Source organism: Bradyrhizobium sp. SZCCHNR1017 (assembly GCF_032381375.1).
In the GTDB taxonomy this organism is placed as follows: domain Bacteria; phylum Pseudomonadota; class Alphaproteobacteria; order Rhizobiales; family Xanthobacteraceae; genus Bradyrhizobium.
This window is the reverse complement of sequence record NZ_JAUHIR010000011.1, coordinates 173015-228051: the sequence shown is the minus strand read 5'-3', so window position 1 is coordinate 228051 and position 55037 is coordinate 173015. Positions and strand designations below refer to the sequence as shown.

General features: G+C 64.7%; 58 protein-coding genes and 2 pseudogenes (2 of these 60 running past the window's edge). 32 read left to right on the top strand and 28 right to left on the bottom strand.

Annotation, left to right across the window (positions count from 1 at the left end):
- Together QW863_RS25575 and QW863_RS25570 are read left to right on the top strand one after the other, a co-directional pair.
- Positions 1-1045, top strand: partial view of an acyltransferase gene (locus QW863_RS25575; RefSeq protein WP_315717678.1) — the 3' portion only. The gene continues 143 nt to the left of window position 1, outside the view; the window shows 1045 of its 1188 coding nt (coding positions 144-1188); its start codon lies off the left edge, out of view; its stop codon occupies positions 1043-1045.
- A gap of 130 nt (positions 1046-1175) precedes the next feature.
- Positions 1176-1388 carry a hypothetical protein gene (locus QW863_RS25570; protein WP_315717677.1) on the top strand — a complete coding sequence of 71 codons (213 nt, stop codon included), beginning with the start codon at positions 1176-1178 and terminating at the stop codon, positions 1386-1388.
- A 75-nt stretch (positions 1389-1463) separates the two neighbouring features.
- Here the strand turns inward: QW863_RS25570 and QW863_RS36025 are convergent, their stop codons facing one another.
- A complete protein-coding gene (locus QW863_RS36025) occupies positions 1464-1703 on the bottom strand; it encodes a hypothetical protein (RefSeq protein WP_409977966.1) in 240 nt (79 codons plus the stop codon).
- A gap of 473 nt (positions 1704-2176) precedes the next feature.
- On the opposite strand from QW863_RS36025, the gene QW863_RS25565 reads away from it, so the two are divergent.
- Positions 2177-2362, top strand: a complete 186-nt coding sequence (locus QW863_RS25565) for a hypothetical protein (RefSeq protein WP_315717675.1) — start codon at positions 2177-2179, stop codon at positions 2360-2362.
- 158 nt (positions 2363-2520) lie between these two features.
- The gene (locus tag QW863_RS25560) at positions 2521-2715 is read left to right on the top strand and encodes a hypothetical protein (protein ID WP_315717674.1); all 195 of its coding nucleotides are present in this window, start codon (positions 2521-2523) and stop codon (positions 2713-2715) included.
- Positions 2716-2781: 66 nt separating this feature from the next.
- Here QW863_RS25560 and QW863_RS25555 read toward each other — a convergent pair whose 3' ends face one another.
- From QW863_RS25555 to QW863_RS25540, 4 genes are all read right to left on the bottom strand, one after another.
- Complete coding sequence (locus tag QW863_RS25555; protein ID WP_315717673.1) at positions 2782-3228, bottom strand: host attachment protein; 447 nt, start codon at positions 3226-3228, stop codon at positions 2782-2784.
- Positions 3229-3297: 69 nt separating this feature from the next.
- Entirely contained in the window at positions 3298-3711 is a 414-nt protein-coding gene (locus QW863_RS25550; RefSeq protein WP_315717672.1) for a DUF3775 domain-containing protein, read from the bottom strand.
- Between the two features lie 202 nt (positions 3712-3913).
- The gene (locus QW863_RS25545) at positions 3914-4378 is read right to left on the bottom strand and encodes a hypothetical protein (RefSeq protein WP_315717671.1); all 465 of its coding nucleotides are present in this window, start codon (positions 4376-4378) and stop codon (positions 3914-3916) included.
- Positions 4379-4492: 114 nt separating this feature from the next.
- A complete protein-coding gene (locus tag QW863_RS25540) occupies positions 4493-5203 on the bottom strand; it encodes a hypothetical protein (protein ID WP_315717670.1) in 711 nt (236 codons plus the stop codon).
- Between the two features lie 222 nt (positions 5204-5425).
- Between QW863_RS25540 and QW863_RS25535 the strand changes: the two genes are divergently transcribed.
- Positions 5426-5809, top strand: coding sequence for a VOC family protein (locus tag QW863_RS25535; RefSeq protein ID WP_315717669.1), 384 nt, complete (start codon positions 5426-5428; stop codon positions 5807-5809).
- Between the two features lie 16 nt (positions 5810-5825).
- Here QW863_RS25535 and QW863_RS25530 read toward each other — a convergent pair whose 3' ends face one another.
- The 8 genes from QW863_RS25530 to QW863_RS25495 form a co-directional block, all read right to left on the bottom strand.
- Positions 5826-6281 (bottom strand): hypothetical protein, encoded by a 456-nt coding sequence (locus tag QW863_RS25530; RefSeq protein ID WP_409977965.1) that lies wholly within the window; start codon positions 6279-6281, stop codon positions 5826-5828.
- Between the two features lie 117 nt (positions 6282-6398).
- On the bottom strand, positions 6399-9080 hold the full coding sequence (locus QW863_RS25525) for a PAS domain S-box protein (RefSeq protein ID WP_315717744.1): 2682 nt from the start codon (positions 9078-9080) through the stop codon (positions 6399-6401).
- A 113-nt stretch (positions 9081-9193) separates the two neighbouring features.
- Complete coding sequence (locus QW863_RS25520) at positions 9194-9997, bottom strand: NUDIX hydrolase (RefSeq protein WP_315717667.1); 804 nt, start codon at positions 9995-9997, stop codon at positions 9194-9196.
- A gap of 2 nt (positions 9998-9999) precedes the next feature.
- A complete protein-coding gene (locus QW863_RS25515) occupies positions 10000-10953 on the bottom strand; it encodes a dihydrodipicolinate synthase family protein (RefSeq protein WP_315717666.1) in 954 nt (317 codons plus the stop codon).
- Positions 10954-11025: 72 nt separating this feature from the next.
- Positions 11026-11904 carry an SDR family oxidoreductase gene (locus QW863_RS25510; RefSeq protein WP_315717665.1) on the bottom strand — a complete coding sequence of 293 codons (879 nt, stop codon included), beginning with the start codon at positions 11902-11904 and terminating at the stop codon, positions 11026-11028.
- Positions 11905-12044: 140 nt separating this feature from the next.
- Positions 12045-12905 (bottom strand): MaoC family dehydratase, encoded by an 861-nt coding sequence (locus QW863_RS25505; RefSeq protein WP_315717664.1) that lies wholly within the window; start codon positions 12903-12905, stop codon positions 12045-12047.
- Between the two features lie 249 nt (positions 12906-13154).
- Complete coding sequence (locus QW863_RS25500; RefSeq protein ID WP_315717663.1) at positions 13155-13544, bottom strand: Zn-ribbon domain-containing OB-fold protein; 390 nt, start codon at positions 13542-13544, stop codon at positions 13155-13157.
- Positions 13544-14692, bottom strand: a complete 1149-nt coding sequence (locus QW863_RS25495) for a thiolase domain-containing protein (RefSeq protein WP_315717662.1) — start codon at positions 14690-14692, stop codon at positions 13544-13546. Before QW863_RS25495 ends, QW863_RS25500 begins: the two co-directional genes overlap by 1 nt.
- A gap of 1065 nt (positions 14693-15757) precedes the next feature.
- Between QW863_RS25495 and QW863_RS25490 the strand changes: the two genes are divergently transcribed.
- Positions 15758-16492, top strand: a complete 735-nt coding sequence (locus QW863_RS25490; RefSeq protein ID WP_315717661.1) for a metallophosphoesterase family protein — start codon at positions 15758-15760, stop codon at positions 16490-16492.
- A 62-nt stretch (positions 16493-16554) separates the two neighbouring features.
- On the opposite strand, the gene QW863_RS25485 is transcribed toward QW863_RS25490, so the two are convergent.
- Together QW863_RS25485 and QW863_RS25480 are read right to left on the bottom strand one after the other, a co-directional pair.
- A complete protein-coding gene (locus tag QW863_RS25485; RefSeq protein WP_315717660.1) occupies positions 16555-17283 on the bottom strand; it encodes a sulfite exporter TauE/SafE family protein in 729 nt (242 codons plus the stop codon).
- Between the two features lie 38 nt (positions 17284-17321).
- The gene (locus tag QW863_RS25480) at positions 17322-17504 is read right to left on the bottom strand and encodes a hypothetical protein (RefSeq protein WP_315717659.1); all 183 of its coding nucleotides are present in this window, start codon (positions 17502-17504) and stop codon (positions 17322-17324) included.
- Positions 17505-17624: 120 nt separating this feature from the next.
- On the opposite strand from QW863_RS25480, the pseudogene QW863_RS25475 reads away from it, so the two are divergent.
- The 5 genes and pseudogenes from QW863_RS25475 to QW863_RS25455 all read left to right on the top strand — a co-directional run.
- A pseudogene (locus QW863_RS25475) lies at positions 17625-17792 on the top strand (LysR family transcriptional regulator); the annotation flags it as partial.
- A gap of 80 nt (positions 17793-17872) precedes the next feature.
- Entirely contained in the window at positions 17873-18196 is a 324-nt protein-coding gene (locus QW863_RS25470; RefSeq protein ID WP_315717658.1) for a metalloregulator ArsR/SmtB family transcription factor, read from the top strand.
- Positions 18193-18603, top strand: coding sequence for an SRPBCC domain-containing protein (locus QW863_RS25465; RefSeq protein ID WP_315717657.1), 411 nt, complete (start codon positions 18193-18195; stop codon positions 18601-18603). The genes QW863_RS25470 and QW863_RS25465 overlap by 4 nt, the downstream gene beginning before the upstream one ends.
- A gap of 36 nt (positions 18604-18639) precedes the next feature.
- A complete protein-coding gene (locus QW863_RS25460) occupies positions 18640-18861 on the top strand; it encodes a hypothetical protein (protein WP_315717656.1) in 222 nt (73 codons plus the stop codon).
- A 173-nt stretch (positions 18862-19034) separates the two neighbouring features.
- Positions 19035-19670 (top strand): LysE family translocator, encoded by a 636-nt coding sequence (locus tag QW863_RS25455; RefSeq protein ID WP_315717655.1) that lies wholly within the window; start codon positions 19035-19037, stop codon positions 19668-19670.
- Positions 19671-19869: 199 nt separating this feature from the next.
- On the opposite strand, the gene QW863_RS25450 is transcribed toward QW863_RS25455, so the two are convergent.
- The 4 genes from QW863_RS25450 to rpiA form a co-directional block, all read right to left on the bottom strand.
- The gene (locus QW863_RS25450) at positions 19870-20628 is read right to left on the bottom strand and encodes a DUF4336 domain-containing protein (RefSeq protein WP_315717654.1); all 759 of its coding nucleotides are present in this window, start codon (positions 20626-20628) and stop codon (positions 19870-19872) included.
- 143 nt (positions 20629-20771) lie between these two features.
- The gene (gene gor, locus QW863_RS25445) at positions 20772-22157 is read right to left on the bottom strand and encodes a glutathione-disulfide reductase (protein WP_315717653.1); all 1386 of its coding nucleotides are present in this window, start codon (positions 22155-22157) and stop codon (positions 20772-20774) included.
- A gap of 33 nt (positions 22158-22190) precedes the next feature.
- Positions 22191-22712, bottom strand: a complete 522-nt coding sequence (locus QW863_RS25440) for a DUF2059 domain-containing protein (RefSeq protein WP_315717652.1) — start codon at positions 22710-22712, stop codon at positions 22191-22193.
- Positions 22713-22760: 48 nt separating this feature from the next.
- Positions 22761-23453, bottom strand: coding sequence for a ribose-5-phosphate isomerase RpiA (gene rpiA, locus QW863_RS25435; RefSeq protein WP_315717743.1), 693 nt, complete (start codon positions 23451-23453; stop codon positions 22761-22763).
- 173 nt (positions 23454-23626) lie between these two features.
- On the opposite strand from rpiA, the gene QW863_RS25430 reads away from it, so the two are divergent.
- The 11 genes from QW863_RS25430 (at position 23627) to QW863_RS25380 (ending at position 33515) form a co-directional block, all read left to right on the top strand.
- Positions 23627-24313 carry an HAD family hydrolase gene (locus tag QW863_RS25430; protein ID WP_315717650.1) on the top strand — a complete coding sequence of 229 codons (687 nt, stop codon included), beginning with the start codon at positions 23627-23629 and terminating at the stop codon, positions 24311-24313.
- A 266-nt stretch (positions 24314-24579) separates the two neighbouring features.
- The gene (locus QW863_RS25425; RefSeq protein ID WP_315717649.1) at positions 24580-24972 is read left to right on the top strand and encodes a hypothetical protein; all 393 of its coding nucleotides are present in this window, start codon (positions 24580-24582) and stop codon (positions 24970-24972) included.
- Positions 24973-25157: 185 nt separating this feature from the next.
- Positions 25158-26189, top strand: coding sequence for a GTP 3',8-cyclase MoaA (gene moaA, locus QW863_RS25420; RefSeq protein ID WP_315717648.1), 1032 nt, complete (start codon positions 25158-25160; stop codon positions 26187-26189).
- Between the two features lie 232 nt (positions 26190-26421).
- Positions 26422-27054 carry a DUF1326 domain-containing protein gene (locus QW863_RS25415; protein ID WP_315717647.1) on the top strand — a complete coding sequence of 211 codons (633 nt, stop codon included), beginning with the start codon at positions 26422-26424 and terminating at the stop codon, positions 27052-27054.
- 36 nt (positions 27055-27090) lie between these two features.
- Positions 27091-27912: a DUF2182 domain-containing protein gene (locus tag QW863_RS25410; RefSeq protein WP_315717645.1), complete on the top strand. Its 822-nt coding sequence runs from the start codon at positions 27091-27093 to the stop codon at positions 27910-27912.
- 137 nt (positions 27913-28049) lie between these two features.
- The gene (locus tag QW863_RS25405) at positions 28050-28727 is read left to right on the top strand and encodes a spermidine synthase (RefSeq protein WP_315717644.1); all 678 of its coding nucleotides are present in this window, start codon (positions 28050-28052) and stop codon (positions 28725-28727) included.
- 227 nt (positions 28728-28954) lie between these two features.
- The gene (locus QW863_RS25400) at positions 28955-29341 is read left to right on the top strand and encodes a nuclear transport factor 2 family protein (protein WP_315717643.1); all 387 of its coding nucleotides are present in this window, start codon (positions 28955-28957) and stop codon (positions 29339-29341) included.
- Positions 29342-29560: 219 nt separating this feature from the next.
- The gene (locus QW863_RS25395; RefSeq protein ID WP_315717642.1) at positions 29561-31822 is read left to right on the top strand and encodes a DUF2235 domain-containing protein; all 2262 of its coding nucleotides are present in this window, start codon (positions 29561-29563) and stop codon (positions 31820-31822) included.
- Between the two features lie 31 nt (positions 31823-31853).
- Entirely contained in the window at positions 31854-31997 is a 144-nt protein-coding gene (locus QW863_RS25390) for a hypothetical protein (RefSeq protein WP_315717641.1), read from the top strand.
- Positions 31998-32114: 117 nt separating this feature from the next.
- Positions 32115-32387 (top strand): hypothetical protein, encoded by a 273-nt coding sequence (locus QW863_RS25385; RefSeq protein WP_315717640.1) that lies wholly within the window; start codon positions 32115-32117, stop codon positions 32385-32387.
- A gap of 237 nt (positions 32388-32624) precedes the next feature.
- A complete protein-coding gene (locus tag QW863_RS25380; protein WP_315717639.1) occupies positions 32625-33515 on the top strand; it encodes a cation diffusion facilitator family transporter in 891 nt (296 codons plus the stop codon).
- 137 nt (positions 33516-33652) lie between these two features.
- Here QW863_RS25380 and QW863_RS25375 read toward each other — a convergent pair whose 3' ends face one another.
- A complete protein-coding gene (locus QW863_RS25375; RefSeq protein WP_315717638.1) occupies positions 33653-33892 on the bottom strand; it encodes a hypothetical protein in 240 nt (79 codons plus the stop codon).
- Between the two features lie 546 nt (positions 33893-34438).
- On the opposite strand from QW863_RS25375, the gene QW863_RS25370 reads away from it, so the two are divergent.
- The gene (locus QW863_RS25370) at positions 34439-34978 is read left to right on the top strand and encodes a TRAP transporter small permease subunit (protein ID WP_315717637.1); all 540 of its coding nucleotides are present in this window, start codon (positions 34439-34441) and stop codon (positions 34976-34978) included.
- Positions 34975-36576: a TRAP transporter large permease subunit gene (locus QW863_RS25365; RefSeq protein WP_315717636.1), complete on the top strand. Its 1602-nt coding sequence runs from the start codon at positions 34975-34977 to the stop codon at positions 36574-36576. Before QW863_RS25370 ends, QW863_RS25365 begins: the two co-directional genes overlap by 4 nt.
- A 189-nt stretch (positions 36577-36765) precedes the next feature.
- On the opposite strand, the gene QW863_RS25360 is transcribed toward QW863_RS25365, so the two are convergent.
- The 4 genes from QW863_RS25360 to QW863_RS25345 all read right to left on the bottom strand — a co-directional run bounded on the left by QW863_RS25360 (position 36766) and on the right by QW863_RS25345 (position 41013).
- Positions 36766-37854 (bottom strand): ABC transporter substrate-binding protein, encoded by a 1089-nt coding sequence (locus QW863_RS25360; protein ID WP_315717635.1) that lies wholly within the window; start codon positions 37852-37854, stop codon positions 36766-36768.
- Positions 37855-38032: 178 nt separating this feature from the next.
- Positions 38033-39124: a TRAP transporter substrate-binding protein gene (locus QW863_RS25355; protein WP_315717633.1), complete on the bottom strand. Its 1092-nt coding sequence runs from the start codon at positions 39122-39124 to the stop codon at positions 38033-38035.
- A 179-nt stretch (positions 39125-39303) separates the two neighbouring features.
- Positions 39304-40434 (bottom strand): Mrp/NBP35 family ATP-binding protein, encoded by a 1131-nt coding sequence (locus QW863_RS25350; protein WP_315717632.1) that lies wholly within the window; start codon positions 40432-40434, stop codon positions 39304-39306.
- 132 nt (positions 40435-40566) lie between these two features.
- A complete protein-coding gene (locus QW863_RS25345; protein WP_315717631.1) occupies positions 40567-41013 on the bottom strand; it encodes a VOC family protein in 447 nt (148 codons plus the stop codon).
- A gap of 261 nt (positions 41014-41274) precedes the next feature.
- Here QW863_RS25345 and QW863_RS25340 point away from each other — a divergent pair, with 261 nt between their 5' ends.
- The 6 genes from QW863_RS25340 to QW863_RS25315 all read left to right on the top strand — a co-directional run bounded on the left by QW863_RS25340 (position 41275) and on the right by QW863_RS25315 (position 48887).
- Entirely contained in the window at positions 41275-42144 is an 870-nt protein-coding gene (locus QW863_RS25340) for an NAD(P)-dependent oxidoreductase (protein ID WP_315717630.1), read from the top strand.
- 362 nt (positions 42145-42506) lie between these two features.
- The gene (locus QW863_RS25335; RefSeq protein WP_315717629.1) at positions 42507-44906 is read left to right on the top strand and encodes a TonB-dependent receptor domain-containing protein; all 2400 of its coding nucleotides are present in this window, start codon (positions 42507-42509) and stop codon (positions 44904-44906) included.
- 7 nt (positions 44907-44913) lie between these two features.
- Positions 44914-46344 carry a PepSY domain-containing protein gene (locus QW863_RS25330; protein WP_315768992.1) on the top strand — a complete coding sequence of 477 codons (1431 nt, stop codon included), beginning with the start codon at positions 44914-44916 and terminating at the stop codon, positions 46342-46344.
- 137 nt (positions 46345-46481) lie between these two features.
- A complete protein-coding gene (locus QW863_RS25325; protein ID WP_315768990.1) occupies positions 46482-48077 on the top strand; it encodes a HAMP domain-containing sensor histidine kinase in 1596 nt (531 codons plus the stop codon).
- A 47-nt stretch (positions 48078-48124) separates the two neighbouring features.
- Complete coding sequence (locus QW863_RS25320) at positions 48125-48322, top strand: DUF1289 domain-containing protein (protein WP_315717626.1); 198 nt, start codon at positions 48125-48127, stop codon at positions 48320-48322.
- Between the two features lie 28 nt (positions 48323-48350).
- On the top strand, positions 48351-48887 hold the full coding sequence (locus QW863_RS25315; RefSeq protein ID WP_315717625.1) for a TIGR02281 family clan AA aspartic protease: 537 nt from the start codon (positions 48351-48353) through the stop codon (positions 48885-48887).
- A gap of 78 nt (positions 48888-48965) precedes the next feature.
- On the opposite strand, the gene dusA is transcribed toward QW863_RS25315, so the two are convergent.
- A complete protein-coding gene (dusA, locus tag QW863_RS25310; RefSeq protein WP_315768988.1) occupies positions 48966-49964 on the bottom strand; it encodes a tRNA dihydrouridine(20/20a) synthase DusA in 999 nt (332 codons plus the stop codon).
- A gap of 111 nt (positions 49965-50075) precedes the next feature.
- On the opposite strand from dusA, the gene QW863_RS25305 reads away from it, so the two are divergent.
- Positions 50076-51137 carry a site-specific integrase gene (locus tag QW863_RS25305; RefSeq protein ID WP_315717623.1) on the top strand — a complete coding sequence of 354 codons (1062 nt, stop codon included), beginning with the start codon at positions 50076-50078 and terminating at the stop codon, positions 51135-51137.
- Between the two features lie 463 nt (positions 51138-51600).
- On the opposite strand, the gene QW863_RS25300 is transcribed toward QW863_RS25305, so the two are convergent.
- A complete protein-coding gene (locus QW863_RS25300; RefSeq protein ID WP_315718625.1) occupies positions 51601-51819 on the bottom strand; it encodes a helix-turn-helix transcriptional regulator in 219 nt (72 codons plus the stop codon).
- Between the two features lie 118 nt (positions 51820-51937).
- Here QW863_RS25300 and QW863_RS25295 point away from each other — a divergent pair, with 118 nt between their 5' ends.
- Positions 51938-52321 carry a hypothetical protein gene (locus QW863_RS25295; protein WP_315768985.1) on the top strand — a complete coding sequence of 128 codons (384 nt, stop codon included), beginning with the start codon at positions 51938-51940 and terminating at the stop codon, positions 52319-52321.
- Positions 52322-53378: 1057 nt separating this feature from the next.
- On the opposite strand, the pseudogene QW863_RS25290 reads toward QW863_RS25295, so the two are convergent.
- Positions 53379-54566, bottom strand: a pseudogene (locus QW863_RS25290) (IS3 family transposase).
- A gap of 211 nt (positions 54567-54777) precedes the next feature.
- Positions 54778-55037, bottom strand: partial view of a calcium-binding protein gene (locus tag QW863_RS25285; protein ID WP_315718627.1) — the end only. Its footprint extends 1246 nt past the window's final position; the window shows 260 of its 1506 coding nt (coding positions 1247-1506); its start codon lies beyond the right edge, outside the window — the gene reads right to left on this strand; it ends in the stop codon at positions 54778-54780.

Below are 55037 nucleotides of genomic sequence, written 5' to 3'. Positions count from 1 at the left end.
AATGTTCTTCGTGCTGAGCGGATTCGTCCTGTGGCTCAACTATGCCGCGCGCTTCCAGTCGCAACCGCTCGGAAGCGCTCTTCGCGAATTTGCCATCGCGCGCTTCGCCCGGCTCTACCCCATGTACGCCGTGATTACGCTCGCAGTCGTCGCTTACGTCGTGATCGCGCGAGGTCTCTCGGCCCCGTCGCTCGGCTTCATCCTCACGATGACGCAAGCCTGGTTTCCCGTGCAGAACGGCACCATGCTGGTCGCAGTCGTGCCGTCGCTGCAGCACCTCTGGTCCATCAGCGTGGAGCTGTTCTTCTACCTGCTGTTTCCATTCGTCTGCCTGCTGTTTGCGGCCGTCGTCCGGCTGTCCACGATCATCTGGATCGCGCTGGCGAACATCGTGACGTTCGCGCTGACGATCGCGGCCGCCTTCACCTTCGGCGATGCGTTGCTACGGGCCGCCGCGCCGAGCCTTACGCAAAACGGGATGCAGTGGCTGACCTACTACTCTCCCTATCTTCACATCGCTCAGTTCCTGGCCGGCTGCCTTGCCGCCATGATCTACAGGAACCGCGCGGATGCCAGCGTCGGTGACCGGGAGCGACGCTGCGTGAGGCTCCTGTTCTGGCTTTCGCTGGCGAGCCTCGTCTGTGCGCCTGTGCTGCTGTTTCTGCAGCCTCGTCTGCCCGGCTGGTCGTTCGCGATCGAACTTGCCGTACGTCTCATCGAGATCTCGGGATTTTCGATCGTCTTCGTCGCAGCCAGTCGGTACGGTCATGCCGCTTGGCTGTCGTCCAGAGCCCTGATCATTGGTGGCGAATGCAGCTATTCGATCTATCTGCTGCATCCCTTTCTCATTCGGCTTGCGATGATCGGAAAGTCAGATGCTCCTGGCGCTCTTGAGCTCGCGCTGCGGCTCGGTCTGTTCGTTGCGATTGCGACGGCGATGGCCTGGGTCACCTACATGATCATCGAGGCGCCCTCGCGAACATGGTTACGGAGAGCCTTCGGCACCAGCGCACCGCGCGACGTGATCCATGCGCGCCCGGTCTGAGCGCGCCGGGTCATCGGCCGGCCCGTTGCTTCGCGGTGCCTTTCTACCAGCGGTTTATTCGGACCATTTTGCACGAATTTAACATGATTGCCGCCAATCTCAGGCCTCCGGAACGGCAAGGGATGCAACGATGATTGTTGAGATCAAGGCGATGTGCGAAGCCAACGGGACCGTCCTTGCGACAACGAGCTACGACGATACCAACGAACGGGCGCGGGCGGTCGCGGTCATCGCCCTGCTCGAACAGGTGCTGGCGCATTCGGAGACCGCTGGAGATCAGCGCCTGTTCACTTTGGACGTCTCGCCCGTGTCGCCAACGGCAGCAGCTTCGTCTGCCTCCTGATACAAGGCACGGCAAGGCTCGCGGCAGCCGGCAGTCCGATCCACGCCCCCGCGCCGATGATCAGCCATCGTATGGTCACCTGCTGACACAGGCCTTCGCCTGTTTGCTCCATTTGAACGCGGTTCCGCACGGCGGCCTTGGCCGAGCGCCCGCAGGGCATTCGTTCCACACCGGCGCTCCTACCTCCCAGCCATTCACGACGCAGCCGCCATTCGGCGCGACGTGGCACCCAGGGCCGCAGGACTCATTGGCGACCAACCGGCCGCCCCCTGCCACAAGGCCAGTCAGCAGTACGACCCAAAACATCAGCCTCATCGCTTCGCTCCATTGGCTCTGAGGCGACGAGCCCCTGCGACCGCGCCCCAGCGGAAACCATGAACGTGCCAAACCGTTCCTCCGTCTGTCCCCGCCTGCTCGGGCTGAGATTTCGTCGGAGATCGTCGCGCCGCCAGCCTGTGACGAAACACCGCGCCGCCACCACACTCCAGCCCCACTACGCGCACGACTGCGCCATATCCGTGCACGGGAATGGGAAACCATCGGAGCGAGAAGGTTTTCACCATGTTGGGCGATGATTGCGCAGCCTGGGCGAGCCGGAAGCGAAAAAGTCACCTCTCCACGCCAGTTGATCGTGGTGAGCCAGCAAGGCGTTGGGGCGCGCGCGCTTAGAAGCGTGACGAGCCAAACAACATCAGGAGCCGGCGGCACGAACTGCCGGCCAGCCTTGGATCGTCCGGATGCGTGCCGGACGAGCCCGTGGCGAATGCAGGGAGCGATAGATCGACATCATGACACGAAAGCTTTCAGTCCGCGAAGTCATCGCCAGATCCTATCCCAGTTGGGACTATGCCATGGCGGACCGGTTGATCGCATGGCTCGATCATTGCGGTTACGAGATCCTGGAGAAGAAGCCGGAGCGCACCGCGGCTCTCGTGACCGATGACGCGCGGCCACACCTGATCGGCGCTCGATGAATGGAGCCCCTTTCGCCGGGGCGCTGTGAACGATCAGCGCTCCTCAAGCGGCAGCACTCGGGCGCCGCAGGAACTGCGCATCCCGTTCTGGGGTTCAAGATGACAAGACCAACGCTCGACGTTTCATCGAGCACCATGAGATCAGGGAAGGATCACCAATGTTTCGCAAGCTCACACCACGCCAGGTCATCGCACGCTCCTACCCGACCTGGGACTACGCCATGGCCGATCGTCTGATCGCCTGGCTGGATGATTGCGGCTACGAGATCGTCGAAAAAGGAGCCGCGCATCTGGACGCAAGTCTGGTGCCTGCTGCGCCGGAATCGACACCGTCGCATGAAAGCACACATTGATCCCGTCGCGGTCACGGAGACCGCGATCAGGGTCTCCGGACGCTCATTGGCATGAGAAAGCCCGGCTCAGGCGAGCAGTTGTTTTTCGATTTCGTAGACCGGAAGCTTGACCAGATCCTTGTGGACCTCGCCATGCAGCACCTTTCGTACCGCGTCGGAATAGTCGGCGCGGATGATCCCGAGCGCGCGCGGCGACGCCACCATCGTGACGGCTTTGGTCTCGCCTGAAATGACAGCATGATGCAGGCGATCAGCAAGCTGCTTGAGAAAGGCGCGCTCAGCCTGATCATGCCAATCCGTCTGGTCCACTGAACTCCGAGCATTGCCGAATGACTGCTGCACCGAGCCGGGAGCGTCAGTGCCCTGAGCGCTCGTGCGGTCGTTCTCCTGCTCACGGACCTCTTTGGTGTGCAGGTTCGGAAACATGCTGTCACCGACGTTCTCGAGGATCAGCGCCTTGCGCCCGTCGCACACGACGATCCAATCACCGGTTCCGACCTTCATCTTGTCCATGAGATTACTCCATCATCCGAATTGCAGCGAAGAATGTGCTGGCGGGCCCATCGGGAGAAACTGCCCCAGCTATATGCCTTCTTCGAAATCTTCCAAGGAAAGGCCGAACTCCGAGAGAGCCTCCTCCAGATAGTCGCCGAGCATCGGAGTTTCGATCAGGTACGTCGCGGTGCGATTGTTGTGCGCCTGAGCGGCCTGCGCACGAAGCTCATCCCAATTGTCCAGCGAGCCGTCGCCCCGGCCCAGCCACATCAGCGTGACCAGATCGATCTGTTCGTCGACATTGAGGCCCCTGATGAAGCTGACGAGCTCCGACCTGTCCGTGTTCAGGCCCCGCCCAGCGGTACCGGGCGCCGCGTCGTCATCTGCCAAATCTGCCAGCAATTCGGGTTCGGTCGCTTCCATTTCGTGCTTGTGGATCTTGGTCACGACGAAGGCGACCTTCTCCGGCGCGATTGAGAGGGTGGGCGTGGTAGTCGTCATTCAGCGTCTCCTGGGTCCCCGGGCAAACGCTCCCAGGTCCCATGCAAAGACGCTAGGCGTTCCGGAAGGAGCGCACTTTGCGCAAGATCAAGGCAGCGTGGCGGCGTGAAAAACGGCGCAACAGCCCGCGCGAGTTCAACCGCCCCGTGGCGCGATTGCAGCGGGACTGCTTGGATCGACCAGGGACTGCGGGCGATCGATACTACCAGGTCCAATCGAAAGAGCCGACACGCGGCTGCTGCGCGACCAGGATCATCGGTCTGCCCGGATGAGCTCTTGCGGCCCTTCGCTTCTTCACCTCTGCAGCCGGCCTGCCTGTGTCGGCAATCCGGGTCGCGCGAGGCTTCTCGGCGGCCTTCACTGCCGCAACCTGCGGGTTGGCCTCGACGGCGCTCATCTGCGCGAAGGCGTCGCGGGGACTGCTCTTGGCGACTTCTGCCGCAGGCTGCTCCGCCTTCGCGAGCTTCACCGGAGCTGGCGTGGCGATCGAGGTGTCCATCACGATCCGCTCCGGCCACTTTCTCGTGGACTGAATGCGCACCGGGGGAAGATCCGACGCAGACGACAGGCTTGCAGGCAATGGCACGCTGGGAAGCACGGCATCCGCCAGGACGAGCAGCGCCAGCAGAGTTCCACCGACGAACATAAAGTAACGCAGAATGGGCATAATTTACCGCTCCGTCGGCACCTGCGCCGACATCCACCTAACGGAGGATCATGACAGTATGTTCCCGCGTCGAACGCTCGGGTTCAAAGACCGCGGGAGACTAGCGCGACATAATTAGATTTTCGTCGCTGCAACCAGCGTGCATTTGGCCGCGCTGACGTTAACGTTGACGAATCCGACATGGACCGCCGCGAAGGTCTTCCGGCTGCGCGACCCGACTTGGCCGGGCACGATCCGTCGGCGGTCGGTGACGTGACCACCGTCCCGCCGGCTGAAGGCGCAGGTAATTTCGACGTCCTTGATTGCGAAACTGTTGGCATTCCGTAGCGTAAAGGTCACCAGCGCCTTCGATCCAAGACCGCCGCGCCGCCAGGACTGGGAACTGATCCGCAGGCCGGACAGAGCGGCCGGGTCGAGCGCAGGGGATGACGCAGGCGGCATCGTCGGCGACAGGCTGGCATTGGCGTCCATGACGTTCCGGCCGGAGCCGACCACGGGGGACGAATCGGGGTGCGGATTGGATGCATCCGCCAGACTGGGCATCACGGGCGAGAGGCCACGCGACGTCTCGGTCCCGTCTTCGTCTCCTTCATAGCCGCTGCTCGGGGGGGCCGATCCGACCCGCGTGAGGCTGGGGTCGGCCACCTCCTCCTCTTCGACCGACATGATCAGCCACCCGACTACGCTGAACATGATCAGCGCGAAGATCGCCAACCCCGACACGGCGGCCCCCAAAGGGATGGACGCTCCGTCGCTTCGGCGCATGGCCAGCGACGCCGCGGCATCGGGCTTGCGCCCCAGCAAACGAGAGAGACCCGCGCTCATGTCTGCACCATCGGCTGCCCGGCGGGGGCATCTGGAAGCTTCAATCGGCAAGCATCGATAGGGTTGCATGCAAAGCCGACAATTGGAGGGCAGGCCCGGATACCGGCCGGTCAGCCGGGCTGGCGCGGCCGCTGACAGACCGGTAGACATTCGCACAGTTGCCGACACCTCAAGAAACGCCGCCCCGCCGCGGGCGGTTCACTCTTTCGAAAGATCTCGACGATGTTGAATGTCACGTGGGACCACATCCATCTCCGCAGTCCGGACCCGGAAGCCACCGCCAGCTGGCTTCACGACATTCTCGGCGGCGAGATCATCCGCAATCCCGGCCGCATCGACGTCCGGCTCGGCGGCGCCAGCGTGTTCATCGCCAAGGTCGAGCCGGGCGACGGCGTCAACGCGCCGCCTATGACGCCGCACCAGGGCCTCGATCATTTCGGCCTCACCGTGAAGGACATCGACGCCGCGGCCGCCGAGCTGAAGGCCAAAGGCGTCACCTTCACGACCGAGCCGACCACGATCCGCCCCGGTGTTCGCATCTGCTTCATCCGCGGGCCGCAGGGCATTTCCATCGAGCTCCTGGAGCGCGACAAGAAATACGTCTGACCGCCGCCCCGCACGGCTACGTCATGCTGCCCGGCATGAAGCAGCGGATCTGGAGGCCCTGATAGCCGCGCATCGGCCATACCATGGTGCGGCCGACACGGTTGGGCTCGGTGATGACTGCGTCGTCGGGAACATCGAGCCATTCCCCCTCGATACGGACGCGGTAGTGACCGCCCCTGCTCTCCCAGTCGACATCGCTGACGGCGCTGCCGTCGGCGTCAGAGCAGCATGGGCCCTTGCCGCTGCGCAGACCGTCGAACCATGCCTTGATCTCCGGCGACGAGTTCGCATACTGGCCGCGATCACGCGCCAGTGACGGTGGCGCGGCGAGTGCGATCAACAGCGCCGCACTGCTGACTTGGACAGGCGGCTTCCATCGCGCGACCGCCTGCCGCCTCGAACCCGTGTTGCTGATGTCGGCACGATCAGCGCGATGCGGCCCATGGCCGCGGGACACGATCCATCTGCTCATTTCCATCTGGCTCCTGCACCACCCCAGGGTGCGCGGGATGGAAATGCATCAACCGGGCCAGATTTCGATTCGATCTCGGCTTCGTGAGAGTCAATCCGGGGGGTTACGCAGATCTCCCTACTCGGCCGCCTGCTCGAGAGGTGCGACCCGCGGCAGAATGATCTGGATGCGCGTGCCCGCGCCAGGCTCGGAGTCCAGATCGAGCCGCCCGCCAAGCCGGCTGGTCACGATGCTGTAGACGATGTGAAGGCCCAGGCCGGTGCCGCCCTGGTCGCGGCGCGTCGTGAAGAAAGGATCGAAGGCGCGGCGGCGGACGTCGAGCGACATGCCGCAGCCATTGTCGGAAAAGACGATCTCGACATTGTCGCGGCCGGACTCCCGCGCCCTGATTTCGATCACACCGCTCCTGCCGTCCGGAAACGCGTGCGCGACCGCATTGAGGAACAGATTGGTCAGGACCTGCCCGTAAGGCCCGGGGTAGCTGTTCATCACCAGATCGGGCTGGCAATCCACGTTCACCGTCAGGTTCTGTCTGCGCACACCCGGGCGCAGGCTCATCACCACCTGCTCGGTGAGATCGGCGAGATCGAAGGTACGCTGGTCGGAGTAGTTGCGGTCCGCTGCGACCTGCTTGAACGACTGGATCAGTTCGGCCGCGCGATTGAGATTGGCGACGAGCTGCCCCGCGGCGCTGCGGCTCATCTCGATGAACTCGTTGAGGCTCGACCGCCGCAGCTCACCCCGCGTGACCGCCTCGCTGAAGCGCTCGGTCTTGCGCTCGAGCGCGGAGGCGACCGTCAGGCTGATGCCGACGGGGTTGTTGACCTCGTGGGCAACGCCGGCGACCATGCGCCCGAGCGCCGCGAGCTTCTCGGCTTCGATCAGCGAGGCCTGGGTGTCGCGCAGGTTCCGGAGCGCCGTCTCGGCGGCCTCCTTGGCCTTGCGCATCTCCAGTTCGCTCTTCTTGCGCTCGCCGATGTCGAGCGCCACCGTGACGATCTTGTCGACCTCGCCGTCGGCGTCGAGAAGCGGCAGCTTGTTGACCAGCCATTGCCGCATGACGTTGCATGAATCGAGGTATTCCTCCTCGTAGAACCCGAGGCCGGCCTTCGTCGCCAGCACGCGCTTGTCGTTCGAGTCCGTCTTGTTCGCGCCGTAGCGCGACATCAGCTCGCCCGTGGTGCGGCCGAGCGCATCCTCGGGCTCGACGTTGAAGATGCCGGCCATGTAGCGGTTCATCAGGACATAGCGCAGCTCGCGATCCTTGACGTTGATCACCGCCGGCACCGTGTCGATGACCTGCTGCAGCAATCGCCGGCCTTCAGCGATCGCGTCCTCGGCGCGCTTCTGATCCGTGATGTCGCGGACCACGCCTTCGTAGCGAACCACCTCGCCGTTCTCATCCCGCACCACCGTGCCGCTGTCGGAAAGCCAGCGGATCTCGCCGGTGCGCCGCCGCACCTGGTATTCGAACTCGCGCACCATGCCGTCGCGCCGCATCAGCCGCTGATAGCGTTCGCGCGCCAGGGGATGGACATAGATCGTATCCGCGATGTCGTTCACGCTCTGGATCAGCTCGCTCGCGGATTCGTAGCCCATGATGCGCGCGAGCGCCGGATTGGCATTGAGCACGAGACCACTCGGTGTGGTCACATAGATGCCGTCGATCGAAGCTTCGAACAGCTTGCGATAGCTCTCTTCGGCCAGCCGCTGCTCGGCCAGCGCGCGGACCGCCGCCTCACGCGCCGCGTCGGCATCCTGCAAAGTCTGCCGGAAGACTTCCGCCGCCCGCGCGATGTCGCCGATCTCGTTCTGAACGTCGGTCTGCGGGATCGACGCCGCCTTTTCGCCCGCCGCCAGCGCCCTGATCGAGCGCGCGATCGACGCCAGCGGCCGCACGGTGCGCCGGACCACGAAGGACGCAGCGAATATGCCGATCAGAACGCCCGCCGTGCCGAAGATGATGCTTTGCCATTTCGTCTCCGCCAAGGTGCGGGCGAAGTCGCGCGACAGCACCTTGCCCTGGCTTGCGCTCAGGGCGCGCAGCAACTCGGTGACCCGGCCGATCAGCCGCCCCTCGATGCCCAGCACCTCCTTGTCGAGGCGCGCGATCTCGTCCTCGGTGCCGGCAATGGCGATGATCGCCTCGGCATAGCGGTCGGCGGCCGCACGAAGCGCGCTGTCCTCGATCGGCATTGCGCGCATGCTGCGGGCGGCCTGCTCGGCGCCGGCCGGGTCGCGCGCCAGCAGCGCCGCGCCGACCTGATTCTGCACCTGGAACAAGGCCCGCGCCGTGGCGCGATCAGTCAGGCCGGCGATGGCGTCCTCGAAGCTCTCGCGCGCCGCCGGCAAACCCGATAGCAGCTCGGCACGCCGCGCGATCAGCGCGCTGATGCGGTCGATGCCTTCGCGGTAATTGGCGAGCCGCTGGGCAACGCCGTCGATGGTCGCCTGCTGCTCCGGTGCGAGCTGCAGGCGCGTCTTCTTCAGGAGCGCGCTGAGCTCGGTCGCCGCCTCCATGGCACGGTCGGAGCGCGAGCCGGGATCGGTGACGAAATCGCGCGCCGCGAGCCGCAGCTCGTTCATGCGCTGGTCGATCTCCTCGGCGAGATCGCCGACGCCCTGCAACCGCTGCAACTCGGCAAAGGTCGAATCGATATGCCGAATGGCGATCACGCTCGCCATGCTGGTCGCGGTGATGACGGCAAGCAGCAGCAAAAAGCTGCCAAAGATCATCCGCCCGATCGTCATCGATCGGAGGCTGCTGCAGGCCGTGTCGAGGTCCGGTAATCTACTCATGGGATCCGATGGTCGGAACCGCACTATATACGAGCCGCCGGGCGGCCAAATGAACATATAGAGAACAATTTTCGTCCGCGCATCATCCGCCGGACGAAAAATAGCCTGTGCGGTTAACCGGCCGCACCGAACTCGAACACCTCCCCATCATAGCCCGCCTCGCGCGGAATGCGCAGCTGGCGACCGCCCTCGGCGGTCTTGGTCATGACCGGCATCACGGTGACGATGTCCATGTCCCGCGCCGCCGCCAGGGCGTCGGCCACCGCGGGCTGCTTGCCGAGCCGGATCAGGTTGCGCGTGGTCGGGAACGGCAGCTTGAACCGGCCGTCCTCGCCGCCGGCCAGCGCCTCGCGCGGCGAGACCCAGACGGAGTCGGTCGATTCCCGGCCGTCATGGGCGCCGAGTTGGTCCGGCGGCGCCGCCGCCAGAAAGAACCAGGTGTCGAAGCGTTTCGGCATGCCCTCGGGCGTGATCCAATGGGCGTAGGGAACGAGCGCATCGAGCGCCAGCACCAGACCGTGAGCTTCCAGAACCTGGAGAAAGCTGATCTTGCCCTCGCACAGTGCCAGACGATGCGCCGCCTCGATGTCGCGAGCGGCAGCGGCATCGATCAGCGCGTCCGATCGGCGCAGCCGCGCCAGCAGGATGCCGCTCTCCTCGAAGGTCTCGCGCACCCCGGCGATGCGGAAGCCGAGCGCCTCGGCTTCAAGACCCTCGTCGCCGGCATAGAGCTCCGGCCTGCCGGCGATCTCCTGATCGCCTCTGTCGACGCTACCGCCGGGAAACACCAGGGCGCCCGAGTTGAACTCGATCTGATGGTGACGCACCATCATGAACACCTCGATCTCGCGCGCGACTGCGCTGTCGCGCAGCAGCAGCACGGTCGAGGCGGGACGGACGGCGGCAGCGTCAGCCATGGTCACTCCGCGGCGGTGGCACGAGGTTGCAGATTGGCACGCGCGTCGTAACGCGCCACGCGCGACAAGAGATAGTCGACCTCGGCCCTGGCCGCGGCCGTGATCGCGGAGGCCGGCTTGCGCTGCGCGCTGGAGGCGATCGCGCCGCGCTTCTGCAGCACGTATTTGCGCACGGCCAGCCCTGCCCCCGGCTGCTGCTCGTAGCGCACCAGCGGCAGATGCGCGTCGAACAGGTCATGCGCGGCGTCGCGCTTGCCCGCCTGCGACAGCTTGACCACGTCGACCAGCATTTCAGGGAAGGCGTAGCCGGTCATGGCACCGTCGGCGCCGCGCTCCATCTCGAAGTCGAGGAACAGGCCGCCATTGCCGCACAGGATCGACAGCGGCCGCAGCGAGCCGTCCTTCTGGAACGCGCGCAGCGTCGAGATCTTCTCCAGGCCCGGCCAGTCCTCATGCTTGAGCATCACGCAGGAGGGGCTGTCCATGACGATCTTGCGGATGACGGCCGGCGTGAACTGGACGCTCAGCGTCAGCGGGTAGTCCTGCAGCACCCACGGAATGTCCTCGCCGATGGCCTCCTGGGCCTGCTTGAAATAGCCCGTGATCTGATCATCGGTGCGCAGGCTCGGCGGCGGCGCGATCATCACGCCGGCAGCGCCCGCATCCATCGAGGCGCGCGCCAGCGCGCGCATGGTGGCAAAACCCGGCGCGGAGACACCGACGATGATCTGCAGGTTCTTGGCCCGCTTGGCAAAGCGCACTGCAACCTGCTCGGATTCAGCGGCGTCCAGCTTCGGCGCCTCGCCCATGATGCCCAGCACGGTGATGCCGTCGCAGCCGGCCTCGGCATAGAAATCGACCAGCCGGTCGATCGAGGCCTCGTCGATGCGACCGTCATCATGGAACGGCGTCGGCGCGATCGCGAAGGTGCCTTTGGCGGCGGCGGTGAGCTTCATCTGGTCTGGTCTCCAACCTCTCTGTCATTCCGGACGCGCCAGGCGCAGGCCCGAAATGACGACCTGAATACATCAAAACCGCCGTGCGGACTTGGCTATATCGGCCTCCGAAAAGAATATCTCCTCTGCATGGGCGGCGATGTCCTCCGCTTTCCACGCCGACGACGGCGGTTTCCAGCCGTCCATTTCCATCATACGCAACTCGCGCACGCCGCGTGGACCGGACACGCCGAGCACCTTGCCGGTCTGATCCCCCGAGAGTCTGCTGACCATGTAGAGCACGGCCGGCGCGATGCCCTCGGGCGTCAGCGCCGCGCCCGGGTTTTCCTTGTAGCGCGGCAGGTCCGCGGTCATGCGGGTCAGTGCGCCCGGCGCCAAGGTCCACACCCGGATGTTGTACTTGCGTCCCTCGATCGCCAGCACGTTCGACAGGCCCCAGATACCGCCCTTCGCGGCGCCGTAATTGGACTGGCCGAAATTGCCGATCAGGCCCGAGGTCGAGGAGGTGTTGACGATGACGCCGCCGCCATTGTCGCGCATCCAGCGGAACACGGGAAGCGTGCAGCAGAAGGTGCCCTTGAGGTGCACCTGGACCACCTTGTCCCAGTCGGCCTCGCTCGACTTGGCGAAGGTCTGGTCGCGCAGGATGCCGGCATTGTTGACCAGGATGTCGGCGCGACCGAAATGGCGGATGGCATCGTCGAACACCGACTGGCCGCCGGCCATGGTCGAGATGTCGGCGCCGTTGGCGACGGCGCGGCCGCCTTCAGCGGTGATGGCCGCCACCACCTGCTCGGCCATCGACAGGTCCGAGCCGGAGCCGTCGCGCGGGCCACCGAGGTCGTTGACCACCACAGCCGCGCCCTCGCGTGCAAACAGTTTTGCGTAGGCCTCTCCGAGCCCGCCACCTGCGCCGGTGATCAGCGCCACCTTGCCGTCGAGCAGTCCCATGGGTGTCTCCTCCTGCGCCGTGTCTTTTGTTGCCCGTCATGGCCGGGCTTGACCCGGCCATCCATCTTCGGAAGAGGATGGATGCCCGGGTCAAGCCCGGCCATGACGGCAACTAACAGACGTGCCTCACATGGCAATAATCAACCCAGCACCGTCTTGCCGTTCTTGATCACGGTGACGTTCCGCTCCTTCACCCGCGCCTCGAACGAGATCACGTCGCCGTCCTTCCACAGATCGACCGTCACGGTCTCGCCGGGAAACACCGGCGAGGAGAATCGCGCGGCGTGCTGGCGGAAGGCTGACGCATCGTAGTCGGCGTAGGTCTGCAGCACGGCGCGGCAGGTCAGGCCGTAGGTGCACATGCCGTGCAGAATCGGCCGCGGGAAGCCCGCGCGGCGCGCGAATTCGGGATCCGAGTGTAGCGGGTTGCGGTCGCCGCACAGGCGGTAGATCAGCGCCTGGTCGGGCCGCGTCGAAATCTCGACGCTGCGGTCGGGTGCACGCGACGGCACCGGATGCGGTTCGGGGATGCCGCCCGAGGGACCGCCGAAGCCGCCATCGCCGCGGGCGAAGCGCGAGGCCACCAGGGTCGCCAGCGGAGCGCCGCCCTCGTCGCGCAAGATCGTCTGATGGCGGATGACCGCGCCCTTGTCCTTGCCCTTGTCGGACACCGCGAGCACGGAGGAGTCGGCCGTGATCTTCGCCGCGGTCGCCAGCGGCTTGTGAAAGGTGATGTCGCGCTCGCCGTCGACGACCAGCACGCGGTTCAGCTTCATGTCGCCGGGGCCCGCGCCCCAGGCGGCGACGGAGGCAAAGGTTGGCACCACCTTCAGTGGACGCGGCTCGGCCGTGGCCTCGTTGACGAAGGCAAGCTCCTTCTCGTCCATCGGATCGGCCCCCATGCCGATGCCGTAGGCGTAGAGCATCACCTCGCGATCGGTGTAGGCGTAGTTCTGCCCGATCGCCTTCATCGCCATCAGCTCATCGTAGTTGATCGGCATGTTGCCTCCCCAAACCTCGTTCTTTGTAGGGTGGGAAAAGCGAAGCGTGCCCACCGCCTTTCTTGGTAGAACGGTGGGCACGGCGCTCTGCACCTTTGCCCACCCTACGCACTCGTCGTGGAGCACACCGCTCGTTCCGCATCCGTCATTGCGAGCGGAGCGAAGCAATCCAGGGCTGCGCAAGGACTCTGGATTGCTTCGTCGCTTCGCTCCTCGCAATGACGCGTGGATGCATCTTTGCTCCCTCTCCTAAACCGGCGTGAAGAACGGCAGCGGGGCGCCGTCGGTCGGCTTGAACACAACCTTCACCTTCTGGCCGATCTTCAACGCGTCGAAATCGCAATCGACGAAATTGGTCTGCAGCGACGGGCCCTCATTCAAGGTGACGTAGCCGATCGCGTAAGGGCCGGTCGGCGACTTCCGCATGATCGAGAACGTGTAGATTTCCCCCTCGCCCGCGCTCTGCTCCCACACCGTCTGGTCCGAGAAGCAGAACGGGCAGATCGAGCGCGGAAAATAATGCGCCTCGCCACACGCCGTGCAGCGCTTGATCATGAACTTGCCCTCGGCGGCGGCATCCCAGAACGCCTTGGTCTCGGGATTGGTGATGGGGGCCGGCAGTCTCTTCGCTTCGGACATCAGACGCGCTCCAGAATGCAGGTCGAGGCGGCGTGGCGCACGCCGAGCAGGCCGCCGGTGCCATGGGCGATGGCGAGATCGCAGTTTTGCACCTGCACCTTGGGATGGGCTTCGCCGCGCAGCTGGCGCACGGCCTCGATCACCTTGGTCATGCCGCCGCGGTTGACGGGATGGTTGCTGCAGAGGCCGCCGCCATCGGTGTTGAACGGCAGCTTGCCGACACCGGAGATGAGATTGCCGTCGGCGACGAACTTGCCGCCCTCACCCTTCTTGCAGAAGCCGAGATCCTCGAGCTGCATCAGCACGGTGATGGTGAAGCTGTCATAGATCGAGGCGTATTTGATGTCCTTGGGGGTCACGCCCGCTTCCGCGAAGGCGCGCGGGCCGGACCACACACCGGCGGAATAAGTGAGATCGAGGTCCTTGCCGCCGCGCGGCCCCTTCATCGCCTCGCCATGGCCGATGAGACGCACCAGCGGCTTCTTCAGACTCCTGGCGATCTCCGGCGTGGTCACGATCAGCGCGCCGCCGCCGTCGGTGACGACGCAGCAATCCATGCGGTGCAGCGGATCGGAGATCATCGGCGAGTTGATCACGTCCTCGACCGTGACGACCTCCTTCAGCATCGCATGCGGATTGTACTGCGCATGATGCGAGGCCGCGACCTTGATCCAGGCGAGCTGCTCCGACGTGGTGCCGTAATCGTGCATGTGGCGCATCGCGCACATGCCATAGGCGTTGTGGGTGGTGGCGCCATAGGCCATCTCGAAATCGGCCTCGGCGCCAGCGGCACGCGGCGGCATCGGCCCGGTGCGCGGCTTGCCGGCCAAGGTGATCAGCGCGATCGAGCATTTACCGGCGGCGATGGCCTCGGCGGCATGGCCAACATGGATGAGATAGGAGCAGCCGCCGGTCTCGGTGGAGTCGATGTGCCGGACCTTCAGCCCGAGATAGTCGACCATCGGCCACGCGCCGCCCGGCGCGTCGCCGGCGCAGAAATAGCCGTCGACATCCTTCGCGCTGAGACCCGCATCCTCGAGCGCGCCCTTGGCGACCTCGGCATGCAGCTGCGCGGTGGATTTGTCGGGTGCATGCCGGGTCGGATGCTCATAGATCCCGGCAATGTAGGCCTTGCCCTTGATGGTCAACTCCGTCTCCGCTTCCTGTCGTTTCGTCCCGGGTGGTTGGAGATTTTTTGGACCGTTGGATAGAGCTTGGCAAGCGTGGAAAATATTCCGCAGGGTGGAGATGGTCGCACCCGAGCGACATATTTCGATGTTGCACGCGACAGCGCCCACGCGGTCATCGTCCGGCTGACCGGACGTCCAGTCGTCCAGGGATCGCAACGATTGAATCGAGACGCCGCGGCGTACTCGATCGCCCGTTCAAGCCGGGCGTTGACAGCGGAGTGCGTGGTGGGATTCTCGCACAAGCCACACCATCGCATTCCCGCGACAGACACTGCCCGGGTCATGCTCATCTCGTTCACCCTCATCAAGTCGGAGGGCGCAGGGAAGGCCAGGCGTCGGCTGACGCCTGCGGCCCGCCTGCGAGAAAAAATGCAGGCGGCAGGTACCACAGGTGCAGCCGAGAACGCTCGGCCTTCCCTGCGCGATGGTCTTCACGCTTATACGCAGTCTGCCTGGTGCGCCGGGCTTGTTGGCCACCATTGCCCGCGCGACGCGCAAGCGCCGTCGCGAACGTAGCACCAGCGTCGGGGTGCCAGCACGCTGCGACTTCGCGTCCGCGGCCTCGCCGTTCGTCCGCGCATCCAGGGACACGCTGCGGCAAAACCACGGCCATCGCTCCCCGCCCCGCGTGTCGTGACGATCGCGCGCTACGCCCCTCCGTACCGAGGCGGGATGCGCACAATAGAGCACGATTTCTGATATTCGTAAAGAGAAATCTTTGGGCTGGAATGGTGCTTGCTGAACCGCTCCAACGAAGCAGCCGAGATATTCCAAACCGCTCTGCGGTCGCTACCGGACGACAACAAGGGCGGCGCCGGAGAATAGCGTTTCAGAGATCAGCGGCAACACGGCTCGAGCTGCACGCCTGCTGCCTACAGGTTGTTCGCCCCCGACGGCCCGTGCTATCAACACCGTCAAGCGCCGATTTGACCATCAGCTTGCGGGCGCGTCTCAAAATGCAGCTAAAGCGAACGGGTCCCGCATGGAAAATCCCTGCCGGCCGTTCTCTGAACGGAGGCTCCCATGCGGTTTGCGGCCATTGCCGACATTCACGGAAATTCCGACGCGCTGGCCGCGGTCCTGAAGGACATTGCGGCGCTCGGCATCGATGAGGTCGTCAATCTCGGTGATCATCTCAGCGGCCCGCTCGAACCGGTTCGAACGGCGGAGATGCTGATGGCGCGCGACTTTCCGTCGATCCGGGGCGATCAGGACCGGCACATGATCGATCTCTATCGTGCGGGAGACACGGGGCGCAGCGACGTCCGCGCCCTCGATCAGGTGCATGTCGGCTGGTTGGCGGCGCAGCCGGCGACGCTGATCTATCACGACGACGTCTTCCTGTGCCATGCCGCGCCGGACGACGACGCCGTGTTCTGGCTCGATGAGGTCACCGCCTATGGCACGCTGCGTCAGAGCCCCCTTGCGCGTATCGAAGCACGGGCCGCCGGCATCGATGCCTCGCTGATCCTGTGCGGACACAGCCACATTCCGCGCATTGTCCGGCTCAGCGATGGCCGGCTCGTCGTCAATCCCGGCAGCGTCGGGCTACCCGGCTATCGCGGCCGCCCTCCGCACGGCTACCACGTCGAGACCGGGACGCCCGATGCCTGCTATGCGATCGCGGAGCAACGGCTTGGACGGTGGTCGCTGACAATCCGCTATGTGCCGTACGATCCCGCGCCGATGGCGGCACTCGCACGACGCAAGGGCATGCACGACTGGGCGAATGCCATCGCGACCGGCTGGGTCGGGTGACGGCCGTCGCCGGCCCTCATCGCAGGGCGTGTCGGCGCCGGCGCGATTCAGCCGGCCGGGGGTCAGACAACAAGCAGCACACCGGACAGCAGCAGAATGCTCAGGATGAGCCTCCTGAACAAGGTGTCGTTGACCCTGCGGAAGGCGAAGATGCCGAGCGCCGTGCCGGCGAGCAGAGCCGGAATGCTCAGCGCGAGATCGACGATCACCCTCGACGACAGGTCCTGCCGGGCCAGCATCATCCCCAGCGAGGCGATCTGCATCACGGCAATGAAGGGCTGCACCAGGCCGCGCTGGTCGGTTTTCGGCAGGCCGTGCATCTCGCACCAAATGGTCGGCAGTGCTCCGGGCATCGCGGTCAGGCCACCGATCAGACCACCGCCGAATCCGACGATCGCCGTGCGATGTCTGCTCATGCGTCGAACGCTGCCGAGGCCGGGCTTGAACAGCATGGTGGCGGCGTAGACCGCGATCGTCAGTCCGAACATCTGTTGGAACAGCCGGGCGTCGGCGTTGCGCAGCAGCCAGAGCGCCAAGGGCACGCCGAGCAGCCCGCCCAGGATCAGGACCAGGCTTTCCTTCCATCGGATGCTGTTGCGCAACGCCCACAGATTCGTCGCCTGCACGCCGACGCTGCACGCCATCATCAGCGGCACCGCCTCCAACGGCTGCAGACTATGCAGCAGGATCGCGCCGGCCACGGCTGAGAAGGCAAATCCGGCCAATCCGGACACGAAGGCGCCAGAGAACACAGCGGCGCTGAGCAGCAAGAAAGAGGCAAGCCCGGGCATGAATATCTCCGGCTGATGAGGGCTGACATGAGCGAGCTTCAATCGTGGGATGGGAGCGTCGTAACCGGCTTCGCCTGCGCGCCGTCCCGCATGGCAGCACCTCGCAGGATCGCACCGGCGACAACGTGCAGGAGCAGGAAGATGGCAAGGACGCTCGCCGCCAGCGCCGCCTGCGGCGTGATCGGCAGCTTGCGCTGCGGCGGGGTCTCGTTGGCCTGCATCTCCGTCACCTCCAGCTACTGCTATCAGGCTGGTAGCACCGCGACGTCCCCTGGCCGTCCCTTGTGGCCGTGATCCCCGAGTTCGTCACGAAGGCGTGTTCGGCGGCGGAGTCTCGTTTGCTCGCCGTGCGGCTGCTGTCGCGCACGACGCGATCGGTCGCTCCCACCGAGGCCGGCGAGCGTCTGCTGCACCGGATCGGGCCGCGGTCCGAGACGATCGAAAGCGAGCTCGTCGGGCAGAGCACGCCCGCCTTCGCGGTTATGTGCGAGGCGCTACGCCATCGCGCCTGACCGGCGAAGGATTCCGCTTGACCAACCCATAACCAACCGGTTATGCGTTTATCCATAACCAACGAATTATGGATCGAATGCCGCGCTCTCCCGACATGCTGTTCCGAACGCTTGCCGACCCGACGCGGCGCGCCATCTTCGAAGGCCTGTGCCGGCATGGCGAGCAGACCGTCGGGGCGCTGACGGCCAAGGCCGGCGTATCGCAGCCGGCGGTGTCGAAGCATCTCGGCCTGCTCAAGCAGGCGGGCCTCGTGCGGGAGCGTCACGAAGGCCGCCAGACGCATTACCGCGCGCAACCCAAGGCGCTGGCGCCGCTGCTCGACTGGACGAGCCGGATGGCTGCGTTCTGGGAGAGCCGGTTCGACCAGCTCGACACTCTGCTCAACAGGATGGATCAATGAGCTCACCCGCGCCAGAAACCCGCACCGTCGTCGTCGAGCGCGAATTCGCGCATCCGCCCGAAAAACTCTGGCGCGCGCTGACGCAGCCGCATCTGATCGCGGAGTGGCTGATGACCAACGACTTTGCGCCGTCGGTCGATCATCGCTTCAAGCTGAAGGCCGACTGGGGCGTCGTCGACTGCCAGGTCGTGACCATCGAGCCGCACAAGACGTTGTCCTACACCTGGGCGGCGGCCGGCCTCGACAGCGTCGTGACCTGGACGCTGACGCCGACCGCCTTGGGCACGCACCTGCGCATGGAGCAGACCGGCTTCGCAGCCGACCAGACCCGCGCCTATCAGGGCGCACGCTACGGCTGGCCGAAATTCTTCGATGCGCTCGAACAGAGCGTCGCGCGCCTCGGCTGAGGCGTGCGCATCACGACGTCATCAGGGGAGAAGCACTTGAACTGGAACAACACCGTCCGGCAGGTCCATCGCTGGGTATCGATCGCCTTCACGGTCGCCGTCATCATCAACATCGCCGCGATGACGCAGACGCAAGCCCCACTGTGGGTCGGCCTGCTGGCGCTGATTCCGCTCATCGTGCTGCTCGGCACGGGGCTGTATCTGTTCGCGCTGCCCTACGTCGCGACGAAGTTGACCGCCTCGCGGGTGGAGCGCTGAACGGGCAATCGCGCCCAGCGGCGTTTTCCGGGAGGGAGTCAAGCCTCTTGGCGATCCGGCAGGTCGAGCGTGCGTCAGCGAAGACGATCGCTGGCCGCCTCCAAGGACCGTCTTGCGTTCGCGGCCGAACCGCGCCCTACTGGCGCGTCTTCCGCCAACGAGGCTATTCTGACGTGAACGCTCTTACGCTCTTCAGCTTCGCCATCGTCGCCTTCATCGGGATCGCGACCCCCGGTCCGACGGTGCTGCTGGCCCTCACCAACGGCTCGCGTGTCGGTGTACGCCGCGCCTGGGCCGGCATCGCCGGCGCGGTGGCTTCGGACTTCATCCTCATCGGCGCCGTCGCGGTCGGCCTGGGCGCGCTGCTGGCCGCTTCCGAATTCTGGTTCTCGGTCGTGAAGTGGACCGGCGTGGCCTACCTCGCCTATCTCGGGCTGATGCTGCTGCGGTCCAGCGGGTCGATCGACCTTGCGGCGTCCGCAGACGGCAAGGACGGGTCACGACAGCCGCACGCGCTGTTTCTGAAAAGCTTCCTCGTCGCGATCACCAATCCAAAGGGCTATCTGTTCTTCTCGGCATTCCTGCCGCAGTTCGTGGTGCCGTCCGCGCCGCAGCTGCCGCAATATCTCACGCTGGCCCTCACCTTCGCGATGCTCGATGTCCTGATCATGCTCGCCTACGCGAGCGCGGGCTCGCAAGCGATGCGTTTCCTCAAGCGCTCCGGTGCCCTCTGGCTCGATCGCATCTGCGGCGGCGCGCTGCTGAGCCTTGCCGGCGCCCTTGCGCTTTACCGGCGAGCCGGCCCCTGACCCGGCCGCGCGTCGCGGTCGTCCACCTACTCCGCCGACCGCCGCATGTGGCGCTCGGTCACCGTGCGCATCGTCACCAGCTCCTCCGCGGCCGAGGGATGCCTGGCGCCAACCTCAATCGCACGAGCTTATACGTCCGTCGCGGGAAGAGAAAAGCACGGCATCACGAAGGCCGGTCTCGTGAAGCCCTGCCGCCGGTTCAAGGCCGCAGCAACCAGCAGAATGCCTCGCGCAGGATCTCAGTGCCGTTCGTCCGGTGCCAGGCGCCATGGGCGATCACGATCCGCTCGGGGTGCCACGCCAGCATGGTCTCGACCGCGGCCCGCAACTCGGGTCGGTGCCGCCAGGTAAATGTCAGCCGGAGATCGCGCGGCAGGCCGCCATGCGGCGGACCGACGCCCCCGATCCAACTCAGGTAGCGCGCCAAGCCGGCACCGATCTTGGCCGGCTCGAAATTCTCCATCAGATCGGTCAGGATCAGCGTGCGCGAAGGGCGATGGAAGAACACGACCTCCGTCATATAGCTGCCGAGGACGGGCAAGGTCGCGATCTCATCATCCCAGGGATAGCCACCGCTGTGATCCAGTGGCCTGCCCTGGAATTCGATGCGGCCCTTCGCCTGCGCGCGAATGCCCGGCGCCAGATAGATTGCCGCGTGGGGAAAGGCCGCCTGCCAGTCGGGGATCCACCAATAGTGGATGCGATTCGGACCAATGATGTCGCGGACGCGGCCTTCCCGGTCGATCTCGGCCCGCAGCGCCGGCGTCAACGGCGTGGGCGAGTGGATGAACAGATCGCCGGAGGCGCATCGCACCACGGTCATGCGGGTGGGAAACGGAAATTTCAGCCCGGGAATGCCGAAGCGGATCACGGGCCCGTCGACGATCCAGATGTTCTCGGCAACGGGCTTCAGGGTGTTCAGCGGCGGATAGGTCGCAAGGCAATCATCGTGGGACATGCTGGTCGCTCTCCAACCGCTGAACGGTTCCAACGGCAGCAAGTCCGATCGGCCACGGTGTGGACCGTCGTCACCGTGAGCACTGGCCCACCGCAATCGCTACGGACGCCGGCCGGGCACGAGCCCCAAAAGCGGTTGACGCCCTACTCCGCCGCCGGCCGCACGTGGCGCTCGGTCACCGTGCGCATCGTCACCAGCTCCTCGGCGGCGGAGGGATGCAGCGCGATGGTGGCGTCGAAATCGGCCTTGGTCGCCTTCATCTTGATGGCGATCGCCACCGCTTGCGTGATCTCGGCGGCCATGTCGCCGACGATGTGGCAGCCGAGCACGCGGTCGGTCGCGCCATCGACGACGAGCTTCATCAGAACGCGGGTGTCGCGGCCGGACATCGTCGCCTTGATCGGGCGGAAATTCGTCTTGTAGATGTCGACGCGGTCGTACAGCTCGCGCGCCTGCGTCTCGGTGAGACCGACCGTGCCCACTTCAGGCTGGCAGAACACGGCCGTCGGAATGTCCGCGTGGTCGACGCGCACGGTCTTGCCGCCGAACACGGTGTCGGCAAAAGCGTGGCCCTCGCGGATCGCGACCGGCGTCAGGTTGAAGCGATGGGTGACGTCGCCGATCGCGTAGATGCTCGGCACCGAGCTCTGCGAGAACGCGTCCACCGCGATGCCGCCGTTCCTTGGATTGATGGCGACCCCGGCCTTCTCCAGGCCGAGATTGGCCACCGCCGGATGGCGGCCGATCGCGAACATCACCTTGTCGGAGGCGATGCTGGAGCCGTTCGACAGATGCGTGGTGTAGTCCTGGCCGTGCCTGTCGACGCTGGTGACCGTGCAGCCGGTCAGGATGGTGATGCCTTCCTTCTCCATCTCGGAGCGGACATGTTTGCGGACGTCCTCGTCGAAACCGCGCAGGATGTTGTCGCCGCGATAGACGACGGTCACGTCGGAGCCGAAATTGGCGAAGATGCAGGCGAATTCGAGCGCGATGTAGCCGCCGCCCTGGATCACGATGCGGCGCGGCAGCTCGTCGAGATGAAACGCCTCGTTGGAGGAGATGACGTGCTCGATGCCGGGAATCGGCGTGCCGTGGTTGGGCGCGCCGCCGGTCGCGATGAGAATGTATTTGGCGCAGACGGTCTCGCCGGTCATCAGCCGCACGGTGTGGGCGTCCTCGAGCACCGCGCGGGTCTTGACGATCCTGGCGCCAGACTTCTCGACGTTGCTGGTGTAGGCCGCCTCGAGCCGGGCGATCTCCTTGTCCTTGTTCCTGATCAGCGTCGGCCAGTCGAAGGTCGCGGTCGGGATGGTCCAGCCGAAGCCGGCGGCATCGGCGATCTCCTGACGGACATGCGAGCCGATCACGAACAGCTTCTTAGGGACACAGCCGCGGATCACGCAGGTGCCGCCCATGCGATATTCCTCGGCGACCATCACGCGGGCGCCATAGCCGCTCGCGATGCGGGCGGCGCGCACGCCGCCCGAGCCGCCACCGATCACGAACAGGTCGACGTCGAATTCAGCCATCTCTCCCCCGACCTGGCCTTTCGGCCGCAAGCCTCAGATCGGCTTGTTGCGTTTGCGCATCTCGGCGCGGAACTGCGCGGTGACAGTGTCGGAAAATTCCGCCGCCCACAGGTTCATCGCCTGCATGCTCATCTGGATCGCCTTCGGCTCCGCCGCAAGCAGCTTCTGGCCGATGGCAGACTTGTAGAAGGCGACGAGGTTGGCGATCTCCTGGTCGGAGAACTCGTTGCAGTAGATCTGCGCCATCTTCTCGCCGATCTCCTTCTCCTTGCCGGCGTAGGTCTGCGCGACCACCACGGCGACCTCGTCGAGGTCCTTCTGGTAGTTGAGATTGGACTGCAGCAGCGCCTGCTTGGTCTGCTGCACGATGCCGGGGACGGCATTGGCGTACATCGCAGCCGCGTTCTTCATCCCCAGAATCTCGCGCGCGCCGGCCATGCAGGCGGGCGAGGCCGGCTTCAGCGCAGGTGCCTGGCCCTGCGCCGCAACCGGGCTTGCCGAGGCCAAGGCCAGCACGATTCCGGCGGCCGGCAAGATTCTGAACACGCTCTTCATTCCAAGTCTCCTGTGAGTTGCCGCCATGAGCGCAGCCTCGTGCCGCGCTCAGGGCCGCTGGATAACGCGAATTCCCTGTGCGCCTGCCAGGATCGCCGTGCTGCCGAGGCCGATGAACAGCCCATGCTCGACCACGCCCGGAATTGCGCTCAAAAGACCCGCCAGGCGCGGGGGATCCATGATCTCCCCAAGGCGGACGTCGATAATCCAGTGGCCGCCATCGGTGACGAAAACGTGGCCGTCTGCGGACTTGCGCAGGCTCATCGGCCCGGACACGCCGGCCGTGGCGAAGGCGTCACTCATCTCGCGCTGAGTCGCGGCGAGGCCGAACGGAACCACCTCGACCGGCAGCGGGTAGCGGCCGAGCTGCGCCACCCATTTACTGTCGTCGGCGATCACGATCATGCGATCCGAAGCGCTGGCGACGATCTTCTCGCGCAGCAGCGCGCCGCCGCCGCCCTTGATCAGGTCGAGCGCCGGATTGATCTCGTCTGCGCCGTCGATGGTGATGTCGAGCCGGTCGATCTCATTGAGCGTGGTCAGCGGCACGCCGCACGCTTGCGCCTGCGCCCTTGTCGCCTCCGAGGTCGGCACGCCCACGATCTTGAGGCCGGCGCGCACCTTTTCTCCGAGCAGATCGACGAAATGCTTGGCAGTCGATCCGGTGCCGAGACCGAGCTTCATGCCGCTCTCGACCTCCTCCAGCGCACGCGCCGCTGCCTGCCGCTTCAATGCATCCATGTCGACCAAGGAACCCGCCCTTCGCACCCAGGGCCCCCACGGGCGGGGGCCGAAAGCCGGCGCATATCTAGCGATGTTTTGACGCGGGGCCTAGCTCTCGCCGGCCACGAAATCGGACAAAATGCCATTGCGGGCCTCTTGCAAGGACATGAGCCGGCCGCTAGCGGATACCGATGCCCATCTCCAGCACCATCGTCTTCGATCTCGACGGCACCCTGGTCGACACGGCGCCGGATCTCATCAGCGCGCTCAATCACGTCCTGCAGCGCGAGGGTCTGCGGCCGGTGCCGCTGGCCTCGGCCCGCAAGATGATCGGCCACGGCGCCCGCAAGCTGATCGAGCGCGGTCTGGAGGCGGAGGGTCGCTTCGCCAGCACCGATGACATCGGCCGCCTCACCACCGATTTCATCGATTTCTACGCTGAGAACATCGCCATCGAATCGCGCCCCTTCGAGGGGCTGGAGGCGGCGCTCGACGAGCTTGCCGGCCGCGGCTGCCAGTTCGCGGTGTGCACCAACAAGCTGGAATGGCTGTCGAAGCGGCTGCTCGACCAGCTCGGCCTGTCCTCCCGCTTCGCCGCGATCTGCGGTGCCGACACGTTCGGGGTCGCCAAGCCGGATCCGGCGATCCTGCGCCAGACCATCGCGCAGGCCGGCGGCGAGGTCGGGGCCGCGATCATGGTCGGCGATGCCGGCACCGACGTCGGCGCCGCCCGCCGCGCCGGCGTGCCGGTGATCGGCTGCACCTTCGGCTATACCGACGTACCGATCGCGGAGCTCAATCCGGACCACCTGATCGACCACATGCGCGAGCTGCCAGCCGCCGTTGCCGCCCTCAGCCCATCGCTCAGGATCGCCTGAGCCAACTTGCGATTCCACTGCCGCATCGCACCCTAACCCACTGCCCTGTCGACCTGAATCCGCACCTTGCGGTGCGTTAACGTTCTGTTGAGAATAGGGTTGACCGCAGTTGCGCCGCTGTTCTGACGCTCCTATGGTCGCCCTGGGATTGCGGCCGATGGCCGCAGGGTTGTGGGGCGGACATCATGATGCGGCGTGTCATCGCAATTGCGGTTGCGGGAGCCGGCTTGGCCGGTTGCTCGTCCTTCTCCATGGACAGCTTCAAGATGGCAGCGCCCGAGGTTCCGGTGCAGCTCGACTCCGTGCCGCCGGGCGCCGACGCCAAGACCTCGCTCGGACCGGGCTGCAAGACGCCGTGCACCGTCTCGGTGCCGGCGCCCGATGCGGGCTTCAGCGTCACCTTCACGATGGACAAGTACCAGCCCGCGACCATCCCGGTGCAGGTGATCCGCAACTCCGGCGATTTCAACACCTCGCCGCCGGTGGTGATGGACCCGAGCCCGGTCGTCGCCGAGCTGCAGCCGATGCCCGGCGCGCCGCCGAAGGCCGTCAAGCGCATGCGGCCGAAGAAGCCGAAGCCGCAGAAGTCCGCCGCTGCGCCGGACGCACCGGCGGCCACCGGGTCCGCCTTCCCCGCCCCCGCGCCGGGACGCCAATAGCGGACCGTCGTCCCGCGCGTCCCCTTGCCAAGGCGAAGCTGCATTGCAGCATCGACGGATCCACGTCGATGATTGTGGGGCGCGGCGATCATGATTAGATTGTCGTGAGACCGACATCCGGCCGCGCTTGCGCGGCCGCCGCGTGGCATCGCCGCCACCTGGGCCGCCACCAGCCAAGGCTTTCCATGACCGCAGAGACGTTGAGTGACACCGCCCTGACGCGCCCGATGACCGACCCGTTCGGTCGCCGCATCAGCTATCTGCGCGTCTCGGTGACCGACCGCTGCGACTTGCGCTGCTTCTATTGCATGTCCGAGGACATGACCTTCCTGCCGAAGGCCGACCTGCTGACGCTCGAAGAGCTCGACCGGCTGTGCTCGGCGTTCATCCACAAGGGCGTCAAGAAGCTCAGGCTCACCGGCGGGGAGCCGCTGGTCCGGCGCAACGTGATGGGCCTGGTCCGCTCGCTGTCGCGACATCTGAAGAGCGGCGCGCTCAACGAGCTGACGATGACGACCAACGCGACGCAGCTCGCCAAATATGCCGCCGAGCTCGCCGATTGCGGCGTCCGTCGCATCAACGTCTCGCTCGACACGCTCGACCCGGACAAGTTCCGCGCCATCACCCGCTGGGGCGATCTCGAGCGCGTGCTGGCCGGCATCGAGGCGGCGCGCGCCGCAGGTCTCGCCGTGAAGATCAACGCCGTCGCGCTGAAGAACATGAACGAGGACGAGATCCCCTCGCTGATCGACTGGGCGCACGGCAAGGGCATGGCGTTGACCTTGATCGAGGTGATGCCGATGGGCGAGATCGGCGAGGGCCGCATCGACCAGTATCTGCCGTTGTCGCTGCTGCGCGCGCGTCTGGCGCAGACCTACACCATGACCGACCTCGACGAGACCACCGGCGGCCCGGCCCGCTACGTCCGCGTCGCCGAGACCGGCGGCACGATCGGCTTCATCACGCCGATGACGCATAATTTCTGCGAGAGCTGCAATCGCGTCCGCGTCACCTGCACCGGCACCCTGCACACCTGCCTCGGCCACGAGGACGCCTCCGACCTGCGCAAGCCGCTGCGTGCCTCTGCGAGCGACGAGGAGCTCAGCGCCGCGATCGACCGCGCCATCGGCCTCAAGCCGAAGGGCCACGACTTCATCATCGACCGCCGCCACAACCGTCCGAGCGTCAGCCGGCACATGAGCGTGACGGGCGGGTAGTCGGAGTCCATAACCATCGGGCCCTGCGATCAATCGCAATCGGAGCCGGCCTGTTGGCCGGCCATTCAGCCGACGATCACGCATACCGTATGAGCGGATCGGCCCGAGGCGCAGTCACGACGCGGAGACTGATCATTTATCGGCTTGCGGCACGTCCCCATGCGGCGTAGCTTTCAGCTGCAGATCGCGCATTCGAAAGCAATTTGTCGGTTCGGCCTAGCGGGAGACAGCGATGGCAGACCCAGTCGCATGGCACCTGTCCGGTGACTATTTCGAGAATTGCAGCTGCAGCCTGCTGTGTCCGTGCCTCATGTCGGCCGCCCCTCCCCTGACCGCGCAACCGACCGAGGGGTTCTGCAACGTACCATTGCTGTTCCACATCGAAACCGGCCGCTATGGCGATGTCGCGCTCGATGGCCTCAACGCGGCGGTGATGCTGCATGCGCCCGGCGTGATGGGGGATGGAGACTGGTCGATCGCCGCCTATGTCGATCAGCGCGCCGACGATCCGCAGACGGAGGCGATGGCCGCGATCTTCACCGGGGTTGCCGGCGGCCCGATGGCTGCGTTCACGCCGCTGATCAGCACCAATCTCGGCGTGCGCAAAGTCGCCATCACCTTCCGGATCGATGGCAAGACGCGATCCGCCGACATCACCGACATTCTGCACATGTCCGTCGAGCCGCTGCCGACCATGCACCCGAGCGGAGAGATGTGGGTGAACATCGGCCATCCCGTCAGCCCGGACAGGATGGCGCTCGCCGTCGGCGCGGCGGGCAACACCTACAACGATCACGGCATGCGTTGGGACAATTCCGGCAAGAACGGCCTGTACGCGTCGATCAGTTGGTCCAACCAGGCCTAATTCGACGTGGCGCAAGGCCGGCAACCCGCCTTGCAGATGACCGGCAGCGCCCTGGAAGCCGTGCTGCGGCGCGATCGCTGGATCGTCGGCGGCGCGATCGCGGTCATGGTCGCCCTGTCGTGGGCTTATGTTCTCTGGCTTGCCAACGACATGGACATGGGCGGCATGGACATGACCGGCTTCCGCATGATCCCGGCCGGCATCGGAATCATGTTGCCGGCCAGCGAGCCGTGGCGCGCGATCGAGTTCGCCTATGTGTTCCTGATGTGGGCGGCGATGATGGTCGGGATGATGGCGCCTTCGGCGGCGCCCATGATCCTGATGTACGCCCGTGTGGGTCGACACGGCCGCGCGCAGGGCCAGCCGTTCGCGGCGACCGGCTGGTTTGCGGCCGGCTATCTGCTCGCCTGGAGCGGCTTTTCGCTCGTGGCGACCGGCCTGCAATGGGGTGTGGAGCGGACCGCGCTGCTGGATTCGCGGATGGCGATCGACAACCATCTGCTCGGCGCCATCGTGCTGATCGCGGCAGGCATCTATCAGTGGACGCCGCTGAAGAGCGCCTGCCTTGCCCAATGCCAGTCGCCGCTTCTGTTCCTGATGCGTCACGGCGGCTTTCGCGGCGACCTGCAGGGCTGCGTGCTGCTGGGGCTTCGACACGGCGGCTATTGCATGGGCTGCTGCTGGGCTCTGATGGCGCTGCTGTTCGTCGGCGGGGTGATGAGCGTGATGTGGATTGCCATTCTGACCCTGCTCGTGCTGTTTGAGAAACTGACTCCGGTCGGACGATGGATCGCGCGCGCGGCCGGCATTGCTTGCAGTGCCGCGGGCGCCTGGATGCTGGTGTCCCCACCGCAATGACGCGCAACGACGCGATGCAGGTCGTCGCGAGAGTGGCGACTGCCCCTTGGCATGGGATGCGGGCAACATGGTAAGCAGGCTCCAGCGTGGCGACTCTGTCGCCTGGAATGCCGCAACCGAACTGACGCGAGACGCCCGTGATTCCCTGGAAGCTGATCGACACCGCAGACGTGCCCGGCGGCGGTGAGCCGCTGCGGCTGATGCAGCGCGGCAAGGAGTTCTCGATCAAGCTCGGTTCGAACGAGCTGATGAACAGCCGGCTGCACGGATCCGAGGAGGCCCTGGCAACCCTGAGCTGCGCCCGCATCAAGGCCGAGCCGGCTCCGCGGCTGCTGATCGGCGGCCTCGGCATGGGCTTCACCTTGCGGGCGGCACTGAAGGTGCTTGGTCCGCAGGCCCGTATCACCGTCGCCGAGCTGGTGCCGGCGGTGATCGCCTGGGCGCGCGGGCCGATGGCCGAATTGTCCGGCGCAAGCCTTTCCGATCCGCGCGTCGACATCCGCGAGGGCGACGTCGTGAAGCTGATCGCCGCAGGGCGCGGCACCTATGATGCGATCCTGCTCGATGTCGATAACGGTCCGCAGGGACTGACGCGGCAATCCAACGACGCGCTGTATGACCCCTCGGGTTTGGGCAACGCCTTCACCGCCCTGCGCCCCGGCGGCGTTCTGGCGGTGTGGTCGTCCCACCCCGACGATCGCTTTGCCCCGCGCCTGCGCAAGGCCGGCTTCGCCGCCGAGGAGATCAACATCCGCGCCACCGGCCGCGGCGGCGGCGCCCGTCACGTGATCTGGATCGCGACGCGGCCGGCGTGATTGCGCCTCGTCGCGCGCGGAGCTCTCTGTCCTGAGAACTTTCTCCACCGGCTGTACTACCAGCGCTGATATTCTCCACGCCCGTTTGGATCAGCGTAGTGACGCGTCGGACATCGGCCTATGATGCGTCGGCGGCGACGAGGGATGCTCCATTCTCCGGCTTGTAGACCGCAGTGGCCAGGGGCACGCTATGCAATGAGGGCGCGCCCCTGAATGGGAGAATTGCCATGGATGACAGAGCGAAGCGCGCTGCCTTGCAGCACCATTGGGATGCATCGGACGTGAATGATTTCGAAGCCGAGCACGACATCTATCGCGACGATGCCGTGCTGGATTATCCGCAATCGGGCGAACGCATCCACGGCCGGCGCAACATTCAGGAGAGCCGCTTCGTGCAGCCCAGCAGGAAGCGCTTCGCAGTGCGCCGAATCATCGGGAGCGGCGATCTGTGGGTAACCGAACTGGTCCTGACCTATGATGGCCTGCCGTCTTACGTGGTGAGCGTCATGGAATTCCGGGACGGCGGAGTAGCGCACGAGACCCAATATTTCGGCGATCGCTTCGACCCGGCGCCCTCGCGCGCGCATCTCGTCGAGCGCATCAACTCGGCCTGAAGGGCGACGAACGGCCACGGCAACCGCATTTCGGTGACGGCGGCATTTCGGTAGCAGGGCAGTGCATTTCTCGTCCTCGGGTCGCCGCGTCGCTGCAGCGGCGCCCTCCGCATCATCCGGCCACGCCGCCGAAAGCCTCACACCATCTCAGGTTGATTTCTCTCTCCTTCAGTTTACCCTTCCGCTCCTCGGCTCTCAATGTCGAGCGGGGTCCTTTGCATGGCGAGTCCCAAGATCATCATCCTGTCCGACGGGACCGGCAACGCCGCCTCGAGCGTGTGGCGAACCAACGTCTGGCGCATGTTCCAGGCGCTCGACCTGCAGGGCAACGCCCAGGCGGCCAAGTATGACGACGGCGTCGGCACATCGTCGTTCGTTCCGCTCGCCCTGCTCGGCGGCGCGTTCGGCTTCGGCCTCAAGCGCAACATCCTGGATGCCTATAAGTTCGTCTGCCGCAACTACGACCACGCGAACGGCTCGAAGATCTATCTGTTCGGCTTCAGCCGCGGCGCGTTCACCGTGCGGGTGCTCGCCGCGCTGATGCTCGATCAGGGGCTGATCGTTGCCGACACCGAGGTTGAGCTGCACGACGGCGCCGTGAAGGCCTATCGCGCCTATCGCGCCAAGGGGTACCATTCGATCTGGCGGATCGAAGTGCCGCTCCGCTGGATTCGCGATCATGTGCTGGTGCCGGTGATCGACCGCATCATGGGCCGTAAATCTCTCGACCTCATCGAGCGAAAAAGCCTCCCGGCGATCGAGTTCATCGGGCTGTGGGACACCGTCGCAGCCTATGGGCTACCGATCGACGAGATGACGCGGGGCATCTCCAACTGGGTGTGGCCGCTCGAGCTTCCCAATCGCGTGCTCAGTCCGCGGGTGACATGCGCGCGCCACGCGCTCGCGCTCGACGACGAGAGGACGACCTTCCATCCGGTGCTCTGGACCGAGGCGGGCGAGACCAAGCCACAGGATGCCAAGACGATCGATGACGAAAGACTGGTGCAGGTCTGGTTCGTCGGCATGCACGCCAATGTCGGCGGCGGCTATCCGGACGATTCCGTCTCCTATGTTCCCCTGACCTGGCTCGTGGGCGAGGCCGTCAAGCGCGGCTTGATCTTCAAGACCGCGCCCGAGGCCGATCCGGATGCGATCAAGTCGATCGTCACGTCGCAGGACAAGGACGGACGCCTCTACAACTCGCGCTCCGGGCTCGGGTCCTACTATCGATACGGTCCGCGCAAGGTGTCGGAGCTCTGCAACGACCAGGCGGCGGGCGTCCAGGTATCGATGCCGAAGATCCACGAAAGCGTCTTCGACCGCATCGACAGCGGCTGCAATGCCTATGCGCCCATCGGGCTGCCCGACAACTACATGATCGTCCGCTACGACGGCACGCTGACGCCGCTCGGGCCGACCACGTTCGAAACGCCGGCCGGCGCGGCCGCCCGGTTCGCGGCCCAGGAGAAGCTGTGGAATCTGGTGTGGTTCAGGCGCCTCGCCTATTTCGCAACCCTGGCGGCCTCGCTGCACCTCGCGGCCTTCTGGCTGTTCCACGACCTCGATCGCACGCACGAATACGACTCGCGCATCAGGATGGTCTCCGAAGCAGTCAGGCTGATCGAATCGTTCCTGCCGACATCGCTGCACTGGTGGACGGACTGGTACGCCGCCAACCCCGAATGGTTCGCCGGCGGGATCATCATCCTTGTCATGCTGACCGCGCTCGGGACATTCCTCAGCGACCGCATCGGCGACCGGATGCGCGTGATCTGGCGCGAACGGGCATCGCCCCCGATGCCGTCCGGCCCGCTGCATCGGGCCATCTACGCGCTCCGGACCAATCGCGCCTATCAGTTTGCCATCAGGAACGGCAAGCGGCATGTCGGCCCGTTCTTGCTCGCTATCGGCACCGTCTGGCTCGCAGCCACGCTGATCAGCCATTTCCTGTTCAACGCCGCAGATTCGATGGGCGCCTTTTGCCATGGCACCCCTGCCCGCGAGCTCGTCGCAGTCGACAAAGGCATTCCGCAGGATGCCAGGGATTTCTCGACCGATGCGGTTTGCGCTCCCACCGGGTTGAGAGTCCGTCCCGGCTTCTCCTACGAGATCGTCGTCACCATGACCGACCCGTGGGAGGATGCCGGGCGTCCGGTCACCCCCGCGGGCTATCGCACCTCGACGGTCCGGGGCTACGCCCGCTGGACGTTCCGCGCAGGCATCCTGCTGCGCCGCGTTCTCTTCCGTCCCTGGTATCGGCTGATCGCCAGGGTCGGCGAGACCGGCGTCGACGAATATTTCCTCGACCCCGTTCCCGCCCCCAACACGACACCTCAAGCCTACAAAGCGCGCTTCAAGGCCGAGCGCGGCGGTGAGCTGTTCCTCTATGTCAATGACGCGGTGATCGGGCTGCCCTGGGTGTACGATGCATTCTATCCGAACAACACCGGCAAGGCGAAGGTGACCGTCAGGCTGCTCTGAACCGCCGACGCCACCAGGCGGAGACGAGGTCATGATCGACGGTTCGCCTGCCAACCGCGGCGCGACCGCTTGGGGCAGTGGCAAGCGCGCCACCGCGCGCGTGTCGCTGCGCCCTGACGAGATCTCGCGTCCATCGCTGCCGACACTGCACCGCGTCAATACAGGCTCCGCTTGAACCGCCGGAACTGCGACCAGCCGGCCGAGTTGCAAACACGGAGCATCGAACGACGAGGCAGAAAACTCCTCATCAATCCCGCTCCCCTTTTGGCTGTTCTTGAAAAGAGAGGCGACGATGAAAGCACCCCTTCTTCTTGCCGGCGCAGTGATCATCGGATCGGTCGCGCCAGTGCTCGCTGACGAATACTACATCGTGCAGGGACCGAGCCATCGCTGCACCATCACCACCACACGCCCCGCCGACCGCGAGGTCGTCACGCAAATCGGACCGATGGCGTTCACCAGCCGCGTGGAAGCCGAGGACCGCATCCGCCAGACCAAGGTCTGTGAGGACGAAGGCACGGTCGGCAGCTCGACCAGCACCACCACGGTCATCAAAGAGAAGTAGTCGGCGGCGTCATTGCGATCGGCGCTTGCCGCGACACGGTCGCGCCCATGTCCGTGGGCGCGACTTTCTGTTGTCCACAGATCAGTTTTCGATCGGGGCCACGCCGCCGATAGACGCAGTCGCGGCGGCCACAGAAAACCGGGGTTATCAGTCCCTTCCCGACACCGAACCGCGTCCACCCTGGTTGCGTTCCGCCGCAGCGTTGGGTACCCCAGCGCGGGATCGGATCAGGACATCATGGCCTCGCAATCGCTCAAGCTCGCCATCGGCAGCCTCGTGGTCGGAACGATCGTGCTCGGCCTGAAGTATCTCGCCTATTGGATCACCGGCTCGGTCGCGCTCTACTCCGATGCCGTCGAGAGCATCGTCAACGTCGTCACCGCCGTGGTCGCGCTCGTCGCGGTGCGCATCGCCGCCAAGCCCGCGGATGCCAACCATCCGTTCGGCCACCACAAGGTCGAGTACTTCAGCGCGGTGATCGAGGGCGTCATGATCGTCGTGGCGGCGCTGCTCATCATCCACGAGGCCTACGGGAATTTCTTCGATCCGCGAGCGTTTTCCGCACCCGCCGAGGGGCTCGCGGTGAATGCGCTGGCGAGCGCGATCAATGCGGTCTGGTGCTGGCTGTTGATCACGCGAGGCAAGCGGTTGCGGTCGCCGGCGCTGGTGGCAGACGGCCGGCACCTGCTGACGGACGTCGTGTCCTCGGGCGGCGTCGTGGTCGGCCTCGGCCTCGCGGTGATGTTGCAGCTGCCGATCCTGGATCCGGCACTGGCCGTGCTGGTCGCCGTGAACATCCTGTGGTCGGGATGGCAGGTGCTGAAGGAATCCACCAGCGGGCTGATGGATGAAGCGGTCCCGGACGCCACGCTGGCGCGCATTCGCCTGATCATCAGTCAGCATGCCGGCGGCGCGCTGGAGGCGCATGATGTCCGGACCCGGCATGCCGGCAAGCTGACCTTCATCGAGTTCCACCTCGTGGTGCCCGGCGAGATGTCGGTCAACCAGGCGCACGAAATCTGCGACCGGATCGAGGCGGCCTTGCGCGAAGACGACGAGCACAGCTGGATCACCATCCACGTCGAACCGGAAAACAAGGCCAAGCATTCCGGCGTGGTGGTGCTGTAGCGCCGCACATCAGACGGCGCGGCCGGCTTTTTGATTTTTGAGGGGGCTCGCCGCGTCAGGTCAGGCCTTTGGCATCCCCAGGTGCCTGCGGGTTCGACGGTGTCGGAGTGCCCGCCGCCAGCGGTCACGAAGTCATTTCACTCCTCCTGGAGCGCGTACTGCTTCGACAGATGGTCTCCAATCTGGACCAACATGGCGACGCATTCGGGATAGCCGGGCCTGCCGATCGTCTCCTGATCGGCACTGGCGCGAAACTCCCAGGAACTTCCGTCCCGCACGACCGCGATGCGAATGCCCTCAGCGTACCCGGTATGAGCCTTCAGCTCGGCCACCGCCATCGCGATCAGTTCGGCTTCGGTCTTGCTCGGCTTGCTCATCCGGTTGGTCCCCGCATCAAACGTCCACGACGACGCTTTTATCCAGCTTGTGGCCCCACGCCAACATTCCCTTCCCGGGGATCAGACGCCTCGCCGGATCGGCACACCACATTCTGATCCCGCGCTCCGCCCCAGACAGCCCACGCGACCATCCTCCACGGCCGCCTCCATCGGAGCGATGGACGGCCGGCAGCGAACTGCCCACTCTTTCGGCAGGCCGGACGCCGCGCTCGCCGCCGCCCCCCGGACCCGGGTTTAGCCAACGCCGCCAGACTGTTGCCGGCGCGTCAATGTGTCCATTTTCCGATTGACGGCAGGACGGCGCGCTGAAATGGTGCCCCCGCTTTCAGGCCCAGCGCGGCCGATGGGCGCTCGCCCTTCATACAAGCGCCGAACAAGAGCTGAAGGCATCGAGGGGGAGGACGTTTCGTTGCATTCGCTTCAAGCGCGCCGTCATGACGACATGCACGTTCTGCGTGATCGCGAAGCCGTGCCTCCCGAGAGCTCAGGCGCGCTCGTCTGACAGCGCCCGCAGCGGAGACAATGATGCGCCCCTTGTTGGCAATCAGTAACGCCATCGATCAGCTGAACGAAAAGATCGGTTACGTCTGCAATCTGCTCGTGCTGCTGGCCTGCCTGGTCAGTGCGATCAATGCGATGATCCGCTACGCCTTCAGCTATTCTTCGAATGGCTGGCTCGAGCTGCAGTGGTACATGTTCGCGCTGCTGGTGATGTTCGGCGCCTCCTACACCTTCCGGCGCAACGAGCACGTCCGGGTCGAGCTGCTCTATCTGTACCTGTCCGAGCGCGGCCAGCTGTGGCTCGACCTGATCGGTACGCTGTTCTTCCTGATCCCGACCTGCCTGCTGCTGGCCTATCTGTCGTGGCCGTTCTTCATGCAGTCCTATTCGGTGAACGAGATGTCGGCCAATGCCGGCGGCCTGCTGCGCTGGCCGGTGAAGTTCGCCATCCCCGCGGGCTTCGTGATGCTGGCCCTGCAGGGCCTCTCCGAGGTGATCAAGCGCGCGGCGGCGCTGCAGGGTTACGTGACGATCGACGCGAAATACGAGAGGCCGACGCAATGATTACGCTGGAGATGATGCCGCCGCTGATGTTCGGCGGCCTGGTCCTGGCGATGCTCATCGGCTTTCCGGTGGCGTTCACGCTCGCTGCCGTCGGCCTGTCGTTCGGCTTCCTCGCGATCGACTTAGGGTTCTTCGACCTCAACTTCCTGCAGGCGATTCCGGGTCGCATCTTCGGCAGCGTGCTCGCCAACGACCTGCTGCTCGCGATCCCGTTCTTCACCTTCATGGGTGCGATCCTGGAGAGATGCGGGCTCGCCGAGGACATGCTGGATTCGATGGGCCAGCTATTCGGGCCGATCCGCGGCGGCCTCGGCTATTCCGTCATCATCGTCGGCTTCATCCTCGGCGCCATCACCGGGACGGTGGCGGCACAGGTGATCGCGATGGCGATGATCTCGATGCCCGTGATGATGCGCTACGGCTACAACATGCGCTACATCACCGGCGTGCTCGCGGCGTCCGGCACCATCACCCAGCTGGTGCCGCCGTCGCTGGTGCTGATCGTGCTGGCCGACCAGCTCGGCAAGTCGGTCGGCGACATGTATCTCGGCGCCTGGGGCCCCTCGATCTTCCAGGTCGTGCTGTTCGCCGGCTACACCTTCGTGCTCGGCCTGGTCAAGCCGGGCCACCTGCCGCCGGTGCCGAAGGAGGCGCGTACGCTGACCGGCTGGGCGCTGTGGAAGAAGTGCCTGATGGGCATCATTCCCTCGGCGGTGCTGATCTTCGTCGTGCTCGGCACCATGATGATGGGCCTAGCCACGCCGACGGAAGCCGGCGCCATGGGCGCGGTCGGCGCGATCGTGCTGGCGGTGATCCACCACAAGGAGTTCACCAAGAGCGATCGCAGCATCCTGATCGTTGGCGTCGTCGCCGCCGGCATCGGCACCATCATCGCGATGCTGTTCACCGAGAACCTCGCGTTCAAGCTCTCTTTCGCGGTCACCTATCTCGCGGTTGCCTGGCTCTGCATCCGCGCCGTCGCCCTCCCCGACCTGCGCGACCTGATCAAGCAGGGCTACGAGACAACCATGCGCATCACCTGCATGGTCACTTTCATCCTGATCGGCTCGACCTGCTTCTCGGTGGTGTTCCAGGGCGTCTCCGGCGGCGAATGGCTGGAGCACCTGCTCACCTCCCTGCCCGGCGGCGTCTGGGGCTTCCTGATCTTCATCAACATCTTCATCTTCTTCCTGGCCTTCTTCCTCGACTTCTTCGAGATCGCCTTCATCATCCTGCCGATGATCGCGCCGATCGCGCAGAAGATCCTGGCGCCGGTGGTCGGCCCCGAAGCGGCGCTGATCTGGTTCGGCGTCATGCTGTGCGTGAACATGCAGACCTCGTTCCTGCATCCGCCGTTCGGCTTCGCGCTGTTCTACCTGCGCGGCGTCGCGCCGAAGGAAGTCAAGAGCTCGGACATCTATTGGGGCGCGATGCCATGGATCGGCCTGCAGGCGATCATGGTGCTGCTCGTAATCGCGTTCCCGGTCACGGTGACCGGCCTGCTCGACAAGCCGGTCCAGGTCGACCTCGACAAGGTCAAGATCGAGGTGCCGCAGATCGATCTGCCGCCGCTCGATTTCGGCGCGCCGAAGCAGTAGACGGCGGCTCCGACCGAATGAAGAAAACCCCGGAAGCTCCGCTTCCGGGGTTTTTGTTTGGGGCCGCCTCTTTTGTTTGGGACCGTCTCTATCAGCGCGTCATTGCGAGGCGCCCTTGCGCCGAAGCAATCCAGGGGCACGCGCGCAGCCCTGGATTGCCTCGCTGCGCTCGCAACGACGGAATCTCGCTCAGCTCTGCGACCGCCGGGCCATGAAGTTGTCGTAGCCGACCTCGGCGACCTGGAACCAGGAATAGCCCGCCCCCGAATAGGCCGTGAGCGAGTCCAGCGCCTTCTTGAAGTTTGGATTGCCGGCGGCGACCTCGGCATGCAGCTCCTTGGCGGCCTTGAACGAGGCTTCCATGACCGGGGCCGGGAACGGATGCAGCTTGGCGCCGCCGGCGATCAGCTTGCGCAGCGCCAGCGGGTTGGCGGAATCGTACTTGGCCATCATCCAGTTGTTGGCGTAGTGGCCGGCCTGCTCCAGCATCTTCTGATAATGCTTGGGCAGCGCATTCCACTTGTCGAGGTTGACCATCGCGAGCAGCATCGGCCCGCCCTCCCACCAGCCCGGGAAGTAGTAGTGCGGCGCGACCTTGAACAGGCCGAGCTTCTCGTCGTCATAGGGACCGACCCACTCCGCCGCGTCGATCGTGCCCTTCTCCAGCGCTGGATAGATGTCGCCGCCGGCGAGCTGCTGCGGCACGCAGCCGAGCTTCTGCATGACCCGGCCGGCAAAGCCGCCGATGCGGAATTTCAGGCCGTTGAGATCATCGACGGAGTTGATCTCCTTGCGGAACCAGCCGCCCATCTGGCAGCCGGTGTTGCCGGCGAGCAGCGAGGTGACGTTGTAGCTCTTGTAGAACTCGTTGAGGATCTCCTTGCCTCCGCCCATCAGGTACCAGGCCTGGTTGATGCGCATGTTCGGGCCGAACGGGACCGAGGAGCCGAAGGTGAAGGTCGGGTCCTTGCCGAAATAGTAGTAGGACGCGGTGTGGCCCATTTCGACGGTGGCGTTCTGCACGGCGTCGAGCACCTGCAGGCCGGGCACGATCTCGCCGGCCGCGAAGGTCTGGATCTGGAATTTGTTGTCGGTGGCTTCGCCGACGATCTTGGCCATCATCTCGGCGCCGCCATGCAGCGTATCGAGCGATTTCGGCCAGCTCGTGGTCATGCGCCATTTGATCTCGGGCATCGATTGCGCGATCGCGGGCGATGCGATCGCGGCGGCGCCGGCAGCGCCGAGCCCCGTGACCTTGATGAAGTCTCTCCGCTTCATGGTCCTTCCCTCCCGTGTGGTGATATGTGCGTTCCCAAGGCGGCCTTCTTGCGAGGCCTCGGTTCCAGTGTGGATCAAACCGCGCGGGAGTGCCATTGCAAAACGATGTCGCAACGCAAAAGCCCGGCCTCTCGCGAGGCCGGGCTCAATGTCTATCCGCCGATCGAAACGCTGAAGATCAGCCGCGGGTGCGCGAGCGGATCATGAAGCTGTCGTAGGTGTATTCGGCGACCTGCCACCACAGATATTCGTCCGAGCGGTAGGCCTGCATCGCATCGATGACCTTCTTGAAGTCGGGATTCTTCGCCGAGATCTCGCCCCACAGCTCGTTGGTCGCCTTGAGACAGGCTTCGAGCACCTCGTTCGTGAAAGGACGCAACTGGGTGCCGCCGGCGACCAGGCGCTTCAAGGCCGACGGGTTCTGCATGTCATAGCGCGCCGCCATCCAAGTGTTCGCGGCCATGGTCGCGTTGGTCAGGATCGCCTGGTAGCTCTTGGGCAACGAATTCCACTTGTCCAGGTTGGAGTAGGCATGGACGGTGGGACCGCCTTCCCACCAACCCGGATAGTAGTAGTACTTGGCCACCTTCTGGAAACCGAGCTTCTCGTCGTCATAGGGGCCGACCCACTCGGCCGCGTCGATGGTGCCCTTCTCCAGCGCCGGGTAGATGTCGCCACCCGCGAGCTGCTGCGGCACGACGCCGAGCTTCTGCAGCACCTGGCCGGCGATACCGCCGATGCGGAATTTCAGGCCCGAGAGGTCGGCGACGGTCTTGATCTCCTTGCGGAACCAACCTCCCATCTGGGTGCCGGTGTTGCCGCAGGGGAAGCCGATCACGCCGAACTTCTTGTAGAACTCGTTGGCGAGCTCGTTGCCGCCGCCCTGATACAGCCAGGAGTTCTGCTGCCGGGCATTGAGGCCGAACGGCACCGAAGCGAAGATCGCGAAGGTCGGGTCCTTGCCGACGTAGTAATACGACACCGTGTGGCACATCTCGACGGTGCCGTTGGCGGTCGCGTCCAGCGCCTGCAGGCCGGGAACGATTTCGCCGGCCGCGAACACCTGGATCTGGAACTTGTTGTCGGTCATCTCGGCGACGTACTTCGCCAGCTCGGTGGCCCCGCCATAGATCGTGTCGAGCGACTTCGGGAAGCTGGAGGTCAACCGCCACTTGATCTCAGGCATCGACTGCGCAATCGCGGGCGAGGCCACGGCGGCCGACGCCGCGGCACCCGCAGCCGAAACCTTCAGAAAATCACGACGCTTCATATTAAGGCATCTCCTTGTTAGGGGCGTTTCCCGTTGAAAAAGCATTTATCCGCCGATGCGATTGGCCGCACACGGTCGAAGACGATCCGGGCCGGGCTTTAGCACGGAACCGGTTAAGCGAAAACGCGACGTTGGAATGACAAACGGTCCAATAGTCGCACACGCTTCGCTGCGGTGCATCAAGCGGCGGCGATGGCGTCCTTGAGCTGATCCCGCACCGACGCGGCGATGGTCCGGTAGATCGCGGCATGCGGACCCTTCGGCTCGCTCTCGACCACCGGGTTGCCGGCGTCCGACGTCGAGCGGATGTCCATGTGCAGCGGGATTTCGCCAAGGAACGGCACGCCGAGCCGCTCGGCCTCGTGGCGCGCGCCGCCATGACCGAAGATGTCGGAGCGGGTGCCGCATTCCGGGCACTGGAAGTAGCTCATGTTCTCGATGATGCCGAGCACGGGCACGTTGACCTTGCGGAACATCGCAAGCCCGCGGCGGGCGTCGATCAGCGACAGGTCCTGCGGCGTCGACACGATCACGGCGCCCTTCAGCGGCACGTTCTGCGCCAGGGTCAGCTGGGCGTCGCCGGTGCCCGGCGGCATGTCGACGACGAGCACGTCGAGCGTGCCCCACGCGACGTCGCGCAGCATCTGGTTGATCGCCGACATCACCATCGGGCCGCGCCAGATCATCGGGCTGTCCTCGTCGACGAGAAAGCCGATGGACATGATCGACAGGCCGAACCGCGACAGCGGAATCATCTTCTTGTCGTCGGTGAGCTTGGGCTTTTCCTGCAGCCCGGTCAGCCGCGGCACCGACGGGCCGTAGATGTCGGCGTCGAGCAGCCCGACCTTGAGGCCGAGATCGCGCAAGCCCAGCGCGAGATTGATCGCGGTGGTCGACTTGCCGACACCGCCCTTGCCCGAGGCCACCGCGATGACGGCCGCGATACCCGGGATCGCGGCTTGCCGGGACATCGGCGAGTCCGCCGGATGCTGGTGCTGATGCGGACGATGCGCCGCGACCGGCTGCACGCCGCCCTGTCGCGGCGGCGGGGCGGCAGCGCCCGCCTTGCGCTCCGCGGTCAGCGCGATCATCGCCATGGTCACGCCGGGTATGGCGCGCACGGCGGCTTCGGCTTTCGCGCGGGTGTCTTCCCAGGCGCGGGCCTCGCTGGCCTCGACGTTGATCGAGAAGAACACCTTGCCGTCATTGGCCGTGATCGGCGACAGCACGCCGGCGTCCGGCAGCGCCACACCACGTGGCGAGCGGACCCGCTTGAGTGCCTCGATAACCTGCTGCTGCGTCACGCTCACGGCGCGTCTCCTGAAGAAGTTCAGAACGCGCCACATCGTCGCGCCCTATCCCGTTGGCCGGACATGGTCTTCCGTCGTCTGCGACGGCACCGCTCCGGCCCTGCGTTGCGCTGCTTCATAAGGCCGACCGGCTCAAAACGCCACCATGGTTCCGATGTCGGAGGCGGTCTCGACCGGCGCATCCTCGGCCTGCTCCTTCGCTGCCTCGTAATTGAGCTCGATCATCACGCCGTTGGGGTCGCGCACGAAGATCTGCCACAGCTCCCCGCCCGGCACCTGCCGCGCCTCGAACGGCATGCCCTTGGCGGCGAGCCGCGCCTTCATGCCGGCGAAGCCGCGGCTGACGAAGGCGACGTGGTGGACGACGCCGGAGTCCGGCTTCTGTGCCTCTGAGGTCGGCGAGATGTCGACGAGGTGCACCACCGGGCGGCCCTCGCTGTACATCCAGGCGCCAGGAAAGGCGAAGTTCGGCCGGGCGCCGTTCTCCAGCCCGAGCACGTCTTCATAGAAGCGGACCGTCTCGGCGAGGTTGCGGGTCCGGATGTTGAAATGATCGAGCACGCCGACGCTGACGCCCATGCGAGACACTCCCCTGGCTGGTTCGTTGGTTGACTGGATTTCGTTGCGCGATGACGGCTTTGCAAGCCGTCATGATGATGCCTCTTTAGCACGCGGCGCCGCTTTCGCATCCGTCACGAAGCCGTTGCCCCCGCCTCTCAAGCCGTTATGGTGCGGCGTCCAGCACCGCCGCGACCCGCGCCGGATGCTGATGTGTTCCTTTCAAGAACAGCCCGGCCCTCTCAAGGCTGTCGGCAGAACCCCAAGGTCAAGGTAGCTCATATGGCTAAAGTCGCTTTCATCGGTCTCGGCGTCATGGGTTTCCCCATGGCAGGACATCTCGTGAAGAAGGGCGGTCACGAGGTCACGGTCTACAACCGTACCGCGGCCAAGGCGAAGGAATGGGCCGACAAGTTCGGCGGCAAGGCAGCCCCCACGCCGAAGCAGGCCGCGGAAGGCCAGGACTTCGTGATGTGCTGCGTCGGCAACGACAACGACCTGCGCGCGGTCACGATCGGCCCGGACGGCGCATTTGCCGGCATGGCGAAGGGCGCGACCTTCGTCGACCACACCACCGCCTCGGCTGAAGTGGCACGTGAACTCGACGCCGCAGCCACCAAGGCCGGCTTCAAATTCATCGACGCGCCAGTGTCCGGCGGCCAGGCCGGCGCCGAGAACGGCGTGCTGACGGTGATGTGCGGCGGCACCGCCGACGCCTATGCCGGCGCCGAGCCGGTGATCGCGGCCTATGCCCGGATGTGCAAGCTGCTGGGACCGGCCGGCAGCGGCCAGCTGACCAAGATGGTCAACCAGATCTGCATCGCCGGCCTCGTGCAGGGCCTGTCCGAGGGTATCCATTTCGCGAAGAAGTCCGGCCTCGACGTTCCCGCTGTCATCGAGACCATCTCCAAGGGCGCCGCCCAGTCCTGGCAGATGGAGAACCGCTACAAGACCATGAACGACGGCAAATACGACTTTGGTTTTGCGGTGGAATGGATGCGCAAGGACCTGTCGATCTGCCTCAGCGAAGCGCGCCGCAACGGCGCCCATCTGCCGGTGACCGCGCTGGTCGACCAGTTCTATTCCGAGGTCGAGAAGCTCGGCGGCAAGCGCTGGGACACGTCGAGCCTGCTGGCCCGGCTGGAGAAGTGATCCCGCCGCTCTCCGACTGATCAATCTGCCGCTGCGCGTGTGCTGCGGCGGCAGATTTCCGATCCGGGACCTTGGCAGGCCCCGGCTCATCTGCCTTCCCCCATGTATTGCCGCAGACACGCGGCGGGATACGTCCGCCGCGGACGGGCGCCATTGCGCCATCTGCGACTCGCTGATACCCCTTGCAATCGCCAATCGTTCGCATGTGTTGCCCGATCGAGACACCTACTCAGAGAAGAATCGATGTGTAATGTTATAACATTACATATCCATTGGGCTGGGCTAACTCTCGTCGTGGTGATCATGAACGTTGGCTGGGGGCGCAGATGGCCGGGAAGCCGGCTGCTGCGATGGGGGGCGGAATGAGCGTGCGCGACGTCTGGGGTTCGATATCGCTGGCGGGGCTGCTGGTGGCAGGCTGGTCGGCGGTGCCGGCGGCTTATGCTCAACAGACCTCCCCTCCGGACGGGAGGCAGGCCGCCGCAGACACCCTGCTGCCGGACGTGACGGTCGATTCGCCGCGGCAGCGCCCGGCGGCCGGCCGCGCGCCCTCCTCAACCCAAGCCGCCCGTCGGACCACACCTCCGGCGTCCCGGCGCATGGCCGCGCCCACGCCCGCAGCAGCGCCGACGCGGCCTTCGTCCAACACGGCGGCCACCACGCCGCTCAACAGCAATGCGACGCCCGCGAGCGGGAGCCGGCTCGGCCTCACCGTAGGCGAGCTGCCGGCATCGATCGAGGTGGTCGGCGCCGAGACGCTGCGTGAGCAGGGCTACCACACGACCGTCGACGCGGTGAAAGGCGCCACCGGCGTCAGCGCGGGTGATGCCCCGAACGATGTCGGCTTCGCGATGCGCGGCTTCCAGGGCAACCAGGTCAACGTGCTCTACAACGGCATCAACATCGGCCCGACCGGCTTCACCGCGCTGACGATGGAGACGTTCAACCTCGACCGCATCGAGTTTCTCAAGGGCCCCTCCTCGCTGATCTCGGGCCAGGGCGCGGTCGGCGGCACCGTCAATTTCGTGACCAAGGCCCCGCACACCGGCCCGATCGAGAGCGAAGCCTTCGTCGGCTTCGACCAGCGCGGCACGTTCCGCAGCGGCTTCGGCTCGGGCGGCAGCACGACCGTCAAGGGCCTGGACTATCGCTTCGACATCAGCCGGACCAGGGAGGTCGGCTTCATCGACGACACCGAGTTCAAGAATATCCATGTCTCAGGCCAGCTCGACTACCGGCTGTCCGACAGCTTCAAGACCTTCTTTGCCGCCGAGTTCAAGGACTACAAGGCCAAGCCCTATGAGGGCACGCCGCTGGTGCCGGTCACCTTTAGCGTCGCCAACGCGACCAGCGGCATCGTCTCAGGCACCAAGGTGTCGGCCTACAACGGCACCGATCTCGGCGCCGTCACGATCGACGGCCGCACGCTGTCGACCAACTACAACGTGGTCGACGGCCACAAGACGATCAAGGAATCGTGGGTCCGCAGCGGGTTCGAATGGGACCTGAGCAACGACGTCAGGCTGCGGAGCCAAGTCTACAACTACAACGCCAGCCGCGACTGGTACAACAACGAGGTCTCGGCGTTCAACGCGACCACCAACACCGTCGATCGCGAGCGGTTCTTCGTCCACCACAACCACAACATGGTCGGCAACACCACCGACCTCACCTGGAATGCCAACCTGTTCGGTCTGGCCAACCGGCTCGTGACAGCGGTGGAAAGCTCGCATACCGACTTCACGCGGCCTGGCGCGGCGATCTTCCCGGGTGACAGCGTTCCGCTGACCGGCTTCGACCGAGGCGTCTACGGCCCGCTCGGAACGCAGTTGCAGACCGCCACCATCGACAGCGTGGCACTCAATCTCGAAGACCGGCTGAAGCTCACCAACAATTTCGCGCTGGTCGGCGGCCTGCGCTACAACCCGTTCTCGCTCGACCGCAACTCGATCGACAAGAACGGCGTCGTGAAGAGCGGCTTCCCCTATTCCAAGAGCTGGCAGCCGGTCACCGGCCGCATCGGCTACACCTGGGAAGCGCTGCCGGGCACCACCTTCTACAGCCAATATGCGACCGCCACCGACATCTCCGCCGACAGCATCTTCCTGCTGAGTCCGACCCAGAACCTTACGCTCTCGGACTCCCGCAGCTATGAGACCGGCGTCAAGCAGCTCGCGTGGAACGGCCGTGCGGAGTGGACCTTCTCCGCCTTCGATATCGAACGCAACAACGTCTACAGCGCCCAGGCCGGCCAGCAGCTCAACCTGGCCGGCAAGGTGAAATCTCAGGGCATCGAGGTCGCAGCCGCCGTGCGGCCGACACCCGAGAGCAGGCTCTGGGGCAACGTCGCCTATGTCCGCGCCCGCTATGCCGATTATGATCTCGCCGGCGGCGGCTCGTTCTCGGGCAACACGCCGCCCAACATTCCCGCCGTCATCGTCAATGGCGGCGGCTCCTACCGCTTCCTCAATCCCGGCTGGTGGCCGGTCGAGCTTGGTTTCTCCGTGCGCCACGTGGGCGATCGCTGGAGCACCGATGCCAACACGGTGAAACTGCTCGCCTACACCACCGCCGATCTGTTCGCGTTCGTCGACCTGCCGAGGGTGCCGCTGTTCGCCACCGCGACCAGCACGCGGCTCGCCTTCCGCGTCCGCAACGTTGCCGAGAAACGTTATGCGGCTTGGAGCGATCCGTTCTATCCCGACCAGATCTTCCTCGGCGCGCCCCGCACCTACGAGGTCGAAGCCTCGTTCAAGTTCTGATGGCCGCATGATCCGGGCGCTGATCCTCACGCACCGCTGGCTGAGCATCCCGCTGGGTCCGCTGTTCGTGCTGTGGTTCGCGACCGGGATCGTGATGCACTACGTGCCGTTCCCGGCGCAGACCGAGAGCGAGCGCTTCGCCGCGCTGCCCGTGCTCGACACCGCCCTGTCGCTGCACGGTCCCGCGGAGGCCCTCGTCGCAGGTGGCATCGATCATCCCGACCGCATCCGGCTGATGCAGCGCGTGGATGGTCCGGTCTATGTCATCTCGGCCGCCGGCCGCAGCGCGGCCATTCGTGCAGACACGCTGGCCGCGGCCGATGTGAGCGCCCCCGACCTCGTGCTGTCGATCGCGCGCACGGCAGCCCGGCGGCGCGGGCTCGAGGCCGATGGCGCCACCATCGCCTCACTGGAGCACTACGACCAATGGACGGTGCCGAACCGTTTCGACGTGCATCGTCCGCTGCACCGGATCGCGCTCAACGATCCCAATGGCACCGAACTCTACGTGTCCTCGATCACCGGCGAGGTCGTGCTCGACACGACACGGTCCGAACGCGCCTGGAACTACGTCGGCAGCGTCGTCCATTGGATCTATCCGACCGTCCTGCGCAAGGACTGGGCGGCCTGGAACGCCGTCGTGTGGTGGCTGTCGCTCGCGGCGGTCATCGCCGCCGTGAGCGGCGCGCTGCTCGGCCCGATGCGGCTGAGATATCGGAAGGCGCGGCTGTGCTCGCGCTACCACGGCTGGCACCTCTGGCATCATTGGGCCGGCCTGATCTGCATGCAGTTCGTGCTGACCTGGATGGTCAGCGGCTGGCTGTCGATGGACCATGGCAGGCTATTTGCGACCGGCCATCTGACGCCGTCCGAGCAAGCCATTCTCGTCGGCGCACCGGATTGGACCGGCCTGACGACGACGGCGCTCGCGGCGGTGCATGGCGAGGTCCGCGAGATCGAGTGGTTCGCCTTCGGCGGCCGCCTCTATCAGCGCATCCGGCGCGCGCCGAGCCAGCAGCAGATTTCGGTGCTGGACGGCGCATCGGCACGCATCGTCGGCCGTTTCCTGCAGCCGGCCGACGTCAATACCGCGGTGTCGCGCCTGCGCGGCGATTGCGCGCGCTCGACCGAAGTCGAGCCGGGCGACGACTATCCGTTCGTCTCCGATGTGCCGGGCGCACCGGTCCATCGCGTGATCTGCGGCGACACCTGGTATCATGTCGACGCCGCCTCCGGCGCGGTGCTCGAGAAGCTCGATCCGTCCCGACGCGCCTATCGGTGGCTCTATCAGGCGCTGCACACGCTCGACTTTCCGGCCCTGCTCGCCCATGCGGCGCTGCGCACGGTTCTCATCGTCGGCCTCTGCGCGATCGGCCTCGTCTTCAGCATCACGGGCGTGGTGATCGGCTGGCGCCGCCTGCGAATGCAGCTCCGCTGAGCCTCCCCACAATCGTTAATTTAACGCGCGGTTAACGCAAATTTTTCGTTGTCTATAATCCGTCTTAAGGATTTGGGCCCAGTTATAGACAATGCAGAAAGCAGCCCGTACCTCGCGGGCAGGATTTGTGTTGTTTGATGAGTAAACCCGCTGAAAAGCCTGAGGTCGTCGAGCTTCCGGCAGATCCGCCGGCGCTTGCACCAGCAAGCCAGCGCCGGGCCGCGCAGCAGCGGGTGCGCGAGGCGCGCGACCGGTTAACGTCGACGTCGGGAACACGTCCGGCCTTCGATCGCGAGCTGCTGCGCCAATACGCGCAGACCCGCATCTCCGCCTCCTACATCGTCGTGCTGCTGGTGGTCGCAACCGGCCTGATGCTCAGCGTCTGGCTGCATACGATCGCGGCTGGCGCATGGACGCTCGGCGTGCTCTGCATTCATGCCGCGATCGTGCGCAACTGCTCGAACTTCCTCGCCGACCAGCCGTCGCTGGCGGCGACGCGGCGCTGGCGCACGCGCTTCGTGCTGCTCGACCTGCTCTACGGCGTTTGCTGGATGGCGATCCTGATCCATCCGGCGCTCGCGGCGGTGTCGGGCACGCTGATGATGTTCCTGATGCTGCTGGTGATCGCGGTCTCGAGCATGCTCGCCGCCAACCTGCCCGTCGCCGCCGTCGCCGTCACCGCACCGGTGACGGTCGCCATCACCCTCAGCCTCGCGCTGTCGGGCACGTTCGACAACTACCTGCTCGCAGGGTTCGCCGTCGCCGCCGAAGGCTACTTCGTGCTGCTCGCCCATCAGCTGCATGCGACGACGCTGGCCACGCTCGAAGCGCGCGCTGAGAAGGACGCCTTGATCGGCGAGCTCGAGCAGGCCAAGGCGATCTCCGACGAGGCGCGCTACCGCGCGGAGGCCGCCAACGTCGCCAAGTCGCGCTTCCTTGCGCAGATGAGCCACGAGCTGCGGACGCCGCTGAACGCCATCCTCGGCTTTTCCGAGGTGATGAAGAGCGAGATCTTCGGTGTCCATGCGGTGCCGGTCTACAAGGAATATTCGGCCGACATCCACAATTCGGGCGTCCACCTGCTCAACCTCATCAACGAGATCCTCGATCTCTCGCGCATCGAGGCCGGCCGCTACGAGCTGAACGAGGAAGCCGTGGCGCTGGTGCACGTGATCGCCGACTGCCACCATCTGCTGAAGCTGCGCGCAACGAGCCGCGGCATCACCATTCACGAGGTGTTTGAGCAGAAGATGCCGCGGCTGTGGGCCGACGAGCGCGCGATCCGCCAGGTCGTGCTCAACCTGCTCTCCAACGCCATCAAGTTCACGCCGCAGGGCGGCGACATCTGGCTGAAGGCTGGCTGGACGGCCTCGGGCGGACAATATCTCAGCGTTAAGGACACCGGCTCGGGCATCCCCGAGAACGAGATTCCGATCGTGCTCGCGTCGTTCGGCCAGGGCTCCAACTCGATCAAGTCGGCCGAACAGGGCGCGGGACTAGGCTTGCCTATCGCCAAGAATCTGATCGAGATGCATGGTGGCACGTTCACGCTGAAATCGAAGGTCCGCATCGGCACCGAGGTGATCGTCACCTTCCCGCCGGAGCGGGTGATGTCGGCGCTCGCTCCGCTGTCGGACGAGGCACCGCCATTGCAGCCGGAGCATGCGATCGCCCCCGCTCAGGAGAAGCGCCGGGTGCGCAAGCCGATCATGAATGCCGGAACGGGACTGTGAGATGATTGCACTTGCACGACAGTGGCAGAACCTTTCAAACTCGCGCCATGAGCCAGGATACGCCCTGCATCGCCGTCTGCATGATCGACCCCAAGACGAAACTCTGCTTCGGCTGCGGACGCACGCTGCCGGAGATCGCCCGCTGGGGCCGCATGTCGACCGACGAGCGGCTGGCGCTGATGGACGGGCTGCCGTCCCGCATGCACGACGCCGGCCTGCCCGCGCTCGCGCGTCGGCGCGACTGAGCGCCTCCGTGCCGACGGGAGGCGCGGCATGAACAAGGTCGTGCTCGTTTTCGTCACCATGGTGCTCACCGCGGGCGCCGTGATCGTCTACAAGGATCCCGAGCAGGCGGCGCTCGCGAGCGACACAGTGTCGGAGGTTCTGCGCAGCCGCGCGCTCAGGGCCAAGGCGAGTCCTCCGACCAACGCGGTCGAGATCGAGCGCACCAGAGGCGGCGAGTTCGCGTTGCGCGCCAAGATCAACGGCGTCACCGCGCCGATGGTGGTCGACACCGGCGCCACATCGGTGGTTCTGACCTACGAGACCGCCAAGGCCGCAGGCCTGCCGCTCGAACTGCTCGCCTACGACGTCGACGTCGAGACCGCTGGCGGCCACACCAAGGCGGCGCGATTGACTTTGGACCGGCTCGCGATCGGCAAACTGGTGGAACGCTCGGTTCCGGCGCTGGTGGTGCCGCACGGCCAGATGAAGACCAACTTGCTCGGCATGAGCTTCCTCGACCGGCTGGAGCGCTGGGAAGTGCGCTCCGACCGGCTGATGCTGCACGGCTTTCCCGATCGCAGCTGAGGGGCTGAGCCTCGTGGCAGCCTGCAATCCGGTCGCGCGACAGGCCGTGGTCGAACTGCCGCCGCTGGCCTGAGCCCCTCAGGCCAGCGCAGCAACCGCAGGGCGCTCCTCGACCATCGCGACCGCCTCGCGCAGCACCTCGATGCCGGCGCCCGGCTTGACGCCGCGCTCGGCGAGATGGCGGCGGAACGCGCGTGCGCCGGGCACCGCGTGATAGGCGCCGACGAGATGCCGCGTGATCGCGTGCAGCCGCGTGCCCTGCCCGAGCTGGCGCGCGATGTACGGCTCGAACGCCGCCAATGCGTCCTTCATGGTTCGATGCGGCGCGACGTCGCCGAACAGGACGGTATCGACATCGAGCAGCCGCCATGGCTCCTGATAGGCCGCTCGCCCGAGCATCACGCCATCGACATGCGCGAGATGACCTTGCGCAGCTTCGATGCTGCCGATGCCACCATTGATGATGACGGGCACGTGCGGCAGCCTCGCCTTCAGCCGGTACACCCTGTCGTAGTCGAGCGGCGGGACGTCACGGTTCTCCTTCGGCGACAAGCCGTCCAGCCACGCCTTGCGCGCGTGCACGATCAGCGCGTCTGCGCCGCTGTCGACGACCGCGTCCGCCAGCATATCGAGTGCGATTTCCGGATCCTGATCGTCGATGCCGATGCGGCACTTCACCGTGACGGGAATGCGAACGGCGTGCTTCATCGCGGCGACGCAGGCGGCGACGAGCGCAGGCTCGGCCATCAAACAGGCCCCGAAGCGGCCGTCCTTCACCCGGTCCGACGGGCAGCCGACATTGAGATTGAGCTCATCGTAGCCGAACTCCTCGCCGATCTTGGCTGACGTCGCGAGATCGCCGGGATCGGAGCCGCCGAGCTGCAGCGCCACCGGATGCTCGCTTCGATCGAAGCCGAGCAGCCGCTGGCGGTCGCCATGTATCACGGCACCGGTCGTGACCATCTCGGTATAAAGCAGCGCCCGGCGCGACAGCAGCCGATGGAACACCCGGCAATGCCGGTCGGTCCAATCCATCATAGGCGCCACGGCAAATCTATGTAATTGATTTATTTGCATTTTTCGATTAAATTCAATCCGTTAGGTCGCGTCGTGTGCACTCTATTCTACGCCATAGTGCGACGTTTTTTCCGGCTTTTCGACGCCTCAGTGCACACGGAGCGCACACGCGTGGCAACTATCACCAGACTGAAATCCGGCTCTTGGAGAGCCCAAGTCCGACGAAAGGGGAAATATGTCAACGAGACGTTTCTCCGCCGAAAGGACGCCGAAGAATGGGGCATCGATATCGAGCGACGGATCGATCGCCAAGAATCGGTAACGACGCACAAATCCCGCGATGTCCAGCTCTTCGGCGACCTCATCACACTCCATCGTCAAGACTTGGAAGGGGTCGGGAAGGACATCGGTCGCTCCAAAACTGCCAGCCTCAACTTCCTGGACGAAAGACTTGGGCATCTTCGTCTTCCAGAGCTTGATCGAGAGCGGCTCATCAAATTCGGAAAAGAGCGCGCGCTGGAGGGAGCGGGCCCCGTGACGGTCGGGATCGACCTTGGATATATAAAGACGATTCTGTCTCACGCCGCCGCGGTACACGGTATTGTTGCGTCAACTGAACCAATCGATCTCGCCCGGATCGCTTTGGGACGTCTCGGGCTCGTTGGAAAAGGCAATGAGCGCAATCGCCGTCCCACGCAAGACGAACTCGATCGTATTATCTCTGCGTTGGAGTCAAACGATCGGCAACAGATCCCAGTTGGTCGTGTCATCCGATTTGCGGTCGCGACGGCTATGCGGCAAGATGAAATTGCAAGAGTCGAATGGCGCGACTTCGACGCCGGCAGCCGAATGCTCCTCATTCGCAATCGGAAAGATCCCCGAAAGAAGAAGGGCAACGATCAGCGAATTCCCCTGCTGGATGTAACAGGCTATGACGCATGCAAGATCATTGAGGAGCAAGGTCGGTTCTTGAATACTCGCGAAGGTCGGATTTTTCCTTACAACGGACGATCCGTTGGAACAGCATTTCGTCGCCAGTGTCGGCAATTGAAGATCGATGACCTTCATTTTCACGATTTGCGTCACGAAGGCACGAGTCGCCTTTTCGAAGCTGGATTTTCCATAGAACAGGTCGCACTTGTCACCGGGCACAAGGATTGGAAAATGCTGCGCCGCTACACACACCTAAAGCCAGAAACACTCCACTCCATCCGTTCAGTGCGGGTTGCCTGACAGGAGCCGAGAACATTGGACAAGTGAAGAGCTCAAACTGGAGTGGGAAGAGAATCGAACCCTCGTATTCAGCTTGGAAGGGTTTCGACAGTTGAATACTTTCAAGGGGTGTTCGGACAAGAGTTAGCTCCAGGCGCGATTGAACTGTAGTAGCTTTTCTGGATTGTCCGAATTATAGCGGCCCGAAGATCGCTTCTCACCCGCAGGCTGGAGATAGTCACTCTGCTGAAAGCATGCTGCAGGTCGGCGCACCTGCGACCCAACAGTTAGGAGCCGCGATCTTGGGCTATTTGACGTGTGCCAAAAGTCGCCGGTTCTGAACTTCAACAGGTTAGAGCACGATTCAGAACGAAGCAGCCGAAGTCGTCAGCCGTCTAAATTCAGGCTTGGCTTCAGAGGCAGCCCTTCATGGCGCGGCAATCGTCCTGAGCTGTAAGTGAGTGCCAACGCGTGAAGCAGCCTGTCATCGCACCAAACGAACTCCAGGATGATCGCCGTCGATGAAATGAACGCCCGCGGCCTCCAGAGCGCGCCTGACGGCCGCCAAATTGTTGATTGACGGAATCCGGCGGCCTTTTTCGAAATCACGAATTGTACTCTCGCTCAAATTGGACCGAGCAGCCAATTCAGCCTGAGACCAGTCGAGCAAACCACGAGCCGCCCGAGATTGATCGGGAGTCATTCAACCGCCATTTCATGGGAACACGTTTTTCGTTTAACAGCCACGAAAAGCGTTGACATCCGCGAATATAAACGCTAACCGTGTAAAATTGTCGGTTTCCGTGTACCGAGCTGAAAAAATGCGTGATCATGTCGAAGGCACCAGCCTAGAGGAAGCGATCGGAGACCTAGACGCTCCTTTGGTCGCCTTCGAAAACCAGTTCTTGGCGTTGATAGCTGAACTCGATCGTGACGGTGAAAACCGCAAGCAGTCCGACGAGTACTTGACGGCGCGGGATGAGGCCCTCCTGGCCCGCCTCGATCCCGTTGAACGAGCCATCATGGGGACCCCCGCCTATACGATGACGGGCTTGAGTGTGAAGGCCCGTCACTTGGCCTACGTTCTGTCGGAGTACTGGGAAGCCCCAATCGATCAAATAGGTTGGGAAGGACGAGCGGTGCGTCTGCTCGTTGAAGCGATATGCAACGTCGCAAGCACGCCCTTAAGCATCCGAGAGCCATAAGTCGGAAAACAGCAGACGGAAGGTGGCCATAGAGACCCCAACGGGTGAGCGTGGCGAGAGCGGCTCCTCAGTCGGGGGTTCAATGCGCTGGAACGCTACCGCCTTTCCCCACACCAGCCAAGTCTACGATATATCATCCACTCCTACGCATGAAGCAATCGACGAGGCCGAGGAAAGTCAACTGTTACGCTCCAAGATGAAACCAGCGCGACGATGGCCCTGCCGGGCTGGCAATCGCCGCTCATGAAGCTATTATGCGCGGCCGGTTAGGCGGCGCGTAACCTCTGCACCTTCGGATAGTGCAGTCAATCTTCCGGGCCGCGACCGACGCTGTGGGCCCTCAGTGAATTCTCCTGTTCGCGTCTAGCGCGAAACGAGCGACGCCACTGATTCTTCGCTATCCGATGTGCAAATGCGGCACCAAAACCCAAATTCGCTTCGAACCTTCGCTCCACAAAATCGATCAATGCAAGATATCTCCATTCGTCATAGCGAGTGACGACGTCGTCGAGATTCTGCAGGGCCTGGTGACGCTTTTCGGCGTGCTGCTTGATCGCGGCAAGGCGTTTCGCTCAAAAACATTTCGCCTACGCTCGTATGCGTCTTGATGAAGTTAGTCGCATTGAATCTTCGGCTGTCGTCACCTGAGAAGTTCGTTAGTCCCTTGACGACCTCGACTGCCTTAGCAACCGCTTCGATGTAGACCGGGGACTTCTTTCTCTGCTCCAAGCCGTTGATACGCATGAGCTCAGAGATGCCAAACGTCTGGATCAAGTTGATGGAGGGTTTACGACGGTTACCTTTCGCAAGGTGTTCAGGTTGGAGGCGCGGATCCAATCGAGGTACGGCACGATCAGGAGATCATAACGGACGCGGACGAATTGATTATCGACCACCAGCTCATCCTGCCAATGGGCATCCGTCTTGCTCCTCGCGAGATAGTACCGTCCGAGAGCCATTGCCAATCCTTCGCTGTCGAAACGGGCGAACGTAATGCCATGGGTAGTTTCTTGCCGGCGATCCGCCTCGAGCTGCCCGTTGACCTTGCCCCCAAGTTTTATCCAGACCTGAGTTCGTTCAAGCGGCTGGATATGCCCATATGGGCGGTGGTAGCGGCGGGAGCAGGCGCGGAACTCTCGACATAGCGCAGCGCCAGATCCCGACGCGGATTGCAGGTGGCCGCGAACTCGGATGGCGTCTTCCACCCGAGCTGCGAGTGTGGCCGAGCGTCGTTATAGTCGGCGCGCCAGCATCGGAGCGCGACGCGGGCCTGGGCTAGCGAGTAGAAGAGCGTCTCGTTCAGCAGTTCATCCCGCAGGCGCCCGTTGAAGCTCTCGATGAAGGCGTTTTGCTTGGGCTTGCCCGGCGCGTTGTAGTGCCAGGCGATGCGGCTCTGATCGGCCCATGTCAGGATGGCGTTGCTGGTGAGCTCACTGCCGTTGTCACTCACCACCATCCCGGGCTTGCCGCGCTCCGCGACCAACCGAGCCAGCTCCCGAGCGACCCGGGCGCCCGAGAGTGAGCTGTCGGCCACCAGCGTCAGGTACTCACGGGTGCAGTCATCGACCACGGTCAGGATGCGGAAGCGCCGGCCATCAGTCATCTGATCCGACACGAAGGCGAGCGACCAGCGATCATTCGCGAGCAGCGGCACCGTCATCGGCGCTCGGGTGCCGAGGGCTCGCTTACGGCCATCTCTGCGGCGCACCGTGAGCCGTTGCTCCCCGTACAGCCGGAACAGCTTCTTGTGATTGACCAGGTAGCCCTCTCGCCTGAGCAGGACGTGCAAACGCCGATAGCCGAAGCGGCGGCGCTCCTGGGCGATCGCCCTCATACGCTGCCGCAGCCAGGCATCATCGGCCCGGCTCGCCTGATATCTGACCGTCATGCGGCAACAGCCGATGGCTTTACACGCCCGCCGTTCGCTCATCCCATGAACGCCCACGAGATGCGCGACAGCTTTCCGCTTGACCGCGCGTCACCACTTCTTTCCCAGGAGATCCTTCAGCGCGGCATTGTCCAGCATGGCGTCCGCCAGCAGCCGCTTGAGCCGCGTGTTCTCGTCCTCCAGCGTCTTCAGCCGCTTGGCCTCCGAGACGTCCATGCCGCCGAGTTTGGCCTTCCATTTGTAAATGCTGGCGTCGCTCACGCCATGCATGCGGCACAAATCGGCGACCGGCGCGCTAGCCTCGTGCTCCTTCAAGATCCCGATGATCTGCTCTTCCGAAAAGCGGCTACGCTTCATGCTCTGGTGCTCGTTGGGGCCAGAACGAACTTCAAACTGGATTATGCTCGTGGGGCAAGGTCAGCCAGGCTCGATCCGACTCACAAGATACTGCTCGAAGACGGACGGCCCCCGACGCGTCCGCCCCCGGCCGCTCCACGGCGTACTCGCCTGTGAGTACGCCGCGGTGGACATCCTTTATCTAAGGCGTTATGCTGCTAGTCACAATCGCCTAAGCAACAGCCGCAAGCTGTAGCGCTTGCGGCTCCGGTTGCCGAGCAACAACGTTGGCGTCCGCGGCAGCAGCCGATTGGCCAGCATCGTAACTCGCCATCGCCTGGACAAAGCCTAGCAGTTGGCTGTTCACCATTGCGCTGGTGCCTGAAGTCGCAGCCCCTCCCACATCTGGATACCCTATGTCAGGTACCCAATTAAGTCCTGGCAGAGGCACCGCCGGGGATCCCGCCCCCTCGACGGGCGCGCCGGGCGAGG

What these genes read in the sequence shown, in the direction of transcription:
- QW863_RS25570 (WP_315717677.1), top strand. Translation starts at nt 1,176, where the DNA reads ATGATTGTTGAGATCAAGGCGATGTGCGAAGCCAACGGGACCGTCCTT.
- QW863_RS36025 (WP_409977966.1), bottom strand. Translation starts at nt 1,703, where the DNA reads ATGAGGCTGATGTTTTGGGTCGTACTGCTGACTGGCCTTGTGGCAGGG.
- QW863_RS25565 (WP_315717675.1), top strand. Translation starts at nt 2,177, where the DNA reads ATGACACGAAAGCTTTCAGTCCGCGAAGTCATCGCCAGATCCTATCCC.
- QW863_RS25560 (WP_315717674.1), top strand. Translation starts at nt 2,521, where the DNA reads ATGTTTCGCAAGCTCACACCACGCCAGGTCATCGCACGCTCCTACCCG.
- QW863_RS25555 (WP_315717673.1), bottom strand. Translation starts at nt 3,228, where the DNA reads ATGGACAAGATGAAGGTCGGAACCGGTGATTGGATCGTCGTGTGCGAC.
- QW863_RS25550 (WP_315717672.1), bottom strand. Translation starts at nt 3,711, where the DNA reads ATGACGACTACCACGCCCACCCTCTCAATCGCGCCGGAGAAGGTCGCC.
- QW863_RS25545 (WP_315717671.1), bottom strand. Translation starts at nt 4,378, where the DNA reads ATGCCCATTCTGCGTTACTTTATGTTCGTCGGTGGAACTCTGCTGGCG.
- QW863_RS25540 (WP_315717670.1), bottom strand. Translation starts at nt 5,203, where the DNA reads ATGAGCGCGGGTCTCTCTCGTTTGCTGGGGCGCAAGCCCGATGCCGCG.
- QW863_RS25535 (WP_315717669.1), top strand. Translation starts at nt 5,426, where the DNA reads ATGTTGAATGTCACGTGGGACCACATCCATCTCCGCAGTCCGGACCCG.
- QW863_RS25530 (WP_409977965.1), bottom strand. Translation starts at nt 6,281, where the DNA reads ATGAGCAGATGGATCGTGTCCCGCGGCCATGGGCCGCATCGCGCTGAT.
- QW863_RS25525 (WP_315717744.1), bottom strand. Translation starts at nt 9,080, where the DNA reads ATGAGTAGATTACCGGACCTCGACACGGCCTGCAGCAGCCTCCGATCG.
- QW863_RS25520 (WP_315717667.1), bottom strand. Translation starts at nt 9,997, where the DNA reads ATGGCTGACGCTGCCGCCGTCCGTCCCGCCTCGACCGTGCTGCTGCTG.
- QW863_RS25515 (WP_315717666.1), bottom strand. Translation starts at nt 10,953, where the DNA reads ATGAAGCTCACCGCCGCCGCCAAAGGCACCTTCGCGATCGCGCCGACG.
- QW863_RS25510 (WP_315717665.1), bottom strand. Translation starts at nt 11,904, where the DNA reads ATGGGACTGCTCGACGGCAAGGTGGCGCTGATCACCGGCGCAGGTGGC.
- QW863_RS25505 (WP_315717664.1), bottom strand. Translation starts at nt 12,905, where the DNA reads ATGCCGATCAACTACGATGAGCTGATGGCGATGAAGGCGATCGGGCAG.
- QW863_RS25500 (WP_315717663.1), bottom strand. Translation starts at nt 13,544, where the DNA reads ATGTCCGAAGCGAAGAGACTGCCGGCCCCCATCACCAATCCCGAGACC.
- QW863_RS25490 (WP_315717661.1), top strand. Translation starts at nt 15,758, where the DNA reads ATGCGGTTTGCGGCCATTGCCGACATTCACGGAAATTCCGACGCGCTG.
- QW863_RS25485 (WP_315717660.1), bottom strand. Translation starts at nt 17,283, where the DNA reads ATGCCCGGGCTTGCCTCTTTCTTGCTGCTCAGCGCCGCTGTGTTCTCT.
- QW863_RS25480 (WP_315717659.1), bottom strand. Translation starts at nt 17,504, where the DNA reads ATGCAGGCCAACGAGACCCCGCCGCAGCGCAAGCTGCCGATCACGCCG.
- QW863_RS25470 (WP_315717658.1), top strand. Translation starts at nt 17,873, where the DNA reads ATGCCGCGCTCTCCCGACATGCTGTTCCGAACGCTTGCCGACCCGACG.
- QW863_RS25465 (WP_315717657.1), top strand. Translation starts at nt 18,193, where the DNA reads ATGAGCTCACCCGCGCCAGAAACCCGCACCGTCGTCGTCGAGCGCGAA.
- QW863_RS25450 (WP_315717654.1), bottom strand. Translation starts at nt 20,628, where the DNA reads ATGTCCCACGATGATTGCCTTGCGACCTATCCGCCGCTGAACACCCTG.
- gor (WP_315717653.1), bottom strand. Translation starts at nt 22,157, where the DNA reads ATGGCTGAATTCGACGTCGACCTGTTCGTGATCGGTGGCGGCTCGGGC.
- QW863_RS25440 (WP_315717652.1), bottom strand. Translation starts at nt 22,712, where the DNA reads ATGAAGAGCGTGTTCAGAATCTTGCCGGCCGCCGGAATCGTGCTGGCC.
- rpiA (WP_315717743.1), bottom strand. Translation starts at nt 23,453, where the DNA reads ATGGATGCATTGAAGCGGCAGGCAGCGGCGCGTGCGCTGGAGGAGGTC.
- QW863_RS25430 (WP_315717650.1), top strand. Translation starts at nt 23,627, where the DNA reads ATGCCCATCTCCAGCACCATCGTCTTCGATCTCGACGGCACCCTGGTC.
- QW863_RS25425 (WP_315717649.1), top strand. Translation starts at nt 24,580, where the DNA reads ATGGCAGCGCCCGAGGTTCCGGTGCAGCTCGACTCCGTGCCGCCGGGC.
- moaA (WP_315717648.1), top strand. Translation starts at nt 25,158, where the DNA reads ATGACCGCAGAGACGTTGAGTGACACCGCCCTGACGCGCCCGATGACC.
- QW863_RS25415 (WP_315717647.1), top strand. Translation starts at nt 26,422, where the DNA reads ATGGCAGACCCAGTCGCATGGCACCTGTCCGGTGACTATTTCGAGAAT.
- QW863_RS25410 (WP_315717645.1), top strand. Translation starts at nt 27,091, where the DNA reads ATGACCGGCAGCGCCCTGGAAGCCGTGCTGCGGCGCGATCGCTGGATC.
- QW863_RS25400 (WP_315717643.1), top strand. Translation starts at nt 28,955, where the DNA reads ATGGATGACAGAGCGAAGCGCGCTGCCTTGCAGCACCATTGGGATGCA.
- QW863_RS25395 (WP_315717642.1), top strand. Translation starts at nt 29,561, where the DNA reads ATGGCGAGTCCCAAGATCATCATCCTGTCCGACGGGACCGGCAACGCC.
- QW863_RS25390 (WP_315717641.1), top strand. Translation starts at nt 31,854, where the DNA reads ATGATCGACGGTTCGCCTGCCAACCGCGGCGCGACCGCTTGGGGCAGT.
- QW863_RS25385 (WP_315717640.1), top strand. Translation starts at nt 32,115, where the DNA reads ATGAAAGCACCCCTTCTTCTTGCCGGCGCAGTGATCATCGGATCGGTC.
- QW863_RS25380 (WP_315717639.1), top strand. Translation starts at nt 32,625, where the DNA reads ATGGCCTCGCAATCGCTCAAGCTCGCCATCGGCAGCCTCGTGGTCGGA.
- QW863_RS25375 (WP_315717638.1), bottom strand. Translation starts at nt 33,892, where the DNA reads ATGAGCAAGCCGAGCAAGACCGAAGCCGAACTGATCGCGATGGCGGTG.
- QW863_RS25370 (WP_315717637.1), top strand. Translation starts at nt 34,439, where the DNA reads ATGCGCCCCTTGTTGGCAATCAGTAACGCCATCGATCAGCTGAACGAA.
- QW863_RS25365 (WP_315717636.1), top strand. Translation starts at nt 34,975, where the DNA reads ATGATTACGCTGGAGATGATGCCGCCGCTGATGTTCGGCGGCCTGGTC.
- QW863_RS25360 (WP_315717635.1), bottom strand. Translation starts at nt 37,854, where the DNA reads ATGAAGCGGAGAGACTTCATCAAGGTCACGGGGCTCGGCGCTGCCGGC.
- QW863_RS25355 (WP_315717633.1), bottom strand. Translation starts at nt 39,124, where the DNA reads ATGAAGCGTCGTGATTTTCTGAAGGTTTCGGCTGCGGGTGCCGCGGCG.
- QW863_RS25345 (WP_315717631.1), bottom strand. Translation starts at nt 41,013, where the DNA reads ATGGGCGTCAGCGTCGGCGTGCTCGATCATTTCAACATCCGGACCCGC.
- QW863_RS25340 (WP_315717630.1), top strand. Translation starts at nt 41,275, where the DNA reads ATGGCTAAAGTCGCTTTCATCGGTCTCGGCGTCATGGGTTTCCCCATG.
- QW863_RS25335 (WP_315717629.1), top strand. Translation starts at nt 42,507, where the DNA reads ATGAGCGTGCGCGACGTCTGGGGTTCGATATCGCTGGCGGGGCTGCTG.
- QW863_RS25330 (WP_315768992.1), top strand. Translation starts at nt 44,914, where the DNA reads ATGATCCGGGCGCTGATCCTCACGCACCGCTGGCTGAGCATCCCGCTG.
- QW863_RS25325 (WP_315768990.1), top strand. Translation starts at nt 46,482, where the DNA reads ATGAGTAAACCCGCTGAAAAGCCTGAGGTCGTCGAGCTTCCGGCAGAT.
- QW863_RS25320 (WP_315717626.1), top strand. Translation starts at nt 48,125, where the DNA reads ATGAGCCAGGATACGCCCTGCATCGCCGTCTGCATGATCGACCCCAAG.
- QW863_RS25315 (WP_315717625.1), top strand. Translation starts at nt 48,351, where the DNA reads ATGAACAAGGTCGTGCTCGTTTTCGTCACCATGGTGCTCACCGCGGGC.
- dusA (WP_315768988.1), bottom strand. Translation starts at nt 49,964, where the DNA reads ATGCAAATAAATCAATTACATAGATTTGCCGTGGCGCCTATGATGGAT.
- QW863_RS25300 (WP_315718625.1), bottom strand. Translation starts at nt 51,819, where the DNA reads ATGACTCCCGATCAATCTCGGGCGGCTCGTGGTTTGCTCGACTGGTCT.
- QW863_RS25295 (WP_315768985.1), top strand. Translation starts at nt 51,938, where the DNA reads ATGCGTGATCATGTCGAAGGCACCAGCCTAGAGGAAGCGATCGGAGAC.